Below are 57,671 nucleotides of genomic sequence, written 5' to 3' on the forward strand. Positions count from 1 at the left end.
CGAGTCGACAGTCCACGCGCGGGCCGGGTCGTGGTGGATGAGCCGCAGCGCGGCGCCGACAACCGGGTCGGCGTCGGCGCGGTACCAGCCGGGCGCGTCGTCGCGGGACAGCCACGTGCGCAGGCACGAGATGAGAAGCAGGTCGAGGAGGCGGTCGAGGACGGCCTCCTGGCCGGGCAGGTCCTGCACCACCTCGCGCGCGAGCATCTCGACGAGCGTGGAGTCGACGTCCTCGCGCCGCAGGACGACGCGACGGGGCAGCACGCGCAGGACGCGACGCCCGACCTCGCCGTCGAGCGGGTACGTCCCGGTGATGATCACGGTCTCGCCGTCGGGGTCGTTGCCCCACGACCGCACGCCGAGGACGGTCATGGGCGAGGGGCCTCCGTCGACGGCGCGGCACATGTCCGACTCCGGGCCGATGACCACCTGCGGCGCGGTGGTCGGGGAGTCGGCGACGACGTAGTGGTCCGGGCCGCGAAGCAGGACGACGTCCCCCGCCTCGACGTGCGTGCCCGCGTCGGAGCGGCCGGGACGGCTCGCACCTCCATCGGACCGGAGGACCGGCCCGACCCAGCCCGAACCGCGCAGGACGGGCACGATCGTCAGCGGCGCCTCGTCCTCGATCCGCATGCCCCAGGGCGCACGGAGGTGGCTGCGCAGGAGGAAGGCCCCGCGGGCGCGAGGTCCGTCGAGCAGGCCGGCGACGACGTCCATCCCGCCAGGGTAGACCCCGCGAGCCGCCAGGACGAGACGATCGCGCATGCGGACGAGCGTCTGAACCATGGAACGTCTCGTGCGACCCCGGTTGACTCTGAGCATCACCACCGACCGACTTCGACAGGAGCTCACCATGACGCCGACGACCACCACCACGGGTCCCGACGCGCAGACCACATCCGACGCGGTGCCGGGGGCGGTCCTCGTCCTCGGCGCGACCGGGAAGACGGGCCGACGCGTCGCGGACCGTCTCGACGCGCTCGGGGTTCCCGTCCGCCGCGCGTCGCGCTCGGGCGACGTCCGCTTCGACTGGGAGGACGACGCGACGTGGGCCCCCGCGGTCGAGGGCGTCGAGGCGGTGTACGTGGTGTACGTCCCCGACCTCGCGATCCCCGGCTCGCCGGAGACCGTCATGCGGTTCGCGGCGGTCGCGCGGGAGGCGGGCGTGCGGCGGCTCGTCCTGCTGTCGGGCCGCGGCGAGGAGGAGGCGCAGCGGGCCGAGGCGCTGGTCGCCGAGGCGTTCCCCGCCCGCACGGTCGTGCGGTGCGCGTTCTTCGCCCAGAACTTCAGCGAGAGCTTCCTGTACGAGCCCCTGCTCGACGGCGTCCTCGCGCTGCTCGTCACCGACGTCGCCGAACCGTTCGTCGACCTCGAGGACGTCGCCGACGTAGCCGTCGCCGCGCTCACCGACGACGCCCACGCCGGCCAGGTCTACGAGCTCACCGGCCCCCGCGCGCTGACGTTCGCGGAGGCGGTCGCCGAGGTCACCGCGGCGAGCGGCCGGGACGTGCGGTTCGTCCCGATCACGATGGACGAGTTCACCGAGGGTCTGCTCGCCGCCGGTCTGCCCGAGGACGTCGTCGGCCTCATGCGCTACCTGTTCAGCGAGGTGCTCGACGGCCGCGGGACGCCCGTGACCGACGGCGTGCAGCGAGCGCTCGGGCGCGAGCCCCGAAGCTTCGGCACGTACGCGACGCGCGAGGCCGCGGCCTGGCGCGCTGGGGACGCGGGTGCCGCCGGGGCGCCGGCGTGAGCGGGCTCGACGCGTTCAGCGTGCTCGTCGTCGCCGGGGTGGTCGCGACCGGGCTCGCGGGCGGGGTGCTGTACGCCTTCTCGGCCTTCGTCATGGCGGGGCTTCGGCGCCTCCCGGCGGCCGACGGCGCCGCCGCGATGATCGCGATCAACCGCGACGCGCTGCGCCCGCCGCTCATGCTGCTGCTCCTGGCGTCGGTGCTCGTCCCCGCGGCCGCGGCCGTCGTCGGTCTCGTGGGCGGCGACGACGGGGCGGGCTGGGCGCTCGCGGGCGCGGTCGTCTCGCTCGTCGGCGTCCTCGGCGTCACGGGCGTCGGCAACGTCCCGCTCAACGAGCGTCTCGACCGGGCCGCCGACCCGGCCGCCGAGTGGCAGACGTTCGTGCCGCGCTGGCTCGCCTGGAACCACGTGCGGACCGCCGCAGGTGCGATCGCCACAGCGCTCCTGGCTGTCGCGCTCGTCTGAACCGGCCGACCCCGCACGTCACCCGCACGTCCCGGCGCGGGACGGCCCCGGCCCCGGTCGCGGAATAGCCGCGGCCGGGGCCGGGTTGCCGCCGTCATGAGCGACGTCGCACCCGCCGAGGCAGGGACCAGCGAGCAGGACACCATCCGTCGGGTCCTTCAGGAGACCGAGACCTGGGCCGTGGTCGGCCTGTCGAACAACTCCGCGCGCGCCGCCTACGGGGTCGCGCGCGTGCTGCAGCAGCACGGCAAGCGCATCGTGCCCGTGCACCCGTCCGCCGAGACCGTGCACGGCGAGCAGGGGTACGCGAGCCTCGCCGACGTGCCCTTCCCGGTCGACGTCGTCGACGTCTTCGTGCGCTCCGAGCTCGCGGGCGACGTCGCCGACCAGGCCGTCGCGATCGGTGCGCGGGCCGTGTGGTTCCAGCTCGACGTGATCGACGAGGCTGCCGCGGCCCGCGTGCGCGAGGCCGGGCTCGACATGGTCATGGACCGCTGCCCGGCGATCGAGCTCCCGCGTCTCGCCACCCGATCCGCCACGACCCAGGAGGCCTGACCATGCCCGTGATCGACACGACGACCGACTTCGGCACCCGAGCGGCCGCGCGGCTCACCGACGAGCAGGTCCTCTGGCTCGTCACCGTCGACCCGCACGGCACACCGCAGCCGACGCCGGTGTGGTTCCACTGGGACGGCCAGGACGGCATCGTCGTCAAGAGCCAGCCCCGCACCGCCAAGCTGCGCAACGTCCGCGCGAACCCGCGCGTCGCCGTCCACCTCAACAGCACGCGGTCGGGCGGCGACGTCGTCGTCCTCACCGGGACCGCGACGATCGACGACGACGGCACGGCCGCCGAGGAGCGCGCCGGGTACGACGCCAAGTACGACGCCGACATCCGCGGTCTCGGCATGACCCCCGACGGGTTCCACGCCGACTACGCCGTCACGCTCCGCATCCACGTCGACCGCCTGCGCGGCTTCTGACGGCGCACCCTTCCGGCGCCTGCGCCGCTCAGTCGGTCGAGGCGAACGTGAGGACCGGTCGCCCCGTGCGCGGGTGCGTGAGCACCTCGCACCGCACGCCGTAGACCGGGTCGAGCACCTCGGGCACGAGCACGTCGCGCACGGGGCCCGCCGCGACGACGCGGCCGGCGGACAGCACGACGACGTGGTCGCACGTCTGGGCCGCGAGGTTGAGGTCGTGCAGCGCGGCGAGGACGGTCACGCCCTCGTCGGCGAGCTCGCGCAAGACGCGCATCGCGTCGAGCTGGGCGGCGATGTCGAGGTGGTTCGTCGGCTCGTCGAGCAGGATCAGCGCGGGCTCCTGGGCGAGTGCGCGCGCCATGTGCACGCGCTGGCGCTCGCCGCCCGAGAGCGTCGCGACCTCGCGCTCCGCGAACTCGGCCATCCCGACGCGCGCGAGCGCGCTGCGTGCGACCGCGCGGTCGGCGTCGGAGTCGCCCGCGAGCAACGAGCGGTGCGGGATGCGGCCGAGCAGCACCGCGTCGAGGACCGTGAGCGGCAGGTCGGTGGTCGCGTCCTGCTCCACGAGCGCGAGGATCCGGGCGCGACGGCGGCGGGGGAGACCGAGCAGGTCGACGTCGCCGAACCTGACGGTCGCGCGCACCGCGCTCGGGGCCGTGACACCGGCGAGCACGCGCAGGAGCGTCGACTTCCCCGACCCGTTCGGGCCGAGCAGCCCGCTCACGGCGCCGGGAGGCGCGGTGCAGTCGACGCCGTCGAGGACCAGCCGCCCGTCGACGGACCACGACACGCGCGACGCCTCCAGCCCACCGCCGAGCTCGACGGCGGTCTGAGCGTCGGTGCGGGCGTCGCCGTCCTGCCGGGCCTCGTCGACGTCCGGCGTCGTGCGCAGCGTCTCGGTCACGCGATCCTCCTCCCGCGCCACAGGAGCAGCGCGAACACGGGTGCGCCGATCGCCGCGGTGACGATCCCCACGGGCAGCTCGCGCGGCGCGAAGACCGTGCGCGCGAGCGTGTCCGCCCAGACGAGGAACGTCGCGCCGAACAGCGCCGACAGAGGCAGGAGCAGCCGGTGCCGCGCGCCCGTCAGCAGGCGGACGGCGTGCGGGAGGATCAGCCCGACGAACCCGATCGACCCGGACTGGGACACGAGCGCCCCGGTGAGCAGCGCGACGCCGATCAGCAGGGTCCACCGCACCCGCGCGACGTTCACCCCGAGCGCGGACGCCGCGGTGTCGCCGAACGTGAACGCGTCGAGCACCGAGCCCGTCGACGCGAGCAGCGTCCCGAGCACGAGGGTCGCGATGCCCGCGACGGCGACCGACGTCCACGTCGCGCCCGCGACGGAGCCCATGAGCCACGAGAGGATCTCGCGGTACGAGTCGCCGGTCGCGGACCAGAAGATGACGAAGCTCGTCGCGGCGGCCGCGAGCTGGCTCACGGCAAGGCCGGCGAGCACGGTGCGCGTCGGCGTGATCGAGCCCAGCGCGCCCGCGAGCCCGAGCGCGGCGGCGAGCGCGAGGACGGCGCCGCCGAACGCCGCGACGGGCAGCAGCACGGTCAGGCCGGCCACGAGCACGAGCACGGCGCCGAGCGACGCGCCCGACGACAGGCCGAGCAGGTAGGGGTCGGCGAGCGGGTTGCGCGTGAGGGACTGCATGACGACGCCGCACAGCGCGAGCCCCGCCCCCACCGCTGCGGCGGTGAGCACGCGCGGCAGGCGCAGCTGCCACACCATCCCGTCCTGCAGCGTGCCGAGCGGCTCGATCCCGAGCAGCCCACCCAGCCCGAGGTGCGTCGCGATCGAGCGCCACACGTCACCGACCGCCAGGTCGGCAGGACCGATCGTCACGGTGACGAGGACGGTCAGGACAAGAGCGCCCACCCCGACAGGCACCCACCACGCCGCGCCGCGTCGCGCGCGCGGGCGCGACGGCACGCCCTGCCCGGCCCGCTGTGGTCCGGGTGACGGAGCACCAGGGCGGGGGCCGGCGTCGGGCACGCGGTGGACGACGGTCACAGGTCGAGCGCCTCCAGCTGCGCGGCGAGGTCCACGACGGCGTCGACGTTGCGGACGCCCGCCTCGGTCGCCGGGAACGGGATCGACAGGTACCGGCCCTCGCGCACGGCCGTCATCTCGGCGGTCGCCGGGTTCGACTCCAGCCGCTCGATCTTCGACTCGGCAGTGTTCCACGCGGCGTCGACGAGCACGAGGACGTCGGGGTCGGCCGCGATCGCCTCCTCCCACGCGAACGCGGTCCACGTGTCGTGCACCTCGCCCGCGACGTTGTCCAGGCCGACGGCGTCCATGATCATCTGCGGCGCGCCGATGCCCGCGCCGATGTACGGGATGTCGTCGCCCGACGAGTACCAGAGCGCGGTGAGCCCGCGGTCGTCCGGGGTGACGGAGCCGAGCGTCGCGCGCTGCTCGGCGACGAGGTCCGCCGCGGCGTCCTGCGCGTCGAAGATCGTGCCGACCTCGGTGATCTCGGCGAACACGTCGTCGAACGTCAGCGGGTCGGGCATGTACCCGGGCGCCTTGCAGGCGGCGGGGGAGACGTACGTCGCGACGCCGAGCGCAGCCAGGGTCTCGCGGTCGCCCGCGCCCTCGGCCGTGAGGTTCGACTCCCAGCCCGCGTAGACGAGGTCGGGCTCCGTCTCGAGCACGGCCTCGGCCCCGGGGACCTTGTCGGACATCGGCTCCGCGACGGCCGGGACGTCGGCGGCGGCGTCCGCGAGGGACTCCGGCACCGGGCCGTCGGCGAACGCCGTCGCGACGATCCGGTCACCGAGCCCGAGCGCGAGCAGCATCTCCGTCGTGCTCGACTTGATCGTCACGACGCGCTCGGGCGCCGCGTCGAACGTCACCTCGAAACCGCAGTCGTCGAGCGTGAGGGGGTACGCCGTGCTCGCCGCGGTGCCCGACGGCGGGGCGTCGCCCGTGGAGGCCGCGTCGCCTCCCGGCGCCGTGCCGGAGGAGCACGCGCCGAGCGCGAGGGCGAGGACCGCCGTCGGGAGCACGAGCAGCCGGCGTGCGGCGGGTCGAGCGCGCCCGAGCGGGCGCGCGGGGGACGGGGCGGTGCGGGTGCGGTGCACGGGTGGGTCTCCGGGGGCCGGGCGCGGCGCAGGCGCCCGGGAGGGCGCCACCGCTGCGGTGCGTTCTCGATGCCGGCCGGGAGGTCTCCGAGCCGGGACCGACGCGTCATCTCGCGTCGCACGGACCCGCGGCACAGATCCGGTGCCGCCCGACGAGCCAGGAAGGGCTCGCGATCCTCGTCCAGCCTAGTACGCGGGTCGGGTCGGACCGCAAGGCCGTGTGCGTCGAGAGGCGCTCGAGACGCACCTGAGAACCGACGTCCCAGCCGGTGGGACGGACGCGACGAGGATGCACGGCGAGGTGGCACAGTGGCGCTCGTGAGCGATCTCGACACCACCCCGAGCCACGACCGGCCCAGCCCCGACCATGGCGGTGGGCGCCGCCGACCCGGTGCGGACGGGCCGCTGCGCGCGGTGGTGACCGGCGCGTCGTCGGGCATCGGCGAGGCGTGCGTGCGGCTCCTGCGCGCCCGCGGCTGGGACGTCGTCGCGTTCGCGCGGCGGGCCGACCGGCTTGCCGACCTCGCGGAACGCACCGGCGCGCACCCGGTCGTCGGCGACGTGACGTCCGACGACGACGTCGCACGGCTCGTCGCGGAGGCGGGCGCCCGGGGTCCGGTGAACGCCGTGCTCAACATCGCGGGGTACGGTCTCGGCGTCGACCACGTCGACGAGGCGAAGGTCGACGAGTGGCGCGACATGTACGAGACGAACGTGCTCGGCACCGTCCGGGTGACGAAGGCGTTCCTGCCGCTCCTGCGGGCGTCGCACCGTGGTGACATCGTGCTCATGACGTCCACAGCGGGGCACGACACGTACGTCGGCGGCTCCGGCTACGTCGCGTCGAAGCACGCGCTGCTCGGTGTCGCGAAGACCCTGCGGCTCGAGCTCGTCGGCGAGCCGATCCGCGTCATCGAGATCGCACCCGGCCTCGTGCACACGCCCGAGTTCTCGCTCAACCGCTACCACGGCGACCAGGCGGGGGCCGATGCCGTGTACGCGGGCGTCGAGGATCCGCTCACCGCGGACGACGTGGCCGACGTCGTCACGTTCGCCGTCACCCGACCGCACCACGTCAACATCGACTCGCTGATCCTGCGCCCGGTCGCCCAGGCCTCGACGTACTCGCTGTGGCGCGCACCCCTGGAGCCGAAGGGCGTCCCGGCGCGCGAGGACACGCACCGGGACGACTGAGGAGGGCGTCAGGCTCGCGTCCCCACGAGGACCAGGTACTCCCAGCCCATGACGCCGTCGGCGAGGTGGCGGTCACCGAGGTCGCGCAGCGCCTCGTCGAGCGCGGCCAGACGGGCCGGGTCGTCCGCGAGGCTCCGGCGCACCGCGATCGTGGGCCCGTAGCGGTCCGCGAAGTACGCGCGGAACGCCTCCCCGTCCGCGAAGAGCGACACCGGCTGGCTCCGGACCTCGGTGCGGACGTCCGTCACGCGCTCGGCGAGGAGCGCCCGGACGTGCCCTTCGTCGCCCCACAGCGGCGGCGGCTGCGCGCCGGGCGGAGGTGCGGGCGCGTACGGCTTCATGGTCGCGAACATCTGCCCGATGAAGCCGCCGGGCGTCCAGCTCGCGAGCCCGAGCGTGCCGCCCGGGCGCAGCACGCGCACGAGCTCGTCGGCGGTGCGCTGGTGCTGCGGCGCGAACATCGCCCCGATGCACGACAGCACGACGTCGAACGACGCGTCCGCGTACGGCAGGTCCTCCGCGTCCGCCTGCTCCCACACGAGCTCGGCGCCGCGCTCGCGCGCGAGGCTCCGCCCGACGTCGAGCAGCTCGGGCGTGAGGTCCGACGCGACGACGTCGGCGCCCCGCAGCGCCGCCGCGATCGCGGCGTTCCCGGTGCCGGCGGCGACGTCGAGCACGCGCTGACCGGCGTGCACCCCCGCGGCGTCGACGAGCGCCTCGCCGAGGTCGGCCACCACGTCCGCCGCGACGGCCGGGTAGTCCCCGGACGCCCACATCGCGCGGTGCCTGGTCTTGAGGTCCGAGAGGACCACGGTGTCCGTCATGTGCGTCTCCTGCTGTCCGACCCGCGGTCGCGGGCCCTGTGGTGGGTCACGTCCCTCCAGGCTCGCCCTCCCTCCCCGTGGGATCCAGTACCGGATCTGTAGCGCGCGAGGGAGACGACGATGGCGACCTACGGCCAGTTCTGCCCGGTGGCCAAGGCGATGGAGATCCTCGACGAGCGCTGGACGCTCCTCGTCGTCCGTGAGCTGCTCGCGGGGAGCACCCGGTTCAACGAGCTGCGGCGCGGGAACCCGCGCATGTCGCCCGCCCTGCTCGCGAAGCGCCTGCGCTCGCTCGAGCGTGCGGGCGTCGTCCGGCGCCACGACGACGGCGGTCGGCCCGCCTACGGCCTGACGCCGGCGGGGGAGGAGCTGCGGCCCGTCGTCGAGTCGCTCGGCGCGTGGGGCGTGCGGTGGATCGCCGACCTGGGCGAGGAGGACCTCGACCCGCACCTGCTGTTCTGGGACGTGCGGCGGACGGTCCCGGTCGCCGCGTGGCCGCACGAGCCGACGTCCGTGGAGTTCCGGCTCGACGACGTCGAGCCCGCGGTCGCGCGCTGGTGGCTCGTCGTGCGCGACGGCGAGGCGGACCTGTGCGACGTGGACCCCGGGCTGGAGTCGGTCGTCGTGGTGCGTTCGGGCCTGCGCGCGCTCACCCGGCTGTGGCGCGGCGACACGACCTGGGAGCACGCCCTCCGGTCGGGCACCGTGGTGCTCGACGGCGCGACGTCGGTCCGGCGGGCCGTGCCGGGGTGGATCGGCCGGTCCGACCTCGCGCGCGTGCCGCGACCGGCCTGACGGGTCGCCGACCGTCTTCGCCCGGCGCCGACGGTGGCGCCGGGCCGCTTCGGGGGCGCACCCTGGGGTGTGATGAACCCGCGACCTTCCGCCCGACCACGCGCCGGCCTGTGGGCGGCGCTCGCCGGCATCGCCGCGGCAGCCTCCGGCTTCGCGGTCGCGGAGCTCGTCGCCGCGTTCGTCGCGCCCGGCTCCAGCCCTCTGTTCGCCGCGGGCGCGGGCGTCGTCGACTCGGTGCCCGCACCCGTCAAGGACTGGGCGATCACGACCTTCGGGACCGCCGACAAGGCGGTGCTGCTCGGCGGGATGGCCGTCGTGCTCGCGGCCGGTGCGGCGCTCGCGGGCTGGCTCGAGCTGCGTCGTGCGCCGGCGGGCTCGCTGCTGCTCGGCGTCGTGGGGGTCGTCGGTGCCGTCGTCGCGGCGGCCCGTCCAGAGGCGAGCGTCGCGTGGGTGCTGCCGTCGCTCGTCGGCGTCGCCGTGGCGATCCTCCTGCTGCGCGCAGCGGTCCGCACGCTGCGGGTGCCGTCGCCGGCGGACGTGGCGGTCGACGGGGCGGTCGCGGACGGAGCGCCGGCCGCCGGGCGACCGGGCAGGTCCCGGATCGACCGCCGCCGGTTCCTCCTCGTGACGGGTCTCGCCGTCGCGGCAGGCGTCGTCGCCCTCGCGGCGTCGCGGGCCGTGTCGACGGGGACGCGCGTCGTGACGGCGGCACGGGAAGCGCTGCGGCTCCCGGCCGCGGGGACCCGGGCGCCCGCCGTGCCGGCGGGTGCCGACCTCGGCGTCCCCGGTCTCGCGCCGTACGTGACGCCGAACGGCGACTTCTACCGCATCGACACCGCGCTCCGCGTCCCGCAGGTCGACCCGGACACGTGGACCCTGCGCGTCACCGGCCTCGTGGACTCCGAGGTGGAGATCACGTTCGACGAGCTGCTCGCGCTGCCGCTCGTCGAGCACCACCTGACGCTCACGTGCGTGTCGAACGACGTCGGGGGAGACCTGGTCGGCAACGCGCTGTGGCTGGGCTACCCCGTGCGCGAGCTCCTCGCTCGAGCGGGGGTCCAGGAGGGGGCCGACATGGTCCTGTCGACGAGCGCCGACGGCTGGACGGCGAGCACGCCGCTCGACGTGCTGCTGGACCCCGACCGTGCCTGCCTCCTCGCCGTCGGGATGAACGGCGAGCCGCTCCCGCCCGAGCACGGGTTCCCCGTGCGGATGGTCGTGCCGGGTCTCTACGGGTACGTGTCGGCGACCAAGTGGGTCACCGAGCTCAAGGTCACCACGTTCGCCGACGACGTCGCGTACTGGACGCCGCGGGGCTGGTCCGAGCGCGGTCCGATCAAGCTGGCGTCGCGCATCGACACCCCGCGCGCGGGCGCGTCGCTCGACGCGGGCGAGGCCGTGGTCGCGGGCGTCGCCTGGGCGCAGCACACCGGCATCGAGGCGGTCGAGGTGCGGGTCGACGACGGCCCGTGGGAGGCGGCGACGCTCGCCGAGACGGTCGGCCCGGACACCTGGCGCCAGTGGTCCTTCGCGTGGGACACGTCCGCGGCGGGGGAGGGCGAGCACCGGCTCTCGGTCCGCGCGACCGATGCCGACGGTCAGGTCCAGACGTCCGACGTCGCCCCGCCGGCACCCGACGGCGCGAGCGGGTGGCACGAGATCCAGGTCCAGGTCGCCTGAGGGCACCGCGGCCGTCCGTCAGCCGGACGAGGGTTGTCCGGGCGTCCCCGCGCTGGCACCATGTCCGCGTGACCTCCGCCGCGCCTCCCACGAGCACCCCGCTCGTCCTCGCGCGCCCGAGGTCCGTCTCCTCCACCTGTTGTTGAGGGCTCGCGGCGCCCTGCGCAGCCTCGACCTGGTGTCCGCGAGCAGCCCTCCGCCCCTCCCTTCTCAGCACAGGGGCGCGACGGTCGCCGGACTCGTGCCGCTCGTCTCACCGATGAGTCCCGCGCGACGACCGGGTCTGCACCACGGACGCCCGCCGAGCACAGGACGCGAGACCACGATGTACGTTCCCGAGCACTTCCCCCGCCACCGACCGACGACCGGCTCGTCGCCGTCGCGCACCACGGCACCCTCCGAGCCGCCGCTCACCCTGGAGTGGCTCGTCGCACGCGACATCGACGCGTATTCCGCGCGTCGCCGCGTGCGCGCTGCGGCTACCATGGACGCACAGGCGTCGACCCGGCCATCACCGGTGAGCCTCCGGAAGAACGGGACCCGCGCCGTCGGGCAGGCCTGACGGCCCACGGCCAGGTCCTCACTAGAGCCGGACGGGTGGGCCCGTCACAGCCTGCGACGAGCGGTCGGCGACCGCCCGCGGTGCCCGACGACGTCGGGCAGCCGGGCGCGGACGTCGGCAAGCGAGGTGGTACCGCGGCGAGCCCGCCCCTGGGTGGGGGAGTCGTCCTCGCAGGAGAGCACGACCGACCCGTACCACCGCGGCGGACCTCCGCCGACCGCTACCACCGGAGTCCTCGAGACCATGGCCTACCCGCTGCACCGCGACCACTCGGCAGACGCCACACCCGACACCTCGCGCCCTGGCGCCGCCTTCGGCGTCCCCGCATCCCCGGACCTGCCCGCGCTCGAGCGCGAGGTGCTCGCGTACTGGGACGCGGACGACACGTTCCGCGCCTCCGTCGAGCGCAACCCGGCCGGCGAGAACGGCAGCAACGAGTTCGTCTTCTACGACGGCCCGCCGTTCGCCAACGGCCTGCCCCACTACGGCCACCTGCTCACGGGGTACGCGAAGGACGTCGTCCCGCGCTACCAGACGATGCGCGGCAAGCACGTCGAGCGCCGCTTCGGCTGGGACACGCACGGCCTGCCCGCCGAGCTCGAGGCGATGGACCAGCTGGGGATCAAGACCAAGGAGGAGATCCTCGAGCTGGGGATCGAGCGGTTCAACGACGCGTGCCGTGCGTCCGTGCTCAAGTACACGGGCGAGTGGCGCGAGTACGTGACGCGCCAAGCCCGCTGGGTGGACTTCGAGAACGACTACAAGACGCTCGACCCGCGCTTCATGGAGTCGGTCATGTGGGCGTTCAAGCAGCTCCACGAGAAGGGCCTCGTCTACGAGGGCTTCCGCGTCCTGCCGTACTGCTGGAACGACCAGACGCCGCTGTCGAACCACGAGCTGCGCATGGACGACGACGTCTACCAGGTCCGCCAGGACCCGGCCGTGACCGTGGGCCTCCGCCTCGAGACGGGCGAGCTCGCGCTCGTCTGGACCACGACGCCCTGGACGCTGCCCTCGAACCTGTTCGTCATGGTCGGCCCGGACATCGACTACGTCGTCGTCGAGTCGTCCTTCACGGGCGTCAAGGAGCGGTACGTCATCGCGGCCGAGCGCCTCGCGGCGTACGCGCGCGAGCTCGCCGACGAGGGCGTCGAGGACGTCACGACCCAGGTCGTCGAGCGGCTCAAGGGGGCCGACCTGCTCGGGCGCTCCTACACCCCGCCGTTCTCCTACTTCGCCGGGCACCCCGGCGCGCACCGCGTCGTCGAGGCGGACTTCGTCACCACGACGGACGGCACCGGCCTCGTCCACAACGCCGGCGCGTTCGGCGAGGAGGACAAGGTCGTCTCCGACCGCGAGGGCGTGGAGCCGGTCCTGCCGGTCGCGTCGGACGGGAAGTTCGTCTTCCCCGTCGTCGACTACGAGAGCCTGCAGGTCTTCGACGCGAACGCGCTCATCATCGACCACCTCAAGGGGCGCACGCGCCGGGACGCTGCGGCCGCCCGGTTCGGTCGCGACAGCGAGGAGGTGCCCGACCTCGCCGTCGGCGCGGTGAGCGAGGGGACCGTGCTGCTGCGCCGCGAGTCGTACGCGCACTCCTACCCGCACTGCTGGCGCTGCCGGAACCCGCTCATCTACATGGGCGTGTCGTCGTGGTTCGTCGCGGTGTCGACGTTCAAGGACCGCATGGTCGAGCTCAACGAGCAGATCTCCTGGACGCCTGAGCACATCCAGCACGGCCAGTTCGGCAAGTGGCTCGAGAACGCGCGCGACTGGTCGATCACGCGCAACCGGTTCTGGGGGAGCCCCGTCCCGGTGTGGAAGTCGGACGACCCGGCGTACCCGCGCACAGACGTCTACGGATCCTTCGAGGAGATCGAGCGCGACTTCGGCACGCTCCCGCGCGACGAGCACGGCCGGCCGGACCTGCACCGCCCCTTCGTCGACCGCCTGACGCGGCCCAACCCCGACGACCCGACGGGCCGCTCGACGATGCGCCGCGTCGAGGACGTCCTCGACGTCTGGTTCGACTCGGGGTCCATGCCGTACGCGCAGGTGCACTACCCGTTCGAGAACACCGACTGGTTCGAGCACCACAACCCCGGCGACTTCATCGTCGAGTACATCGGCCAGACGCGCGGCTGGTTCTACACGCTCCACGTGCTCGCGACGGCCCTGTTCGACCGCCCCGCGTTCCGCTCGGCCGTCTCGCACGGCATCGTGCTCGGCTCCGACGGGCGCAAGATGAGCAAGTCGCTGCGCAACTACCCCGACGTCAACGAGGTCTTCGACCGCGACGGCTCCGACGCGATGCGCTGGTTCCTCATGAGCTCGCCCATCCTGCGCGGCGGCAACCTCGTCGTCACCGAGGACGGGATCCGCGACGCGGTGCGCCAGGTGCTGCTGCCCCTGTGGAGCACGTACTACTTCTTCACGCTGTACGCCAACACCTCGAAGGCGCAGGCCCGGACACAGGGCGCCGCGCCCGACGGCGGCGGGTACGTCGCGCAGACGGTGGCGCCCGAGCGAGTGGCCGGGCTCCCCGCGCTCGACCGCTACCTGCTCGCGCGCACGCACGACCTCGTCGTGCGCGTGACGGCGCAGCTCGACGCCTACGACATCGCGGGCGCGTGCGAGAGCGTGCGCGAGCACCTCGACGTGCTGACCAACTGGTACGTGCGCACCCAGCGCGACCGCTTCTGGGCCGAGGACGCCGACGCGTTCGACACGCTGTACACCGCGCTCGAGACGCTCACGCGCGTCATGGCGCCGCTCGCCCCGCTGCTCGCCGAGGAGGTGTGGCGCGGCCTCACGGGCGGACGGTCGGTCCACCTCACGGACTGGCCCGCGGCCACCGAGGACGTCGGGGAGGCGTTCGTCGGCGAGGACGGCTCGTACGCGACGGCCGTCCGTTCCGTCCCGGAGGCATCTCTGGTGCCCGACGACGCGCTCGTCGCCGCGATGGACGAGGTGCGCGCCGTCGCGTCGGCGGCGCTCGGGCTGCGCAAGGCCAACCAGCTCCGCGTGCGCCAGCCGCTCGCGCGGCTCACGGTCGTCGTCGAGGACCCCGAGGCGCTCGCGCCGTACACCGACCTGCTCGCGCGCGAGCTCAACGTCAAGGCGGTCGAGCTCGAGTCGACCGACTCCGACGCCGCCGAGCGGTTCGGCGTCACGCAGCGCCTCGCGGTCAACGCCCGCGCCGCGGGTCCGCGGCTCGGGCGTGGCGTCCAGGCCGTCATCAAGGCGTCGAAGTCCGGCGCGTGGCGCGTCGACGACGCGGGCACGGTCGTGGTGACCACGGGCGACGGCGACGTCGAGCTGCTGCCTACCGAGTACGAGCTGACGACGGTGGTCGCGGCCACGGGCGCCGCCGGCGCCCAGGACGGCAGCGAGGCGCCGCGCGTCGCCGCCGCGGTGCTCGCGGGCGGCGGGTTCGTCGTGCTCGACCTCGTCCTCGACGACGCTCTGCTGGCCGAGGGCTACGCCCGCGACGTCATCCGTGACGTGCAGGACGCGCGCAAGGCCGCCGGTCTCGACGTCGCCGACCGCATCCGGCTGTCGCTCGACGTGCCGGGTCGGTGGCTGGTCGCGGTCGAGGAGCACCGGGACCTCGTCGCGCGCGAGACCCTCGCGGTCGAGGTCGTGGTCGAGACGTCGCCGACGGAAGCTCGCGCCGTGCGCGTCGAGAAGATCCTCGGGACCGTTCCGGACACGGCGGTGGTCCTGTGAGCGCCGCGTCCCGCGGCGGCGCGGGCCGCAAGGACGCGCGGACCGCGCGTCAGGACGCCCGGTCCGCGGCGGAGGACGCCGCCGCGCAGGCCGACCTCGAGCGCGTCTACGGGCACATCCTGGCGCGCGCGCCCGAGCACGACTTCGACCCGACGATCGACCGGGTGCGCCGGCTCTTCGAGCTGCTCGGCGACCCCCAGCACGCGTTCCGGTCCATCCACCTCACGGGCACCAACGGCAAGACGAGCACCGCGCGCGTCGTCGAGCGGCTGGTGCGTGAGCACGGCCTGCGCACCGGGCTGTTCACAAGCCCGCACCTGACGAGCGTCACCGAGCGCATCGTCGTCGACGGCGAGCCGCTCTCGCCGCGGCGCTTCGTCGAGGTCTGGGAGGACGTCTACCCGTACGTGCAGGTCGTCGACGCCGAGCTCGCCGAGGCGGGGCAGTCGCAGCTGAGCTTCTTCGAGGTGCTCACCGGCGTGGCGTTCGCGGCGTTCGCCGACACGCCCGTCGACGTCGCGATCGTCGAGGTCGGCATGGGCGGCGAGTGGGACTCGACCAACGTGGTCGACGCCGAGGTGGCGGTCGTGACGCCCGTCGCGCTCGACCACGAGCGCTGGCTGGGCAGCACGCTCGAGGAGATCGCGACCGTCAAGGCGGGGATCGTCAAGGACGGCGCGACCGTCGTCTCGGCGGAGCAGCGGCCCGAGGTCGAGGAGGTGCTGCGCGCCAAGGCAGAGCAGGTCGGGGCGCGCCTCCTGCGCGAGGGCGTCGACCTCGAGGTCGCGCAGCGGCACGTGGCCGTGGGCGGGCAGCTGCTCGACCTGCGCACCCCCGCCGCGCTGTACACCGAGGTGTTCCTCCCGCTGCACGGCGCGCACCAGGCGCACAACGCGCTGCTCGGGCTCGCGGCCGTCGAGGCGTTCCTCGGTGGGCGCTCGCTCGACGGCCAGATCGTCGAGACGGCGTTCGCCGACGTGACGTCACCGGGCCGTCTCGAGGTCGTGCGGTCCAGCCCGACCGTGCTCGTCGACGCCGCGCACAACGCCGCCGGCGCCGAGGCGCTCGTGGCGGCGCTCGACGAGGCGTTCGACCTCGGCCGCATCGTGGGTGTGGTCGCGATCATGGGCGACAAGGACGCGGAGGCGCTGCTCGCCGCGCTCGAGCCGGTGCTCGCCGAGGTCGTCGTGACCCGGAACAGCTCGGACCGCTCTGCGGACCCGGCCGAGCTCGCGGAGCTCGCCGCCGACATCTTCGGCGAGGACCGCGTGCACAGCACCGAGCGCCTCGACGAGGCCCTCCAGGTGGCGGTCGACCTCGCGGAGCGCGGCGACACGGTCGGTGTCGGCGTCGGCTCGGGCGTGCTCGTCACCGGGTCCGTCGTCACGGTCGCGGACGCGCGCATCCTCCTCGGGCGGCGCTGACACCGCGCCGCCCGTCGTCGGTGTCCGGCACCGCGCCGCGCGGCGCGCGCCGCCGGGGTGTTTGATGGTCTCGACGAGGCCGCAGGGCGGCCGGGTCGCGCGGGGGGACACCGGCGCTCCGGAGCGCCGGAGGACCGGACCGACGGAGGGATGACCGGTGAAGAAGCTGCTCAACGACCCCCAGGACGCGGTGACGGAGTCCCTGGAGGGCTTCGGCCAGGCGCACGCCGACCTCGTCGAGGTGCACCTCGCGCCCCCGTACGTGTCGCGCGCCGGGGGCGCGGTGCCGGGCAAGGTCGGGCTCGTCTCCGGCGGGGGCTCGGGGCACGAGCCGCTCCACGCCGGCTTCGTCGGCCTCGGCATGCTCGACGCCGCCGTCCCCGGGGCGGTGTTCACGTCGCCCACGCCCGACCAGATCGCCCCCGCGGTCCTCGGCGCGGACTCCGGCGCCGGCGTGCTGGTGATCGTCAAGAACTACACGGGCGACGTCCTCAACTTCGAGACGGCGGTCGAGATCGTCGAGGCGGAGGGGACGCAGGTAGCCAGCATCCTCGTGAACGACGACGTCGCGGTCGAGGACTCGCTGTACACGGCGGGCCGGCGCGGGGTCGCCGGGACGGTCGCCGTCGAGAAGATCGCCGGGGCAGCGGCCGAGCGCGGCGACGACCTCGGGGCGGTCACCGAGATCGCGGGACGCGTGGTCGCGAACGTCCGCTCCATGGGGGTCGCGCTCACCGCGTGCACCGTGCCGCACGTCGGCAAGCCGAGCTTCGACCTCGGCGAGGACGAGGTCGAGATCGGCATCGGCATCCACGGCGAGCCGGGACGGCACCGCATCCCGCTCGCGTCCGCCGACGAGATCACCCAGCGGCTGGTCGACCCCGTCGCGGACGACCTGGGGCTCGCCGACGGAGAGGACGTGTTGCTGTTCGTTAACGGAATGGGCGGTACGCCGTCGTCCGAGCTGTACGTCGTCTATCGTCAGGCGAGGAGGCTGCTCGAGAGGCGCGGCGTACGGGTGACGCGCTCGCTCGTCGGCAACTACGTCACGTCGCTGGAGATGCAGGGTGCCTCGGTCACCGTGCTGCGCCTGGACGACGAGCTCACCGCTCTGTGGGACGCTCCCGTCCACACGGCCGCGCTGCGCTGGTGACCGGTCGGGGGACCTGTTCGAGTGGTCTCCTGGGCCGGTGGTACAACCGGCTCGACGGCGAGAGAGGTGGGGCATGACGCTGGACGTGGCCTGGGCGGACCGATGGACTCGGCTGAGCGCGGAACGCATCGCGGCGGCACGGGACGAGCTGACGGAGCTCGACCGGCAGATCGGGGACGGAGACCACGGCGAGAACCTCGACCGGGGCTTCCGGGCGGTGGTCGCCAAGCTCGACGGCACGTCCGGCTCCGAGCCCCCGGGCCAGATCGGCGACCTGCTGAAGCTCGTGGCCACCACGCTGATGTCGTCGGTCGGCGGCGCGTCGGGACCGCTCTACGGCACGGCCTACCTGCGTGCGGCCAAGGTGACGGGGCTCGCCGAGCTTGACGCCCACGGCGCGGTCGCGCTGCTCGAGGGTGCGCTCGAGGGCATCACCGCCCGCGGCAAGGCCCAGGTCGGCGAGAAGACGATGGTCGACGCCTGGCAGCCCGCGGTAGACGCCGCGGAGTCGGCGGCCGACGGGGGTGCGACGGCGGCCGAGGTGCTCGCCGCCGCGGCGACAGCCGCGCGAGCGGGCGCCGAGGCGACCGTCCCGCTCGTCGCGACGAAGGGCCGCGCGAGCTACCTGGGGGAGCGGAGCGCAGGGCACCAGGACCCCGGCGCGACGTCGACCGCCATCCTCCTCGAGGCCGCGCGCGACGCGGCGGCGGCGTGAGCGCCGGAACGGGCGGCATGACGGAGGGTCCCGCGAGCGCCCCGGTCGGGGCGCGCGCCCGGGTGGCGCTCGTCCTCGTCTCCCACTCGCAGCGTCTCGCGCAGGGAGCGGTGGAGCTGTCGGCCCAGATGGCACCGGGCGTCCTGCTGCTCGCCGCGGGCGGCACCGACGACGGCGGCCTCGGGACGAGCTACGACCGGGTCTCCGGTGCGATAGGGGAGGCGCTCGCCGCCGCCGACGGCGTGGTCGTGCTGGCGGACCTCGGCTCGGCGGTCATGACTGTCGAGTCCGTCCTCGACCTGGAGGACGGCTACGACGGCCGCGTCCGGCTCGCCGACGCGCCGTTCGTCGAGGGTGCGGTCGCCGCGGCGGTCACGGCCCACGGTGGCGGCGACGTGTCCACCGTGCACGCGTCCGCGGAGCACGCCGGTGGCACGTTCGCGGTGCCGTCGGAGGTGGCGTCGCAGGCATCGCCGGGAGCGTCGTCGGACGACGGCACCTCCGGTGGCGGGTCGCCGCCGGACGAGAGCGCGGTGCGAGCCACCGTCATGCTGCGCAACCCGCTCGGCCTGCACGCGCGGCCGGCCGCCGTGCTGGCGCGCCTCGTCGCCGGGTTCGACGCGACCGTGTCGATCGACGGCGTCAACGGTGCGAGCGTCCTCGAGCTCATGAAGCTGGGCGCGACCGGCGGGCAGGAGCTCACCGTGTCGGGGGAGGGCGCGCAGGCGGTCGAGGCGGTACGCGCGGTCGTCGAGGCGGTCGAAGGGGGCTTCGGCGAGGTCTGAGCGTGTGACCGTCGTCACTCGGTATTGCAGTTGATGCAAATTTGCATGGGGTGCAAGAATGGTCGTCGTGTCCACGACCTCTTCCGCTGCGCCCGCGCGTGGCCCGATGGCCGCGCTGACGGAGCGCGCAGCGGACTGCCTGGCGCCCTCGCCCGGCGGGCTGCGTGCGCGCAAGAAGCAGCAGCGTCACGCGGCCCTCGTCGACGCCGCGCAGACCCTCGTCCTCGAACGCGGGCTCGACGCCGTGACCGTCGAGGACATCTGCGCGCAGGTCGGGGTCTCGCCACGCACGTTCTTCAATTACTTCGCGTCGAAGGACGATGCCGTGCTGGGCGCGGAGGACGTCGCGGTGCGCCCGGAGACCGCGGCCGCGTTCGTGGCAGGCGGCCCGACCGGCGCGCTGCTCGACGACCTCGAGGTCGTCGTCGCCGACCTGCTCGTGCACCAGCCGCTGACGCCCGAGCGGATGGCCCGCACGCTCGAGCTCCTCCAGCGCGAACCTCGGCTCCTCACGCACCACATGACCTGGATGGACGGCCACCGTGCCCAGCTCATCGAGCTGTTCGAGGCACGTCGTCGCGAGCACCCGTTCGTCCCCGACCCCGAGCTCCTCGCTCTGGTCGTCATGAGCCTGCTCCACGCGAGCACGCGCGAGTGGCACAAGGACCAGGACGTCGGGATGGCCGACCACCTCCGGACCGTCGTCGACCAGCTCCGAGCGCTCCTGCAGGACACCGCCCGGACCTGAGCCGGCATCCCCGCGACGCCCTGGCGTCGGCGCGAACTGTCGAGGCGGCCCCACGGTCCGGCCTCGTCCAGCACCAACCACCCGACGACGGGCCCGGCTCACGCCCGTCGCGGCGCGCACCGGCCCGTCCCGAACCGAAGCGGAACCCCCATGGCCTCCCCCACCACGGCGTCGCCCCCGGCGCCGACCGAGAGCGGCAAGCCGCTCATCGTCCTCACCCCGCGCACCGTGTGGGTGATCTTCGGCGCGCTCATGGCGTCGATGTTCCTGTCCTCGCTCGACCAGTCGATCGTCGGCACCGCGATGCCCACCATCGTCGGCGAGCTCCACGGTGTCGAGCACCAGGGCTGGGTCATCACGGCCTACATCCTCGCGATCGCGATCGTCATGCCGCTCTACGGCAAGTTCGGCGACCTGTGGGGACGGCGCTGGCCGTTCCTCGTCGCGATCGGGCTCTTCACGATCGCGTCGGCGGGCGCGGGCTTCGCCCAGTCGTTCCCCGAGCTCGTCGCCTGGCGCGGCGTGCAGGGCCTCGGCGGCGGCGGGCTCATGATCCTGTCGCAGGCGATCATCGCCGACATCGTGCCCGCGAAGGACCGCGGGAAGTACATGGGCCCCATGGGTGCCCTCTTCGGTATCGCCGCCGTCATCGGCCCGCTCCTCGGTGGCTGGTTCACCGAGGGCCCGGGCTGGCGCTGGGCGTTCTGGATCAACGTCCCGATCGGCGTCGCGGCGTTCGTCGTCGCGTGGGTCGCGCTCAAGCTCCCGTCGCACCGGTCCGGTCGCAAGATCGACGTCGCCGGCATCTTCTTCCTCGTGGTCGCGACGTCCGGCATCGTCCTCGTCACGAGCTGGGAGTCCCTGACGACGTCGGCAGGCTACGACTGGTCCGACCCCTGGCTGATCGGCCTCGTCGCCGCGGTGGTCGTCTCCGTGGCCGCGTTCATCCTCGTGGAGAACCGGGCCGAGGAGCCGCTGCTCCCGCTGCACCTGTTCAAGAACCGCACGTTCACGATCGCGACCCTCATCGGCCTCGTGCTCGGCATGGGCATGTTCTCGGCGCTCGCGTTCCTCCCGACGTTCCTGCAGATGTCGACCGGCGCAGGGGTCACGGAGTCCGGCTTCCTCATGCTCCCGATGATGGTGGGCGTCATGCTCACCGCGATCGGCTCCGGCATCGCGATCACGAAGACCGGCCGCTACAAGATCTACCCCGTGCTGGGGCTCGCGATCACCGCCGCCGGCATGATGTGGCTCACCCGCATCACCGGCGACATGTCGATGCTGCTCTTCGGAGCCATGATCTTCGTCATGGGCGCAGGCATGGGCCTCGTCATGCAGACGATCGTCCTCGCCGTGCAGAACTCGGTCGACCCGCACGAGCTCGGCACCGCGACGAGCGCGAACAACTTCTTCCGCGAGATCGGCGCAGCCGTCGGCACGGCGCTGTTCAGCACGATCTTCACGTCGCGCCTCGCCGACAACCTCGAAGGCGTTTTCGCCGGGCTGCCGACCGGCAGCGTCCCCGCGGGGGCGGAGGGATCGTCCCTCACGCCGGAGATGGTCCAGCAGCTCCCCGAGCCGATCCACACCGGCGTCGTCGACGCGTTCACCGACGCCCTCGCACCCGCGTTCTGGTACCTCGTCCCGCTCGTGCTCGTCGGGTTCGTCCTCGCGCTCTTCCTGCGCGAGGTCAAGCTCTCCGACGTCGCGGGGATGGTCGCCCGCGGCGAGGCCGTCGCCGACCACGGGGACCTCGTCGAGGGCGAGTCCGCCGCAGTCGCGACCGCACCGGCCGACGGGTCCGCGAGCCAGGACTCGACACCGGGCGACGGAGCGCCTCGCGACCGGGCGCGCGACGAGGCGCCGGTATCCTGACCGGGTGAGCACACCACCGTCGCAGCCCGCCGCGCAGCCGTCCCGCTACGGCCGCGCGGCGGGCCCGGTGCGCCCGTCGCCCGGCGACCGCATCAAGCCCAAGAAGCCCGCGAAGGTCCAGTTCGCCTCGACGACCCTCGTGCTCGAGGCGTTCGTCGTGGTGTTCGCCACCCTCGCCGCCTACGGGCTGCGCGACGTCCCGTACTCGCGGGGTCCCCTCGAGCTGCCCAGCGCGACGTCGATCTGGGTCGTCGGCGGGGCGCTCGCGCTCGTCCTCCTCGTGCTCTCCCGCATGGTCGGCACACCTGGCGGGTACGTCGCCGGGTCGGTCGTGCAGGTGCCGGTGCTCGCGTTCGGGCTGGTCGTGCCCATGATGTTCGTCGTCGGCGGGATCTTCGTCATCCTGTGGGTCGTCTCGATCCGGCTCGGCGGGCGCATAGACCGGGAGCGCGCGGCCTACGACGCGGAGCACCCCGACACCGCACCCAACGCGGGCTGAGACCGGCTCGGACCAGGACCGTCGGCCGGTAGGCTCGGCGACCATGACCGACGTCGCACCCGCACTGACCGAGACCATCGAGCGCACCCTCATCCTCGTCAAGCCCGACGGCGTCCGCCGGGGCCTGTCCGGCGAGATCCTGCGGCGCGTGGAGGCCAAGGGCTACACGCTCGCCGCCGTCCGCCTGCTCGACGCCTCACCGGAGACCCTCGCCGCGCACTACGCCGAGCACGAGGGCAAGCCGTTCTACCAGCCGCTCGTCGACTTCATGCTCTCGGGCAAGGTCCTCGCCGTCGTCGCCGAGGGGCAGGGCGTCGTCCCCGGCTTCCGGTCCCTCGCCGGCGCGACCAACCCGACCGAGGCGCTGCCCGGCACTATCCGCGGCGACCTCGGCCGCGACTGGGGCCTGAAGGTCCAGCAGAACCTCGTGCACGGCTCCGACTCGCCCGAGTCCGCCGCGCGCGAGATCGCGCTCTGGTTCCCCGAGCTCGGGGCCTGACGCTCTTCGTCGCTTCGCCTCGCCTCGCCTCGCCTCCGCCGACGCCTGCGCGGGGGCGGGGCGGGGCGGGTCTACCATCCGCCGAACCCGGGCTTGTGGGGTGGTTCGAGGCGGTCATGACACGCAACCCGGGGTTCGGCAGCGTGGGTGCCCGCGGACCCGGGTTCGCCGAAGGGGGGGCTCGGGTCCCGAGGGGCAGGCACGGTGGGGCGCCGTTCGACGGTGGGCGGCCGCGCGGGGCGTGGGTCCGCGGCTTCGTGGGGAGCGCGCACTAGGCTCGGGCCCGTGCACCTCAAGACGCTGACGCTCCGGGGCTTCAAGTCGTTCGCCTCGGCGACGACGCTGAGCTTCGAGCCCGGGGTGACGTGCGTCGTCGGGCCGAACGGGTCGGGCAAGTCGAACGTCGTCGACGCGCTCGCGTGGGTCATGGGGGAGCAGGGCGCCAAGACGCTGCGCGGCGGCAAGATGGAGGACGTCATCTTCGCCGGGACGTCCGGGCGGCCGCCGCTCGGCCGCGCCGAGGTGGCGCTGACGATCGACAACACCGACGGCGCGCTGCCGATCGAGTACACCGAGGTGACGATCTCGCGGACGCTGTTCCGCAGCGGCGGGTCGGAGTACGCGATCAACGGGTCGCCGTGCCGGCTGCTCGACATCCAGGACCTGCTGTCCGACTCGGGCCTCGGCCGCGAGATGCACGTGATCGTCGGGCAGGGGCAGCTCGACGCCGTCCTGCGGGCGACGCCGGAAGACCGGCGCGGCTTCGTCGAGGAGGCCGCGGGGGTGCTCAAGCACCGCAAGCGCAAGGAGAAGGCGCTCCGCAAGCTCGACGCGATGCAGGCCAACCTCACGCGCCTCGCGGACCTCACCACGGAGATCCGGCGACAGCTCGGTCCTCTCGGTCGGCAGGCGGAGATCGCGCGCAAGGCCGCGACGATCCAGTCCGACCTGCGCGACGCGAAGGCACGCCTCCTCGCGGACGACCTGGCACAGCTCACCGCGACCCTCGAGCAGGAGATCGCGGACGAGGCCGCGCTGCGGGCGCAGCAGGCGGAGGCCGAGCGGGACCTCGCCGCGGCACGCGACCGCCTCGGCGCGCTCGAGCGCGAGGCCGCGGAGGCGGCCCCCGCGCTCGGGGCGGCGACCGACGTCTGGTACCGGCTGTCCTCGCTGCGCGAGCGGCTGCGGGGCACCCAGACGCTCGCGGACGAGCGTGTGCGGCTCCTCGGGAGCCCCGAGCCGGCACAGCGCGGTCAGGACCCCGACGAGCTCGAGGCCCAGGCCGAGCGCGTGCGTGTGACCGAGGCGGAGCTCGAGGCGGAGGTCGAGCGGGCGCGCACGGTCCTCGCCGCGGTCGTGAGCGAGCGCGAGGACGCCGAGCGTGACGCAGGCGAGGCCGAGCGTGCCGTGGCGACGCTCCTGCGCGGCGCGGCGGACCGGCGCGAGGGGCTCGCGCGGCTCGCCGGGCAGGTCGCCGCGCAGCGGAGCCGCGTCGAGGCGGCCGAGGCCGAGATCGGGCGTCTGCGCGAGTCGCTCGCCGAGGCCGAGCGGCGCGGGACGCAGGCGAGCACGGAGTTCGCGCTCCTCGAGACGCAGGTGGTCGGGGTCGAGGAGGGCGAGGAAGGACTCGACGCGGAGCACGAGGCCGCGGCGGACGACGTGGAGCGGACGACCGCCGTCGTGAGGGGCCTGGAGGAGGAGGCCGCGGCGGCGGAGCAGGAGCGTGCAGCCCGCGGGGCGCGGATCGAGGCGCTCGAGCTGAGCCTCGACCGCAAGGACGGCGCGGGCGCCCTTCTCGCCGCGGACGGGATCGGCATCGTCGGGTCGCTCGCTGCGCTGCTCGGCATCGAGGCCGGCTACGAGGACGCGATCGCCGCCGCGCTCGGCCCCGCCGCCGACGCAGTGGCGGTCGAGTCGGTCGACGCGGCGGTCGACGCGCTGCGGTACCTGCGCACCGAGGACGCCGGACGCGCGGGCCTGCTCGTCGCGGGCGGCACGGGCGCGGCGACCGGGGCGTCCGGCCGGTCCGGGGTCGTCCTGCCCGACGGCGCGCGGTGGGCCGTCGACGTCGTCACGGCCGCGGACGCCGTCGGGACCACGGTGCGCCACCTCCTGGTCGACGTCGCCGTGGTCGACGACCTCGCCCAGGCGCGCGCCGTCGTCGCCGCGCACCCGGAGATCGCCGTCGTCACGCGCGGGGGAGACCTGCTCGCGTCCGCCCGCGCGTGGGGCGGCTCGGCGTCGGCCCCGAGCGTCCTGCACCTGCAGTCGGCGCTCGACGAGGCGCGGGCCGGGCACGCCGACGCCGTCGCGCGCGCCGAGCGGGCACGCTTCGGGCTGGTCCGGGCACGCGAGGCGCAGGAGGCGGCCCAGGCCCGCTACGACGAGACGCTCGACCGGCTCAACGAGTCCGACGCACGGCTCGCCGCGGTCGCCGAGCAGCTCGGTCACCTCGGCGCGTCCGCGCGGTCCGCAGCTGCCGAGGCCGAGCGGGCACGGTCCACGCTCGACCGGGCGTCGCACGGGCTCGACGAGGCGCGCACCGCGCTCGCGGGGCTCGTCGAGCGCCTGGACGCCGCGGAGAACGCTCCCGAGCAGACCGAGGACGCGGTCACCGACGCGTCCGCGGAACGCGACCGGCTCGTCGCGCTCGCGTCCGCCGCCCGCGCGCGCGAGACCGAGGCGCGCCTCGCGCTCCGTACGAGCGAGGAGCGCTCGCGCGCCGTCGCGGGTCGCGCCCAGTCCCTCGCCCGCGCGGCAGCCGCCGAGCGCGAGGCGCGCGAACGGGCCGCCCGGCGCGAGGCGGCGCGGGTCCGTCAGGCGCAGCGCGCCTCGACCGTGCGCGACGGCGCGGCGCGCGCCCTCGGGGTGCTCGAGCGCTCGCTCGCGCGCGCCGGTGCCGAGCGCGACGCCGCCGAGGCCTCCCGCGCGGAGCGCGACGCGGCGATCACCTCCGCCCGGGCCGAGGTGGACGGGCTCGCGGGGCGCCTGCGCGACCTGACCGACGTCGCGCACCGCGACGAGGTCGCGCGGACCCAGCAGCAGCTGCGCATCGAGCAGCTCCAGGCGCGCAGCGTCGACGAGCTCGGGATCGACCCCGACGCGCTCGTCGACGAGTTCGGGCCCCACCGGGACGTCCCGGTGGGCCCAGGAGCGGACGACGACGAGCCCCGCGCGGTGCCCTACGACCGGTCCCAGCAGGAGAAGCGGCTCAAGGCCGCGGAGCGCGACCTCGGGCGCCTCGGCAAGGTGAACCCGCTCGCCCTGGAGGAGTTCGCCGCGCTCGAGGAGCGCCACAAGTTCCTCGCCGACCAGCTCGCCGACCTCAAGAAGTCGCGGTCCGACCTGCTCGAGATCGTCAAGGAGATCGACGAGCGCGTCGAGCGGGTGTTCGCCGACGCGTACCGCGACACCGCCGAGCAGTTCGAGCGGGTGTTCGCCCGCATGTTCCCCGGGGGCGAGGGACGGCTCGTCCTCACCGACCCGGACGACATGCTCACGACGGGGATCGAGGTCGAGGCGCGGCCCGCGGGCAAGAAGGTCAAGCGGCTCTCGCTCCTGTCCGGCGGCGAGCGCTCGCTGACCGCCGTCGCGCTGCTCGTCGCGATCTTCAAGGCGCGGCCGTCGCCGTTCTACGTCATGGACGAGGTCGAGGCCGCGCTCGACGACGTCAACCTCGGCCGCCTCCTGGAGATCTTCCGCGAGCTGCAGGAGGACTCGCAGCTCATCGTCGTGACCCACCAGAAGCGCACCATGGAGATCGCGGACGCGCTGTACGGCGTGACGATGCGCGGTGACGGGGTGACGACGGTGATCAGCCAGCGGATGCGCGAGGTCCTCGAGGACGTCCCGGTGTGAGGCGTCTCACGGGCTCGTCGGCACCCGGTCTGACGTGGGCCGACGGCCGAGGACCGTTGCAATTCCGCGCCGTGTGAAGATGTGGTGCTGATCGGACGGCCCGGCGTGGCTGGGCTCGCCGTCGCGACGTCGGCCCGGATACTTGGCTGCATGGTCTGGATGTTCGTGTGGCTGATGATCACGCTCGGCGTCGCCGCCGTCGTGTTCCTCTTCGCGAGCGTCGTCGCGCGGTCGGACGCGCCTGCCACGGACCGTGCGGCCGCCGACCAGGGGCTGCGTGCGTTCTGGCGCAACTTCCGCTCGGGACTGCGGCGCGGGCGTCCGCGCGGACGCGTCGAGGGGCATCACGTCGGGACGGTCCGGATGCCGAAGCCCGTGGACACGGGGATCGAGGAGTTCTTCGCCGCGACCGAGGTGACCTCGCGCGCGTACGTCGACGCCGAGGAGCTCACCGACGTCCTGCACCACGCGCGCGAGCGGGCCGCGCGCCCGTTCCACTCCGGCGGCGACCGCTCCCGCGACTCCTGAGCGTCCGCCGGGACCACCCGCGCCGGGCGGCCTCGTGGGCCGTGGTCTGAGAGACTGCCCGCGTGAACGACCTCCTCCCGCTCTGGATCGTCCTCGGCGTCCTCCTCCTCGGCCTCGTCGTCGCGGGGACCGTCTCCGTCCGACGGCGCGGGCGGCGCGGGCCCACCCCGCCCGCCCCGCGTGCGACCGTCCCGCGCGGCACCGCGCCGGCCGACGTGGAGGGGGCGGTGACGTCGGTCGAGACGACCGCACCGCCCGTCCCTCCCGAGGCCGCACCCGACGTGCTGCCCGACGCAGCCGCGCCCACCCTCGAGCGCCCCGAGCCGGTCGGCGGACGCCTCGTGCGCCTGCGCGAGCGTCTCGCGCGGTCCGGCTCGCCGTTCGGGGCGCGCCTGCTGTCCGTCCTCTCGCGGGACCACCTCTCCGAGGACGACTGGGACGAGCTCGAGGAGACGCTCCTGCTCGCCGACGTCGGTGCCGGGCCCGCGGGCGAGCTCATCGAGTCGCTGCGCACGAAGGTGCGCGTGCTGGGCGTGCGCGACGCGGCGAGCGTGCGCGCGCTCCTGCGCGAGGAGCTCGTCGCGCTCGTCGACCCGTCCCTCGACCGGAGCCTCGCGACGACGCCGGTCGTCGGGGAGGACGGGCCGGTCCCGGCTGTCGTCCTGGTCGTCGGCGTGAACGGCACGGGCAAGACGACGACGGTCGGCAAGCTCGCGCGCGTGCTCGTCGCCGAGGACCGCAGCGTCGTGCTCGGCGCGGCCGACACGTTCCGCGCGGCCGCGGCGGACCAGCTCGAGACCTGGGGCTCGCGCGTCGGCGTACCGACGGTGCGCTCCGACCGCGACGGGGCGGACCCGGCGGCGGTCGCCTTCGACGCGGTGCGTCGCGGCCGTACCGAGGGCGTGGACGTCGTGCTGGTCGACACCGCCGGGCGGCTGCAGAACAAGCAGGGCCTCATGGACGAGCTCGGCAAGATCCGGCGCGTCATCACCAAGGAGGCCCCGCTGTCGGAGGTGCTCCTCGTGCTCGACGCCACGACGGGCCAGAACGGGCTCAACCAGGCGCGCGTCTTCGGCGAGGTCGCGGGCGTCACGGGCATCGTGCTGACGAAGCTCGACGGGACGGCCCGCGGCGGGATCGTCGTCGCCGTGCAGCGCGAGCTCGGCGTCCCGGTGAAGCTCGTCGGGCTCGGCGAGGGCCCCGACGACCTCGCTCCGTTCGACGCGGAGCAGTTCGTGGACGGGCTCCTGGGAGCCTGAGCGGCGGGTCACGGACGGGTCACGGAAGTGCCCCCTGTCTCACCCAGCGGGCGCCGGTAACGCAACGTTTACCGGCGCCCGCGTCGTGTCACGTGGACGTAACACGACGACCGTCCGCCGGAAACGCCCGCCCTCGAACGTTGACCTCGGCCGGCCGGACGGGTCGGAGTGCGAGGAGAGAGGGCGGTTCGATGTTCGAGCTGGATACTGGGAACACGGCGTGGATGCTCACGTCCGCGTCGCTCGTGCTGCTGATGACGCCAGGGCTGGCGTTCTTCTACGGCGGCATGGTGCGCGGCAAGAGCGTCCTCAACATGATGATGATGAGCTTCGGCGCCATCGGGGTCGCGGGGCTCGTGTGGGTCCTCTACGGCTACTCCGGAGTGTTCGGGAGCGACCTCGGCGGCATCATCGGCAACCCCACCGAGTACTTCGGTCTCGCCGGGATGACGGACGAGGACAGCCTCATGGCGGCGACCGGCGTCCCCGCCCTCGTCGCGGTCGGGTACCAGGCGACGTTCGCGATCATCACCGTCGCCCTCATCTCCGGCGCGATCGCCGACCGCGTCAAGTTCGGCACGTGGATCGCCTTCACGGCGATCTGGGTCACCCTCGTCTACATCCCCCTCGCGCACATGGTCTGGGGCGGCGGTCTCCTCGGCGCCGACGGCATCACGAGCGGTCTCTCGACCCCCATCGACTTCGCGGGCGGCACCGTCGTCCACATCAACGCCGGTATCGCCGGCCTCGCCCTCGCCCTGGCCGTCGGCAAGCGCAAGGGCTTCGGTCGTGAGCCCATGCGGCCGCACAACCTCCCGTTTGTCATGCTGGGCGCCGCGCTGCTGTGGTTCGGCTGGTTCGGCTTCAACGCGGGCTCCGAGTTCGGCGCCGACGGCGTCTCCGGCCGGGCCTGGCTCAACACCCTCGTCGCGACCGGCGTGGCCATGCTCGCCTGGCTCGTCACGGAGAAGCTCCGCGACGGTCACGCGACCTCGCTCGGCGCCGCGTCGGGTGTCGTCGCGGGCCTCGTCGCGATCACACCGGCCGCCGCGGCGGTCGACACCTTCGGGGCGATCGCGATCGGCCTGGTCGCCGGTGCGCTGTGCGCCCTCGCCGTCGGCCTGAAGTACCGCTTCGGCTACGACGACTCGCTCGACGTCGTCGGCGTCCACCTCGTCGGCGGCCTCGTGGGCACCGTCCTCATCGGCCTCTTCGCCACCGACCAGAACTCGGCCTGGTACCCCGACGGCGCGCTCAACGGCCTCTTCTACGGCGGCGGTGTGACGCAGCTCGTCACGCAGGTCATCGTCGCGGTCGTGGCGCTCGTCTTCTCCTTCGTCGTCACCTTCGTCATCGCGATCGCCCTCAAGGCCGTGGTCGGGTGGCGGGTCAGCGAGGACGCCGAGGTCGGCGGCATCGACCTCGCGGTGCACGGCGAGACCGGGTACGAGAACATCCCCCAGGGCAGCGTCATCAAGGAGGTGCGAGCATGAAGCTCGTCACGGGAATCATCCAGCCGCACCGTCTCGACGACGTGAAGTCGGCCCTCGAGGCCGCGGGCGTGCGGGGCATGACGGTCAGCGAGGCCAGCGGGTACGGCCGCCAGAAGGGCCACACCGAGGTCTACCGCGGCGCGGAGTACACGGTGGACCTGGTCCCCAAGGTCCGTATCGAGGTCCTCGTCGACGACGCCGACTCGACGGCCGTCACGGAGGTCATCGTCAAGGCCGCGCAGACCGGCAAGATCGGTGACGGCAAGGTCTGGACCGTCCCGGTGGACGACGTCGCGCGGGTGCGCACGGGCGAGCACGGCCCGGGCGCGCTCTGAGGGGGCGGTACACCGGATGACCGAGCACGCCGACACCCCGACCACGGGCGGGGTCGCAGGGGGATCGGCGGAGGGCTCGGACCGGCTCGCGGTCGAGCAGAGCGTGCAGGTCCCGCACCCCGAGGGGGTGCGGGACCTCCGCGCGCGCATGCTCGACCTCGCCCGGTCCAGGAGCGGACCGGGCCGCAGCGGGGTCGCCCGCCGTGCGGCCGTCGTCGACCTCGTCACGACGGCGCTCCAGCAGCTCTGGGAGGACGCGACGGCCGACGTCGCCACCGACGGGATCGCGCTGGCCGCCGTCGGCAGCCTCGGCCGGGGCGACATGGGCCCGGCGAGCGACCTCGACCTCGTCCTCGTCCACGACGGCCGCAACCACTCCGCGGACGAGGTCGCCCGGGTCGCCGAACGGCTCTGGTACCCGCTGTGGGACGCGGGGGTCGACCTCGACCACTCCGTACGGTCGCTCTCGCAGTGCCGCCAGGTCGCGTCGAAGGACGTCCCGGCGGCCGTCGGCTGGCTCGACGTCCGCGCGGTCGCGGGGGACGCGCTCGTCGTGCACCGCGCGTCGTCGGCCGTGCTGACCGACTGGCGCTCGGCGTCGCGCCGCCGGTTGCCCGACCTGCTCTCCTCCACGCGCGAGCGCGCCGAGCGCTCGGGCGAGCTCGCCTACCTCATCGAGCCCGACCTCAAGGAGTCGCGCGGCGGCATCCGGGACGCGGTCGTGCTGTCCGCGCTGGCCGCGACCTGGCTCACCGACCGCCCGCACGGGTCGGTCGACCGCGCGCACGCGCACCTCCTGGACGTGCGCGACACGCTCCAGGTGGTCACCGGCCGGCACACGAGCCGGCTCCTGCTCGCCGACCTCGACGAGGTCGCGGGCCTGTCCGGCTACGACGACCCGGACGAGCTGCTCGCGAGCCTCGCCGCGGCTGGCCGCGAGATCTCGTACGCGCTCGACACCACGGTGCGCCGCGCGCGCCAGGCGCTCCAGCGTCCCTCGGTCTCGCGCCGGCCGGTGCTCATCCGGGGGCGCCGCGCCGCGCCGCGGCTCCGGTCCGTCGGGGACGGTCTCGTGGAGCACGACGGCGAGCTCGTCCTCGCCGTCGACGCCCATCCGGAGAGCGACCCGCTGCTCTCGCTGCGGGCGGCGGCGACGGCCGCCCGCACGGGCCTCACGCTCTCCCCGGTGTCCGTCGCGAGCCTCGCCCAGTGCCCGCCGCTGCCCGAGCCCTGGCCCAAGGCCGCGCGTACCGCGTTCCTCTCGCTGCTCGGCTCGGGTCAGGCGCAGGTCGCGGTGTGGGAGGCCCTCGACCTCGCGGGGGTCGTCACGACGTGGATCCCGGAGTGGGCAGGCGTCCGGAACCGGCCGCAGCGGGCGGCGGTGCACCGCCACACCGTCGACCGTCACCTGGTCGAGGTCGTGGCGCGCGCGGCGCGCGACCGCAAGGACGTCGACCGGGGCGACCTGCTCCTGCTCTCGGCGGTCCTCCACGACATCGGCAAGCGCGCGGGCGCGGCGGACCACTCCGTGGAGGGCGCCCGCCTCGTGCCCACGATCCTCGGGCGCATGGGATTCGACCCGGACGTCGTGTCCGACGTCGAGCGGCTCGTGCGCCACCACCTCACCCTCTCGCGGCTCGCCGTGAGCGAGGACCCCGACGACCCGGCGACGGTCGCCGAGCTCGCTGCGGCGGTCGACCACCGCGCCGACCTGCTCGCCGTGCTGCGTGCCCTCACCGAGGCCGACGCGTCGTCCCTCGGGCCGAGCACGTGGACCGCGTGGCGGGCACGGCTCGTCGACGACCTCGTGGGTGAGACGCTGCGCGTGCTGAAGGACCCGCACGCCGCCGGGTAGGCTGGACCCTCGCGGACGGTCCGTGCGGCGCTCTCGGGCGCGCAGGCCCCGCGGACGAGACTTCCGGCGACTGGTGAGGATGACGCGGTGTTCAACACGCTGTCGGACCGACTGACTTCGACCTTCAAGAACCTCCGTGCGAAGGGTCGGCTGTCGGAGGCGGACATCGACGCGACGATCCGGGAGATCCGGCGCGCGCTGCTCGACGCCGACGTCGCGGTGCCCGTGGTGCGAGAGTTCAGCGCGACCGTGCGCGAGCGCGCGCTCTCGGCCGAGGTCTCGGGCGCGCTCAACCCGGCGCAGCAGGTCGTCAAGATCGTCAACGAGGAGCTCGTCGGCATTCTCGGGGGCGAGAGCCGGGGTCTGCGCTTCTCGAAGAACCCGCCGACGGTCATCATGCTCGCGGGCCTCCAGGGCGCGGGAAAGACGACGCTCGCCGGCAAGCTCGCGCTGCACCTGCGCGAGCAGGGGCACACGCCGCTCCTCGTCGCAGCCGACCTCCAGCGCCCGAACGCCGTCACGCAGCTCACCGTGGTCGCCGAGCGTGCCGGCGTGCCGGTGTTCGCACCGCACCCGGGCAACCAGAGCGGCGTCGAGGTGGACGACGTCATCGGCGACCCGGTCTCCGTCGCGCGCGACGGCGTCGACGCCGCCCGCCAGCGCCAGCACGACGTCGTCATCGTGGACACCGCGGGCCGCCTCGGCCTCGACGCCGTCCTCATGCAGCAGGCCTCGGACATCCGCGACGCCGTCCAGCCGGACGAGGTCCTGTTCGTCATCGACGCGATGATCGGCCAGGACGCCGTCACGACCGCGAAGGCGTTCGAGGAGGGTGTCGACTTCACGGGCGTCGTCCTCACGAAGCTCGACGGTGACGCGCGCGGTGGCGCCGCGCTGTCGGTCCGCGGCGTCACGGGCCGGCCGATCCTCTTCGCGTCGACCGGTGAGAAGCTCACGGACTTCGAGGCGTTCCACCCGGACCGCATGGCCTCGCGCATCCTCGACATGGGCGACGTCCTGACCCTCATCGAGCAGGCCGAGAAGGCGTTCGACGCCGAAGAGGCCGCCAGGATGGCGGAGAAGGTCGCCTCCGGCGAGGACTTCACGCTCGCGGACTTCCTGGTGCAGATGCAGCAGATGAAGAACATGGGCTCGATGAAGAAGATGCTCGGCATGCTGCCGGGCATGGGCCAGATGCGCGAGGCGCTGGACAACTTCGACGAGCGCGAGGTCGACCGCATCGAGGCGATCATCCGCTCGATGACGCCCGCGGAGCGTGACAACCCGAAGATCATCAACGGCTCGCGCCGCGCGCGCATCGCGCGCGGGTCGGGCGTGACGACGAGCGACGTCAACCAGCTCCTCGAGCGCTTCGCCGGTGCGCAGAAGATGATGCGGCAGATGAGCCGTGGCGGCGGCGTGCCGGGGATGCCGGGCATGGGCAACCTCCCGGGCATGGGCGGCAAGAAGGCCCGGGGTCGCCAGGCACCGCAGCGCAAGGTCAAGGGCAAGTCCGGCAACCCGGCGAAGCGGGCGGCGCAGGAGCGCGCGGCCGCGGCTCGAGCGGCGGGGGAGGTCGCGAGCCCGTCCGCCCCGGCCGGCTCGTCGTTCGGCGTCGGGCGCACGGACGGCCCCGCGCCCTCGACGCCGGACGACCTGCAGCTCCCGCCCGGGTTCGAGAAGCTGCTCGGGCGCTGATCCCGGGCCGTCCGCGGCGGGGCTCGTGCCCGGCCACGGGGGCGACCCGCAGCCGCCCGGACGCTAGGTTGTGTCCGTGGTACCGACCGGTGCCGCCCCGTGCCCGCGCGCGGGCTCGTCCTGCCCGACCTCACCCAGGAGCCGCATGTCCGCGCTGGAAGGCCCCTCGCTGCACGTCCGCGGCCACGTCGTCGTCGGCGACGACCGCGAGGTCGGCGACCTCTGGGTCAAGGGCGGGAGGGTCAGCCTCACCCGCCCCTCGGCCCAGGGGACGAACATGGTCGAGCTCGAGGGCTGGGTGCTGCCGGGCCTGGTCGACGTGCACTGCCACGTCGGCCTCGGTGCCCAGGGCGCGGTCGACGCGGCCACGGCCCAGGCGCAGGCCACCGCGGACCGCGACAGCGGCGTGCTGCTCGTGCGCGACGCGGGGTCCCCGCTCGACACGCGGTGGGTCCACGGGCGTCGCGACCTGCCGCGCCTCGTCCGTGCCGGCCGCCACCTCGCCCGCCCGAAGCGTTACCTGCAGCACTACGGTCTCGAGCTCGACGACGTCGCGCAGCTCCCCGAGGCGGTGCGTCGCGAGGCGCGCCACGGTGACGGCTGGGTCAAGCTCGTGGGGGACTGGATCGACCGCGACCTCGGCGCGGACGCCGACCTGCGGCCGCTGTGGCCCGACGACGTGCTCGCCGAGGCGGTCGCCGCCGCCCACGCGGAGGCCGCCCGGGTGACGGTCCACGCGTTCTCGGACGAGGTGATCCCCTCGCTGCTGGCCGCAGGCGTGGACGGGATCGAGCACGGCACGGGCATCCATCCGGACCTCATGTACGAGATCTCCGAGCGCGGGGTCGCCGTCACCCCGACGCTCCTGCAGGTCGGCCAGTTCGAGACGATCGCGCAGCGGGCCGACGGGAAGTACCCCGTGTTCGCGCGCCGCATGCGGCGCCTGCACGCGCGCCGGTACGAGCAGGCGCGTGCGCTCCACGAGGCGGGGATCCAGATCCTCGTCGGCACCGACGCGGGCGGGACGATCGGTCACGGGCGTCTCGCGGACGAGTGCGCCGAGCTCGTCGCGGCAGGCATCCCGGCGGCGGCCGTCGTCGCGGCGGCGAGCTGGCAGGGGCGCGAGTACCTCGGCTACACGTCGCTCGTCGAGGGCGCGTCCGCCGACTTCGTGGTGTACCCGCAGGACCCCCGCGAGGACGTGGGCGTCCTGCGCGCGCCGACGGCGGTCGTGCTGCGCGGCGAGATCGTCGCGCCCACGCCCTGAGCGGGTCAGGGCGGGTCTCGGCCGGCGAGGGCCGGGTTGGTCCGCGACCCGCGGGTCTGGCACAATGTCCCGGTACTCGGTGTGCCCCGGCCCCTCTCTCCGGCGCGTGCCGTGTCCTGAACCCCACCTCGTCCTGTCCCCACGGGACGCGACCGGGTTCGCCCACACCAGAACCAGGAGAGACCACCACAGTGGCCGTCAAGATTCGTCTGAAGCGTCTCGGCAAGATCCGAGCGCCGTACTACCGTGTCGTCGTCGCGGACTCGCGCACCAAGCGTGACGGTCGCGTCATCGAGGAGATCGGCAAGTACCACCCGACCGAGGAGCCCTCGTTCATCGAGATCACCTCGGACCGCGCCCAGTACTGGCTCGGCGTCGGCGCGCAGCCGTCGGAGCAGGTGCTCGCGCTCCTCAAGATCACGGGTGACTGGCAGAAGTTCAAGGGCCTGCCCGGTACCGAGGGCACGCTCAAGGTCAAGGGCGAGAAGGCCGACCCGGCCGCCGCCATCGAGGCTGCCGCCGCGGACGCCGAGAAGGTCAAGGCGAACGCCGCGCAGAAGAAGTCCGAGGCCCCCGCCGCCGCGGACGCTGCTGACGACGCAGCCGCCGGCGACGAGCAGGCCTGATGATCGCCGACGCCCTCGAGCACCTCGTGCGCGGCATCGTGGACAACCCGGACGACGTCCGGGTGAACGCGAAGTCGCTGCGGCGCGGTGATCTGCTCGAGGTCCGGGTCCACCCGGACGACCTCGGCCGCGTGATCGGCCGCGGTGGGCGCACGGCGCGCGCGCTGCGCACGGTGATCGGCGCCCTCGCGACCGACGGGCCCGTGCGCGTCGACGTCGTGGACGTCGACCGCCGCTGACGCCCGCACCGACGCCGCCCCCTCGTGGGGCGACGGGCAAGGCCCGGCCCCGCCGACCGGCGGGCCGGGCCTTCCTGCGTCCCGCCCCGCCGGGGCGGGACGAGACGACCACCGGAGGAGTCACGACGATGGAGCTGACCGTCGCCCGCGTCGGCAAGGCGCACGGGCTGCGCGGCGAGGTCGCGCTCGACCTGCGCACCGACGACCCCGAGGCGCGTCTCGCCGTCGGGACGCGCCTCGAGACGCGCCCGGTGGGGGCCGGGCCGCTGACCGTCGGCGGGGTGCGTGTGCACCAGGGCCGCTGGCTCGTCGCGTTCGAGGGGGTGCGGGACCGCAGCGACGCCGAGGCGCTGCGCGGCGTCGAGCTCGTCGTGCAGGTCGAGGCCTCCGACGAGGAGGACGCCTGGTACCCGCACGAGCTCGCAGGGCTGCGCGCCGAGGACGCAGACGGGCGCGAGCTCGGCCGCGTCGAGGGCCTCGAGCACCTGCCGGCGCACGACGCCCTCGTGCTGCGCGAGCCCGACGGGACGCGCACGCTCGTCCCGTTCGTGCGCCAGATCGTCCCCGTCGTGGACGTCGCCGGGGGGCGCGTCGTGCTCGACCCGCCGGGCGGGCTGCTCGCCTCCGACGCCGAGCACCTCGAGGCCGCGACGCCGGGGCCCGAGGCCGGGTCCCGCGCTGCGGACGAGACCGACGGCGAGGGCTGACGTGCGGATCGACGTCGTCACGATCTTCCCCGACTACCTCGCCGCGCTGGACCTGTCCCTCGTGGGCAAGGCGCGCACCGCGGGCATCCTCGACCTGCGCGTCCACGACCTGCGCGACTGGACCACCGACCGGCACCGCACCGTCGACGACACCCCGTTCGGCGGTGGCGCCGGGATGGTCATGCGCCCCGACGTGTGGGGGCGTGCGATCGACGAGGTGACCGGCGTCGCGTCCACCGACCCTGCGTCGTCCTCACCCGCAGACGGCCCGCGCCGGGGCTCGCCGGCGCACCTCGTCGTGCCGACGCCGTCGGGAGCGACGTTCACCCAGCGCACGGCCGAGGCGCTGGCCGAGGAGGAGCACCTCGTCGTCGCGTGCGGCCGGTACGAGGGCATCGACGCGCGCGTCGCCGAGCACTACCGTGCGGCCGGGCTGCGCGTGAGCGAGCTGTCGATCGGCGACTACGTGCTCAACGGGGGAGAGGTCGCGGCGCTCGTCATGGTCGAGGCCGTGGCGCGGCTCCTCCCGGGCGTGGTCGGGAACCCCGAGTCGCTCGTCGAGGAGTCCCACGGTGCCGCGGGACTGCTGGAGTACCCCGTCTACACGAAGCCGCCGGCGTGGGACGGGCTCGAGGTGCCCGAGGTGCTCCTCTCGGGGCACCACGCCCGCATCCACCGCTGGCGACGCGACCAGGCGCTGCGCCGGACGGCGGCCCGCCGGCCCGACATGGTGCGGGCGCTCGACGTGGACGCGCTCGACCGGCACGACCTCGAGGTCCTCGCGGAGGCGGGCTGGCTCGTCGTCGAGGGGCGGCTCGCGCTCGCGGGCGGGAGCGGGGAACGCTAGAGGCCGCCGATGTGGCAGAATGGTCGACCGGTGTGCGCTCACTCCCGGTCTCTGCCACAGGGGACGCATCGGGACGTGCGACTCGCGACGCGACCAGCACGGCGCCGCCCACCTTCCTGACGAGAACGGCCCGGCTTGCCGCCCGGCCACGAGCGCGTCCGACCTGTGGCGGGCGAGGAGAGCATCATGCACACGCTGGACAGCGTCGACGCAGCATCGCTGCGCAGCGACGTCCCGGACTTCCGTCCCGGTGACACCCTCAAGGTCAACGTCAAGGTCGTGGAGGGCAACCGCTCCCGCGTCCAGGCGTTCCAGGGCGTCGTCATCGCGCGCCAGGGCAGCGGCGTCCGCGAGACGTTCACGGTCCGCAAGATCAGCTTCGGCGTGGGTGTCGAGCGCACGTTCCCCGTGCACTCGCCCTCCATCGAGTCGGCCGAGGTCGTGACGCGCGGTGACGTGCGTCGCGCCAAGCTGTACTACCTCCGCGCGCTGCGCGGCAAGAAGGCGAAGATCAAGGAGAAGCGCGACACCGTGCCTGCTCGCTGATCGACCCGAGCACGACGACGGGCGGCCGTCCCTCCGGGGGCGGCCGCCCGTTCGTCTTCCCGCGGCTCGACACGCGGTCCGTGGGGCGGCCCCGTTTCCCGGATCGCCTCCCGAGGTGGCATTGTGAACGCGTGACCGACAGCGCCCCGCCCCGAGGCCCGCGACCTGACGCCAGCACCGAGCGCGCGGCGCGCGGACCCCACGAGGCGCGGAACGACGTCGTGCCCGCCCACGACGCTGAAGGTCACGGACCGGTCGAGCCTGAGGCCACGACGACGGGCCACGACGCCCCGGCGCCGCGCAAGTCGTCCCTGCTGCGCGAGACGGCGATCATCGTCGTGAGCGCGCTCGTGCTCTCGCTGCTCATCAAGACGTTCCTCGTGCAGGCCTTCTTCATCCCGAGCGCGTCCATGGAGGACACGCTCACGGAGGGCGACCGGGTCATGGTGTCGCGCCTGGTCCCCGGCGCCTTCGACGTGCACCGCGGTGACATCGTCGTCTTCAAGGACCCGGGCGGCTGGCTCCCGCCGCCGGACCCGCAGGACGAGAGCGCGTTCAGCGAGGCTGTGCGCGCGGCCCTGACCTTCGTCGGCCTGCTTCCCCAGGACACCGGGGAGCACCTCATCAAGCGCGTCATCGGGACGCCCGGCGACCACGTCGTGTGCTGCGACGCCGAGGGGCGCGTGAGCATCAACGGCGAGCCGATCGACGAGGCGTCGTACATCAAGCCCGGCTCGGTCCCGAGCCAGGACGCGTTCGACACGACGGTCCCGGACGACATGCTCTTCGTCATGGGCGACAACCGGCAGAACTCCGCCGACTCGCGCTACAACACGGGCAAGCCCGGGGGCGGGTTCGTGCCGATGGGCAACGTCGTCGGGACGGCGTTCGTCAAGGTCTGGCCGCTCTCGCACGTCGGCCTGCTGCGCAACCCCGGCGACGTGTTCGCCGGCGTGCCCGAGGTGGAGCCGTGACCCTGGACGAGGTCGCCCGGCCCGTCCGAGCGCCGTCGACCCGGGCGGCGGCCGCGCGGACCACCGCGCGACGGCGACCGGACCTGCGGCAGGAGCGCGCGATGCTGCGCGACGGCGCGCGGCTCGTCGCCGGCATGGACGAGGTCGGGCGGGGCGCGCTCGCCGGTCCGGTCTCGGTCGGCGTCGTGGTCGTCGACCCCGCGACCAAGCCGTGCCCTCCCGGCCTGACCGACTCGAAGCTCCTCACGGCGGCCGCGCGCGAGGCTCTCGTGCCGCTCGCCCGCTCGTGGTGCGTCGCCTGGGCCGTCGGGCACGCCGGGCCGGCCGAGATCGACGCCCACGGCATCGTCGGGGCGCTGCGCCTGGCGGGGCGGCGTGCGCTCGCCCAGGTGCGGCGGAGCGTCGGGGACGTCGACGCCGTCCTGCTCGACGGCAAGCACGACTGGCTCAGCCGCCCGTCCGCGGTCGACCTGTTCGAGGCGTTCGAGCTCGACCCCGTCGACGAGGGACGGATCGTCGACCCGCGCGTGCGGACGCTGGTCAAGGCCGACCTGCAGTGCGCGTCCGTGGCCGCGGCGAGCGTCCTGGCGAAGACCGAGCGGGACGCGCTCATGACGAGCCTCGCGCGGCAGTACCCCGCGTTCGGGTGGGAACAGAACAAGGGCTACGGCGCGACGGCGCACGTCGAGGCGCTGCGCGAGCACGGCCCGACGCCGCAGCACCGGCGTTCGTGGCGCCTGCCCCAGCGGGGCGACACGGGCGTGGACGCGATGGTGTACGAGGAGCTCGCCGACGTGCTCGAGCTCGACCCGACGGCGGTCCTGCCCACGAGCTGAGGCGGGCCGGTGGGCCGTGATGGTCCATGATGGACACGTGAGCGCCGAAGACCTCGAGAACTACGAGACCGAGATGGAGCTCGCCCTCTACCGCGAGTACCGCGACGTGGTGGGCCTGTTCTCGTACGTGGTGGAGACCGAACGCCGCTTCTACCTGGCGAACCAGGTGGACCTGCAGGTGCGGTCCGCCGCCGGCGAGGTGTACTTCGAGCTGCGGCTCGCCGACGCGTGGGTCTGGGACGTGTACCGCTCCGCGCGCTTCGTGAAGTCCGTGCGCGTCGTGACGTTCAAGGACGTGAACGTCGAGGAGCTCGCCAAGGCCGAGCTTCAGCTCTGACACCGGTCCTGGCCGTGCACAGTCCCGTTCTCTGACGCTCCTTCCACAAGGCTCGCGGGCGCCTGGCGTCGCCCCGTGCCGTGGCCCCACGGTGGGCCGCGGAGGTGAGCTCATGAGAGCGAAGGACGCCGTCGGGCGGTACGGGGAGAAGGTGGCCGCGGCCTACCTGGTCGAGGCCGGCTGGACCGTGCTCGACCGGAACTGGCGCGGGACGCGCGGAGAGCTCGACGTGGTCGCGCTGGACGGCGACGTGCTCGTCGCGGTAGAGGTCAAGACGCGGCGGGGCACCGGGTTCGGGCACCCCGCCCAAGCCGTCACGGCCGACAAGATCGCGCGCCTGCGGCGCCTGACGGGGGAGTGGCTCGCCACGCACGACGTCCGGGCCCGGTCGGTCCGCATCGACGTGGTCGCGGTCGTCGTGGCGCGTGCCGGGGCCGCGCAGGTCGAGCACCTCACCGGGGTGAGCGCCTGATGGGCCTCGGGACCACGCGCGCCGTCGCGCTCGTCGGGCTCACGGGGTACGTCGTCGAGGTCCAGGCGCACCTCGCCGCCTCGGTGCCCGGGTTCGTGCTCGTCGGGCTGCCGGACACCGCGCTCAGCGAGTCGCGCGACCGGGTGCGCGCGGCGGTGGCGTCGTCGGGCATCTCCTGGCCGCAGCGCAAGATCACCGTCAACCTCTCGCCCGCGGCCCTCCCGAAGTCGGGTACCTGCTTCGACCTCGCGATCGCCGTCGCGACGCTCGGCGGGGCGGGAGTGCTGCCGCCGAGCGCGGTGGAGGGCATCGTGCACCTGGGCGAGCTGGGGCTCGACGGGCGGCTCCAGCCCGTCCGCGGCGTCCTGCCCGCGGTGGCCGCCGCCGTCGCCGCGGGCTACCGCGACGTCGTCGTTCCCGCGGCCGACGTCGCCGAGGCGCGCCTGGTCCCCGGCGCGCGCGTCGTCGGGGCCGCGACCCTCGCCGACGTCGCGCGTTTCCACGGCGCGACGCTCGACGAGCCCGACACCCCGGTCGCTCCCGTCGCTCCTGCACGGCCGGTCGTCGAACGCCCTCCGACCGGCGACCTGGCGGACGTCGTCGGGCAGGACGAGGCGCGGCACGCCCTCGAGGTCGCGGCCGCCGGCGGCCACCATCTGCTGCTCGTCGGGGCGCCGGGTGCGGGCAAGACGATGCTCGCGTCACGGCTGCCCGGGATCCTGCCGGACCTCACGGAGAGCGAGGCCGTCGAGGTGACCGCCGTGCACTCCGTCGCGGGGGTCTTCGACCCGGGCGGCGGGCTCGTGCGCCGCCCGCCGTACGAGGACCCGCACCACACGGCGACCCCCGCGGCCATCGTCGGTGGCGGGACGGGGATGCCGCGTCCCGGCGCGGCGTCCCGCGCGCACCGCGGTGTGCTCTTCCTGGACGAAGCACCGGAGTTCGGCGCGCGCGTGCTCCAGACGCTGCGCCAGCCGCTCGAGCACGGCGAGCTCGTCATCCACCGCGCGGGCGGCACGGCGCGCTACCCGGCGCGGTTCCAGCTCGCGCTCGCCGCGAATCCCTGCCCGTGCGGCAAGGGTCGGCAAGGGTCTGGAGTGCACCTGCTCGCCCGTCGCCCAGCGGCGCTACTTCGGCCGGCTGTCCGGCCCGCTGCTCGACCGTGTCGACGTCCAGGTCGAGGTGCGTCCCGTCTCGCGCGTCGAGCGCGCGGGCGGCGGCGCCCTGGAGTCGAGCGCGGTCGTCGCCGCGCGCGTGCTCGCGGCGCGAGAGGCCGCGCAGCACCGGCTCGCGGGGACGGGCTGGCGGACCAACGCCGAGGTCCCCGGGACCTGGCTGCGTGACCGGCTCGGCGCCGACCCAGGGCTGCTCACGGACGTCGACACCGCGCTCGACCGCGGCACGTTGAGCCTGCGCGGGGCGGACCGGGTGCTCCGGCTCGCGTGGACCGTCGCCGACCTCGCCGGGCGGGACGCACCCACCCGGTCCGACGTCGGTGCCGGGCTCGCGCTGCGCACGCGGGGCTACCGTGGCTGAGCGCGGCGAGGGGGTCGTGGCCGCGGTGCGGCCGCTGTTCGACGTGACGGACGACCGGCTCGCGCGCGCTGCCTGGTCGCGGATCGCCGAACCCGGGGACGACGTCGCGGTGGCGCTCGTCGAGCACCTCGGCGCGGGGACGGCCCTCGCCTGGGTCCACGAGGCGGTGAACGACCCGGCCGAGGCACGTCGTGCGCTCGTCGAGCTGGCCGGTGCGGGTGCCGGTACCGGGGAGGCGGTGCCGCCGGATCCTCTGCGCGTCGCCGAGCTCGTCGAGCTCGTCCCCGTCGACGGCCCGGTCGACCGTCCCGGCGCTCGTGGTGGACCCGTGCCGCGCCTGCTGCGCGGTCTGGCGCGGTGGGCACCGCGGCTCGACGGGCTCGACCCGCGTCGGGAGCTGCGCGTGCTCGAACGTCTGGGCGGGACGCTGGTCGTGCCTGAGGACGCCGGCTGGCCCGCGGCGCTCGACGTCCTCGGGCCGACCCGCCCGCACGCGCTGTGGGTCCGAGGGACACCGGACCTGGAACCCCTCGCGATCCGCTCGGTCGCGCTCGTCGGGGCGCGGGCGTGCACCGACTACGGTCGGCACGTGACGGGCGAGATCGCGTCGGGTCTCACGGCGCGCGGGTTCACCGTCGTGTCCGGTGGTGCTTACGGGATCGACGCGGCTGCGCACCGCGCGGCGCTGGTCTCCGGCGGTCCGACCGTGGCCTTCCTGGCGGGCGGGGTCGACCGCCTGTATCCCGCGGGGAACACCGACCTGCTGCACGCGGTCCTCGAGTCGGGTGGTGCGGTCGTCTCGGAGGTGCCGCCCGGGTCGGTACCGAGCCGCGTGCGGTTCCTGCAGCGCAACCGGCTCATCGCCGCGCTCGCGTGCGCGACCGTGGTCGTGGAGGCGGCGTGGCGGTCCGGCTCGCTCAGCACTGCGGCCCGGGCGGCGGAGCTCTCCCGTCCCGTCGGTGCGGTGCCGGGCCCGGTGACGTCCATGGCGTCGTCGGGCTGCCACCGCCTCCTGCGCGACGGCACCGCCGTCTGCGTGACCGACGCCGCCGAGGTGGCCGAGCTCGCCGGGGCCCTCGCGCGCGACCTGGCGCCGGCGGTCCCGCGGACCGCCGCCCACCGGCCGGCCGCCGCCTACGACGGTCTCGACGACGTCGAACGACGGGCGTGGGACGCGCTGCCCCTCCGAGCGCACGTGTCCACGGCGTCCGTCGCGCGCACTGCCGGACTCTCCGTCCCGGAGGCGCTCGCCGCCCTCGGCCGCCTCGAGGTCCGCGTGCTGGCCGAACGCGCGCGTGGCGGCTGGCGGCGGCTCGCGAGCGGCTGAGTCCGAGCGCCGCGCGGAGCGCCTCCCGAGGCCGCGCGCTCGCTCCGGCGAGACTGAGGGCGTGGACAGGACGGGACGTGTGGACGAGCAGGACGAGCGCGGTCGCGCCTCGCGCGACCCCCTCCCGCGGGAGCTGCGCGCGGCGCTCTCCGCCTACTGCGAGCACCTCGAGGTGGAACGGGGGACGTCCCCGCACACGGTCCGGGCCTACGCGGGGGACGTCGAGACGCTGCTGCGGCACGCCTCGCGTGGCGGCGCGACGACGGTCGACGCCGTCGACCTCGCGGTCCTGCGGTCCTGGCTGACGGAGCAGTCGGAGCGCGGCCTCGCCCGAGCGACGCTCGCGCGGCGCGGAGCCGCGGCCCGGGCGTTCTTCGACTGGGCGCGCACGTCCGGGCGGGTCGGGACCGACCCCGCCGCGCGGCTCGCCAGCCCGCGTGTGCCCCGCACGCTGCCGACCGTCCTGGCCGTGGACGCCGCCGCTCGCCTGCTCGACGCGGCGCGCGACGCCGCGGCCGACGGCGAGCCCGCACGCGTGCGCGAGTGGGCGGCCGCCGAGCTCCTCTACGGTGCGGGCGTCCGCGTCGGCGAGCTCGCCGGGGCCGACGTCGACGACGTGGACCTCGACCTGCGCACCGTGCGGGTGCTGGGCAAGGGCGACAAGGAGCGCGTCGTCCCGTTCGGCCTCCCGGCGGCGCGAGCGGTGCGGCGCTGGCTCGACGTGGGGCGCCCCGTGCTCGCGACCGAGAGGTCCGGGGCGGCGCTGCTCCTCGGGGACCGCGGCGGTCGGTGGGGGCAACGACAGGTCCGCGACGCCGTGCACCGCCTCGCCCAGGCCGCGGGCGTCGACGACGTCGCGCCCCACGACCTGCGCCACAGCGCGGCCACGCACCTGCTTGCCGGGGGGTCCGACCTGCGCAGCGTGCAGGAGATCCTCGGCCACTCGTCGCTCGCGACCACGCAGCGCTACACGCACGTGACGGCCGAGCGGCTCCGCAGCTCGTTCGAGCAGGCGTTCCCCCGCGCCTGAGCCTTACCAGAGCGGCAGCAGCACGATCGGGGGACGCTCGCCGAGCAGCGCGAGCGGGTCCACGTAGCGCTCTCCGCGGCGCACGCCCCAGTGCACGCAGACGGCGGCGCAATGGCCCCCGTGGACACCGTCGGCCGCGGTGTCCTGGACCGTCCCGACGGCGGCCCCCGCCCCGACGCGCGTCCCCGGCTCCACCGAGCCCGCGACCGGTTCGAGCGACGTCCGCAGCCCGTCGTCGTGCGCGACGACGAGCACGTCCCGCCCCGCGACGGGACCGGCGAAGGTCACGACGCCGGGCGCGGGGGAGCGGACGGTCTCCCCGGGCGACGCCTCGAGGTCGACGCCACGGTGGCCGGGGAGCCAGTCGTGGTCCGGGGGATCGAACGGGGCGAGCACGCCCAGGTCGTCCAGGCCGCGCTCGAGCGGCGGGACCCGTCCCGCCCGCGTTGGTGGCCCGTCGGCGGCGTCCGGACCGGTGGCGTTCGACGCGCTGACGAGCGGAGCGGCGCCGAACGGCACCGCGGGGTCCGCGACCGCAGCGGGACCGATGCCGCCGAGCAGCCCGCATGCGGCGAGCGCCAGCACGTACCGGCGAGCGGGACCGGAGCTCCGGCCGTGGTCCGGCACGAGGTCGGGGCCGCGGTGGGTGTCGAGGTTCATCGCGACAGCGTGCCGCGTACGGTGGTTCCCCGGGCTCCGCCGTCGTCCGGCTGTGGACGACGCACCGGAAGGGGGACCGACGGGTGCGGGCTGTGGACGGTCTGGCGGTCGGGTAGACTGAACGACGCGACCGGCACGCTCGTCTGCCTTGTTCGGGGTCTTCCTCGGCGAAGGCGGTGCGAGTCGGTCGACTTCGCGCGTCACGTCCCCGCCCGTCCTCCCGGTTCCGCCGGGTCTCCGGGCGAGGCCGCGTCCGGCGTCGGTCCTGCCCGCACCAGTTCGTCGGCGTGCGCAGGCGTCGGCACGGGTGGCGCTAGGGGTGCGGACCATCAGGTCGGCACCGTCAACCGCACCGCGGCCCGTCCCCACGGGGAGGGTCGCCAGAAGCGTGCGCGCACCGGGTGGATCCCGGGCCGCACGGCGAAAGGACGTGTCATGGCCGTCGTGACCATGCGCCAGCTCCTCGAGAGCGGTGTCCACTTCGGGCACCAGACCCGCCGTTGGAACCCGAAGATGAAGCGCTTCATCTTCACCGAGCGCAACGGCATCTACATCGTCGACCTGCAGCAGTCGCTGTCCTACATCGACCGCGCGTACGAGTTTGTCAAGGAGACGGTCGCGCACGGCGGCTCGATCCTCTTCGTCGGCACCAAGAAGCAGGCCCAGGAGCCCGTCGCCGAGCAGGCCGCGCGCGTCGGCATGCCGTACGTGAACCACCGCTGGCTCGGTGGCATGCTCACCAACTTCACCACGGTGCACAAGCGTCTCCAGCGCCTCAAGGAGCTCGAGGAGATCGACTTCGACGACGTCGCCGGCTCGTCGCTCACCAAGAAGGAGCTCCTCGTCCTGCGTCGCGAGAAGGACAAGCTCGCCCGCACGCTCGGCGGCATCCGCGACATGGCGAAGGTCCCCTCCGCCGTGTGGATCGTCGACACGAACAAGGAGCACCTCGCGGTCGACGAGGCGCGCAAGCTCCACATCCCGATCGTCGCGATCCTCGACACCAACTGCGACCCGGACGTCGTGGACTACAAGATCCCGGGCAACGACGACGCGATCCGCTCCGTCACGCTGCTCACGCGCGTGATCGCGGACGCGGTCGCCGAGGGTCTGCTCCAGCGCCACTCCGGCCGCTCGGGTGCCGAGGCCGGCGCCGGGACGGACGCCGAGCCGCTCGCCGAGTGGGAGCGCGAGCTCCTCGCCGGCGCCGAGCAGCAGCTCGAGGCCGACGAGACGGCCGCGAACGCTGCCGCGACCGAGGGTGCCTCGGGCGCCGAGGAGTCTGTCGCGCCGGGTGCGGACGCCGCTCCCGCCGTCGAGGTGGCTGCCGAGGCCGCCGAGGCCGAGGTCACGGAGGCCGCCGAGCCCGAGACGACCGAGGTCGCCGAGGCCGAGGTCGCCGAGACGCCTGCCGCCGAGGCCGACGAGACCAAGTGACGACCCGGGGCGCGCGACGGGAGGCCGTCGCGCGCCCCGCGCCGTCCCCCCGACGGTCGCACCGGCACCGCGCGAGGTGCCACCAGCACGTACCCGTGACGAACCACGAGTGAGGAACCATCATGGCGAACTACACCGCCGCTGACATCAAGGCCCTGCGCGAGCGCACCGGTGCCGGCATGCTCGACGTGAAGAAGGCGCTCGACGAGGCGGACGGCGACGCGGAGAAGGCGCTGGAGATCATCCGCGTCAAGGGTCTGAAGGGCGTCGCCAAGCGCGAGGGCCGCTCGACCTCCGAGGGCCTCATCGCCGTCGACATCCGCGACACCGAGGGCGGCCAGGTCGCGACGCTCATCGAGCTCAACTCCGAGACGGACTTCGTCGCGAAGAACGAGACGTTCATCAGCCTCGCGGACCGCGTGCTCAAGGCCGCGGCGGACGCCGGCGCCCGTGACGCCGACGCGGCGCTCGCGGCCGACGCGGACGGCGAGACCGTCCAGGTCGTCATCGACAACCAGGCGGCGACGCTGGGCGAGAAGATCGTCCTGCGCCGCGTCACCCGCGTCGCGGGCGAGCGCGTCACCGCGTACCTGCACCGCACCGCGCGCGACCTGCCGCCGTCGATCGGCGTGGTCGTCGCGACCGACGCCGCGGGCGAGGCCGTCGCGAAGGACGTCGCGCAGCACGTCGCCGCGATGTCGCCGACGTACCTCTCGCGCGACGAGGTCCCGGCCGACACCGTCGAGAACGAGCGCCGCATCGCCGAGGAGACCTCGCGCAACGAGGGCAAGCCCGAGGCCGCGCTGCCGAAGATCATCGAGGGTCGCCTGAACGGCTTCTTCAAGGACGTCGTCCTCGTCGACCAGCCGCTCGCGAAGGACCCGAAGAAGACGGTCGGCCAGGTCGTCTCCGAGGCCGGCGGCTCGATCACCGAGTTCGTGCGGTACCGCGTCGGCGCCTGACGCCACCCCTGGCCCGGCCCAGCCGTCCGCGCGACGGCGGGGCCGGGCCACGGCGCACCCGGGGTCTTCCCGGGAGCGCGACCGCCCACGACCCGCCTCGTGCGGGCGACGACCCGAGGACAGGTGGCCACAGTGACGACAAGCGAGCAGACGCGCGAGAGCGGAGCGGGCGCCCCGCCCCGCCGGGTCCTCCTCAAGCTCTCCGGCGAGACGTTCGGCGGCGGTCAGATCGGGCTCGCGCCCGACGTGGTGCAGCGCGTGGCGCAGGAGATCGCCGACGCCGTGGCGCAGGGCGTCCAGGTGGCGATCGTGGTCGGCGGGGGGAACTTCTTCCGCGGTGCCGAGCTCTCGCAGCGCGGCCTCGACCGCGCGCGTGCCGACTACATGGGCATGCTCGGCACCGTGATGAACTGCCTCGCCCTCCAGGACTTCCTCGAGCAGGCGGGCGTCAAGACGCGCGTGCAGACCGCGATCACGATGGGCCAGGTCGCCGAGCCGTACATCCCGCTGCGGGCGATCCGACACCTCGAGAAGGGCCGCGTCGTGATCTTCGGTGCCGGCGCCGGGATGCCGTACTTCTCCACGGACACCGTCTCCGTGCAGCGTGCTCTCGAGACGCACTGCCAGATGGTGCTCATGGGCAAGAACGGCGTGGACGGCGTCTACACGGCCGACCCCCGCAAGGACCCGGACGCCGTCAGGCTCGACCACCTGACGTACACCGACGCGCTCGTCAACGACCTCGGGGTCATGGACGCGACGGCGATGAGCCTGTGCCGGGACAACGACGTGCGCATGCGCGTCTTCGGCATGAGCGAGCCCGGGAACGTCACGCGTGCCCTGGTCGGCGAGAATATTGGCACACTGGTCACGACCGACTGACGTCGGTGCCTGAAGCGGTGCCGCCGCCTGGACCGGCGGCCGGACCGACCAGGAGCACGACCGCCCGACCGACCCACCGACGAACGACGAAGGAGCACTGGTGATCGACGAGACCCTCCTCGAGGCCGAGGAGAAGATGGACAAGGCGGTCGAGGTCGCCAAGGAGGACTTCGCCGCGATCCGCACCGGGCGTGCGAACGCCGCGATGTTCAACAAGATCACGGTCGACTACTACGGTGCTCCCACGCCGCTGCAGCAGCTCGCGTCGTTCACGGTGACGGAGGCGCGCACGATCCTCGTCTCCCCGTTCGACAAGAGCTCGATGGCCGCGGTCGAGAAGTCGCTCCGCGAGTCCGACCTCGGCGTCAACCCGTCCAACGACGGCAACGTGATCCGCGTCGTGCTGCCCGCCCTCACGGAGGAGCGTCGCCGCGACTTCGTCAAGCTCGCGAAGTCGAAGGCGGAGGACTCGCGCGTCTCGATCCGCAACGTCCGCCGTCGCGCCAAGGAGGAGCTGGACCGCATCGTCAAGGACGGCGAGGCCGGCGAGGACGAGGTCACCCGCGCGGAGAAGGAGCTCGAGGCGTTGACCAAGGCGCACGTCGACCAGGTCGACGCGCTGCTCGCCGGCAAGGAGAGCGAGCTGCTCGAGGTCTGAGCACCTCGCTCGGCGAGCTCCACCACCTATGACAGATTCGTCCTCGACGGCCGCCGACGACGGCTCGTCCGCCGGCGCGCGGCGTGCCCCGAAGGCGGGCCGCAACCTTCCCGCAGCGATCGGGGTGGGCCTCGGCCTGCTCGTGCTCGTGGCGGCGAGCCTCGCGTTCCGGCCGGAGTTCTTCGTGCTGCTCGCGATCGTCGCCGTCGGTGCGGCGCTGTGGGAGCTGGCTCAGGCGTTCAAGCGCCGTGACCTGCACGTCCCCGTGCTCCCGCTGCTGGTCGGCACCGTCGGCATCCTCGTGTCCTCGTACTACTCAGGGCCCGAGGCGCTGCTCGTCTCGTTCATGCTCACGGTGGCGGGCGTCGTGGTGTGGCGCGTCATCGACGGGTCGGGCACGGCCGCGGTGCGCGACGCCGCGGCCGGCACGTTCGCGGCGGCCTACCTGCCGTTCATGGCGGGGTTCGTCATGCTCATGCTCGCCGAGCCCGACGGCCGGATCCGAGTCCTGCTGTTCATCCTGCTCGCGGTCTCCAACGACGTGGGCGGGTACGTCGCCGGCGTCCTCTTCGGGCGGCACCCCCTCGCGCCGTCGGTGAGCCCGAAGAAGTCCTGGGAGGGCCTCGCGGGGTCGTTCGTGCTCGCGACGGCCGTCGGCGTCGTGGGCGCGGTGGTCGGCCTCGGCGCGAGCCCGCTCCTCGGCGTCGCGCTGGGCGTCCTCGCCCCGCTCACGGCGACGATCGGGGACCTCGCCGAGTCGATGATCAAGCGGGACCTAGAATTGAAGGACATGGGGTCGCTCCTGCCCGGTCACGGAGGCATCCTGGACCGGCTCGACTCCATGCTCCTCACCGCCCCGTTCGTGTACGTCCTGCTCGCGCTCGCCGTCTGACGGCCCACCGGTAGCACCGCACAGCACGACACACCGCTCGACCGCCCCCCACGCTTGGACCCCCCATGACCGTCCGTTCCGTCCGCCCCTCCGCGGAGTCGAAGCCGCTCCCGCTCGTCATGTCCGCGCCGCGGCGCGGCAAGCCGCCGCGCCACTTCGCCGACCTCGCGCCCGAGGAGGTGCGGGATGCCGTCGTCGAGCTGGGTGAGAAGCCGTTCCGGGCCAAGCAGCTCGCGACGCACTACTACGCGCACCTCACGCGCGACCCCGAGGCGATGACGGACCTGCCGAAGGCGACGCGCGACGTGCTCACCGACGCGCTCTTCCCGCCGCTCCTCACGGCGGCGCGGCGGATGGAGGCCGACGGCGGCACGACGGTCAAGACCCTGTGGCACCTCTTCGACGGGGCCAAGGTCGAGTCCGTCCTCATGCGCTACCCGCAGCGCTCGACGCTGTGCGTCTCGAGCCAGGCGGGCTGCGGCATGGCGTGCCCGTTCTGCGCGACCGGCCAGCTCGGCCTCACCCGCAACCTCTCCGTCGCGGAGATCGTCGAGCAGGTGCGGTCCGCCGCCCGCTCGCTCGCCGACGGCGAGATCCCGGGCGGCCCCGCCCGCCTGAACAACCTCGTGTTCATGGGCATGGGGGAGCCGCTCGCGAACTACAAGGCCGTCATGGGCACCGTCCGCCGCCTGGTCGCGCCCGCGCCCGACGGCCTCGGCATGTCGGCGCGCAACATCACGGTCTCGACCGTCGGCCTCGTCCCGGCGATGCGCAAGCTCGCCGACGAGGGCATCCCCGTGACGCTCGCGCTGTCCCTGCACGCCCCCGACGACGACCTGCGCAGCGAGCTCGTGCCGATCAACACGCGGTGGAGCGTCGACGAGACCCTCGACGCCGCGCGGCACTACTTCGAGGTGACGGGTCGCCGGGTGAGCATCGAGTACGCGCTCATCAAGGACATGAACGACCACGCGTGGCGTGCCGACCTGCTGGGCGAGAAGCTCAACGCCCGCGGGCGCGGCTGGGTGCACGTCAACCCCATCCCGCTCAACCCCACCCCGGGCTCGATCTGGACCGCGAGCGACCCTGCCGTCGAGGCGGAGTTCGTGGCACGATTGCGCGGGCACGGCATCCCGACGACGATCCGTGACACCCGTGGGAGCGACATCGACGGCGCCTGCGGGCAGCTCGCTGCAGAGGAGGACGAGTGAGTTCGCTGTTCACCACGGTCGGCAAGACCCGGAACGGGTACGACCCCGAGGAGGTCGACGACTTCTTCGAGCACGCTCGGGACGTGTACGAGGGTCGGGTGGCGGAGCGGCTCACGAGCACCGAGATCCAGACCTCGGTGTTCGACCTGGTCCGCGGCGGCTACGACACGCACGAGGTGGACGCGGCGCTCGACCGGCTGGAGGGCGCCTTCATCGCGCGCCAGCGCGCGGAGTACGTCGCGGCGCACGGCCAGCAGGCCTGGATGAACGCGCTCGCGGAGCGCGCTCGCACCCTGTACGGACGGCTCGGACGGCCTGACGGGGAGAAGTTCGCGCTCGCGGAGCGCGGCAAGCCGGCGTACGACGTCGACGACGTCGACGACCTGTGCGACCGCCTCGTCGCCTACTTCGACCGTCAGGTCCCGATCAGCGCGGCAGAGATCCGCTCGGCGACGTTCGGCCGTGCTCGCGGGCGTGACGGCTACGCCGAGGGTCCGGTCGACGCGTTCTTCGCCCGCGCCATCGAGGTGCTGCTCGGGGTCGAGTGACCGTGACGCCGCGAGCTCGCGTCCCGGGACGGTCCGGCCGGTGAACCCTCGGACGACGACGGTCGCGTGGGTGCGGAAGGCCTCCGACGGCCTCGAGGCGCTCAACGCCCGCCACCCGTGGAACCACAACGAGCACTTCCACGGCTGGGTCCTGCGGCGTCTCCCGCGCGGTTCACGCCTCGTCCTCGACGTCGGGTGCGGCGCAGGGGCGCTCCTCGCCGCGCTGCGAGCGCACCTCGGCCCGTCCGGCGAGATCCACGGGATCGACGTCGACACGACGATGGCACGGACGGCCGCGGCGCGGTACGCGGCCGACCTGGGCGTCACCGTCCGGCACCTCGCGTTCGACGACGTCCGCTCGCCCGGTGACGTCCGCTCGTCGGAGGGCCTCCGAGCGGCCGCCGCCACGGGCTCGCCGGACACCGGCCGGTACGACGCCGTCACCCTGGTCGCGGTCCTGCACCATCTCGACCTGTCCCCGGCGCTCGCGCACGCGAAGGAGCTCCTCGCCCCGGGCGGGCGGCTGCTCGTCGTCGGCCTGGCACGCGTCGGGTCGCCGGCGGACGTCGCCGTCGACGTCGTCTCCGCGCTGCTCAACCCGCTCGTGGGGCTGGTGAAGCACCCGCGGCGCGCGCGTCCGGACGACCCGGGGGTCGGTGCGCCCGGGATGCCGGTCCGCGAACCGCGGCACAGCTTCGCCGAGGTCACCCGCGCAGCGCGCGAGGTGCTCCCGGGCGCGCGCGTGCGCCGTCGGCTCTTCTTCCGGTACACCCTCGAGTGGACGCGTCCGCGCTGAGGTGCACGACGCCGGGGCGGTGCCCCGGCACGACCGCCCGCCTGGGAGGATGGTGACCATGCCCGACCCAGCGCTCCACGACCCCGCGCTCCACGACGCCGTGCTCCCGGAGCCCGCGTCGCCCGCCGCCGTCGAACCCCGGACGGTCACGATCCTTGGATCGACCGGGTCGATCGGGACGCAGGCGATCGACGTCGTCCGGGCTCATCCGGGACGCCTCCGCGTGGAGGCGCTCTCGGCGGGAGGCGGCGACGTGGAGCTGCTCGCGCGTCAGGCCGCCGAGCTCGGCGTGCGCGCCGTCGGTGTCGCGGACACCGGTCGTGCGACCGCGCTCGAGACCGCGCTCCGGGAGGCGTTCGCCGGTCGTGACGGTGTCCCCGAGGTGCTCGCCGGACCCGACGCCGCGGCCGACCTCGCGGGCCGGGGGAGCGACGTCGTCCTCAACGGGGTCACGGGTTCGGTCGGACTCGGGCCGACGCTCGCGGCCCTGCGCGCGGGATCGACGCTCGCGCTCGCGAACAAGGAGTCGCTCGTCGCGGGCGGCGCGCTCGTGCGCGCCGCGCAGCAGCGCGCCGACCAGATCGTGCCGGTCGACTCCGAGCACTCGGCCATCGCGCAGTGCCTGCGCTCGGGCGCGCGCGCCGAGGTGCGCCGGCTGGTCCTCACCGCATCGGGCGGTCCGTTCCGCGGCTGGGCCGCCGACGACGTCAAGACCGCCACCGTCGACCAGGCGCTCGCGCACCCGACCTGGGCCATGGGGCCCGTCGTCACCGTCAACTCGGCGAGCCTCATGAACAAGGGCCTCGAGCTCATCGAGGCGCACCTGCTGTTCGACGTCCCGGCCGACGACATCACGGTCGTCGTGCACCCCCAGTCCGTCGTGCACTCGATGGTCGAGTTCGTCGACGGGTCGACGATCGCCCAGGCGTCGCCGCCCGACATGCGCCTGCCCATCGCGCTCGGCCTGTCGTGGCCCGAGCGCCTCGACCCCGTCACCCCGCCGTGCGACTGGACGACCGCGACGTCGTGGACCTTCGAACCCCTCGACGACGCCGCGTTCCCGGCCGTGAGCCTCGCGCGCGCCGCCGTCGCGGCCAGCGCGACGCACCCCGCGGTCTACAACGCGGCCAACGAGGAGGCCGTCGCGGCGTTCCTCAGCGGACGCGCAGGTTTCGGTGACATTGTGACGACGGTCGAGCGCATGCTCGCCGCGCACGAGGGAACCCCCGCCGACGCCGTGACGTTGGACCACGTGGCGGACGCCGAGTCGTGGGCGCGCGCCCGCGCCAACGAGCTGCTGGACCGCCGGTGAGAGGGGCACGGCAGCAAGTACGAACGAAGATCGACGTGATGAGGAACGCATGGCTTGGGTGATCGGCATCGCCGTCTTCGTGGTGGGCCTGATGGTCTCGATCGGCCTGCACGAGATCGGGCATATGGTTCCCGCCAAGAAGTTCGGCGTCCGCGTGAGCCAGTACATGGTTGGGTTCGGACCGACGCTCTGGTCGCGCAAGAAGGGCGAGACCGAGTACGGCCTCAAGGCGATCCCGCTCGGCGGGTACGTCCGCATGGTAGGCATGTTCCCGCCGGCCCCGTCCGGAGCGCGGCCTCGCGGGAGCGGGTTTTTCGCCCAGGTTGTGGCCGACGCCCGGGACGCGAGCACGGAGGAGATTCGCCGGGGCGAGGAGAGCCGCGCGTTTTACAACCTCTCGGCGCCCAAGAAGGTCGTCGTCATGCTCGGCGGTCCGTTCATGAACCTGCTCATCGCGGTCGTCCTGACACTTATCGTGACCGTCGGCATCGGCGTCCCCACGGTGACGACGACGGTCGGCGCGGTCGCCCAGTGCGTGCCCTCCGCGGTGACGACGCAGCAGGGCGAGTGCGCGGCGACGGACCCGGAGTCACCAGCCGCGGCCGCAGGTCTCGAGGTGGGAGACACCATCGTCGCGTTCGACGGCGCACCGGTCGAGTCGTGGGACGAGCTGTCGGGCGCGATCCAGGGCGCTGCCGGGGCGACGGTCCCCGTCGTCGTAGAGCGCGACGGCGCACGTGTCGAGCTCACGATGACGCCCGTCGAGGTCGAGCGGCAGGTCCTGGCGGAGGACGGTTCGCCGGTGGTCGACGACGCGGGCGATCCCGTGACGAGGCCCGCGGGGTTCGTCGGGTTCACGCCGACCGCGGAGCGCCGTTCGGCCGGCGTGGCGACCGCGTTCGAGCAGACCTGGCAGCAGGTCAGCGGGACCGCGGGGATCGTCGTGACGCTCCCCGCAAAGGTCGTCGACGCCGCGACGGCGACGTTCACCGACGAGGAGCGCGACCCCAACGGCGTCGTGAGCATCGTCGGGGTCGGGCAGATCGCCGTCGCCATCGCCGACAGCGACAGCGAGGTCGTCGCTCAGATCGCGGGCTTCCTCTCGCTGCTCGCAGCGCTGAACATCGCGCTGTTCGTCTTCAACCTCATACCGCTCCTCCCGCTCGACGGCGGGCACGTCGTCAACGCGCTCTACGAGGGAGCCAAGCGCACGGTCGCGCGCGTGCGCGGGCTTCCACGCCCGGGACCCGCGGACGTCGCGCGCATGATGCCGATCGCGTACGTGATGTTCGTCGTGCTCATCGGCGTCGGCGCCGTGCTCATCCTCGCCGACCTCGTCGACCCCATCCGCCTCACCTAGCTCCTGCCGCGCGGTGCGTGGTCGGGTCGGGTGACGGGCGGTTGCCGGGTTCGGTGATCGGGACGGGTGGCGTGTTCGGGTTGGATGTCCCGCACCTGAGCGTCACGACCCCGTCGCCGACCGGACGCCGCGGACCGCATCGGTCCACGGGCCCGACTGTCCTGCGGCGAGATCCTCTTCCGCAGCCAGCGCCGCCGCGCGCCTCGTCGAGAAGTGACTTTCCGCCCCGGAATCGGCCGAATCCGAGGCGGAAAGTCACTTCTCGGCAGCGATCCGGGGGCCTGGGATCCGGTCGACCCGGCCCAGATCGACCTGCAGGCTCTGCCCGCCCGCGCGGTCAGACGGCGACCGGCGGGTCTGCCCGGCCCTCGCCGTCGGGCGGTGACGGGGAGGACGAGCGGTGGCGTCGGGCCGTGTGCGAAGGACGTCAAAGTCGCGCTCCACGGTGCGAGGACGACAGACCACGGTGACGGCGCGCCAGTCTGAGCACATGGTCCGACGCCAGCGCGGACCCGACCGCGCGGGCCGTAGACCCCACCACGACGGCGGACCGGCCGCGCGGGCGCTGCAGGTGACACGCTCCGTGGAGGGTCCGCGAAGATGTGCCGGACCCGGCGGGAAGGTGACGTCGTAGACATGTCCGGCGTGCGGTGTCGGGCACGGCGCGGGGGATACTAGGGGCGTGAGCGTACCCATCAGCCTCGGAATGCCCGCCGCGCCGCCCCCGGTCCTCGCGCCCCGGCGCAAGACCCGCAAGATCAAGGTCGGCAAGGTCGAGGTCGGCGGCGACGCGCCGATCAGCGTCCAGTCCATGACGACGACGCCGACGACCGACATCAACGCGACGCTCCAGCAGATCGCGGAGCTCACGGCGTCGGGCTGCGACATCGTGCGCGTCGCGGTCCCCAGCGCCGACGACGCGCTGGCGCTGCCGGCGATCGCGAAGAAGTCGCAGATCCCGGTGATCGCCGACATCCACTTCCAGCCCAAGTACGTGTTCGCCGCGATCGACGCCGGCTGCGCCGCCGTCCGCGTGAACCCGGGCAACATCCGCAAGTTCGACGACCAGGTCAAGGAGATCGCGAGGGCGGCGTCCGACGCGGGCGTGTCGCTGCGCATCGGCGTGAACGCCGGATCGCTGGACCCGCGCCTGCTCGCGAAGTACGGCAAGGCGACGCCCGAGGCGCTCGTCGAGTCGGCCGTGTGGGAGGCGTCGCTGTTCGAGGAGCACGACTTCCACGACTTCAAGATCTCGGTCAAGCACAACGACCCGGTCGTCATGGTGCGCGCGTACGAGCTGCTCTCCGAGGCCGGGGACTGGCCGCTGCACCTCGGTGTGACCGAGGCGGGCCCGGCGTTCCAGGGCACCATCAAGTCCGCGACGGCGTTCGGCGCCCTGCTGAGCAAGGGCATCGGCGACACGATCCGCGTCTCGCTGTCCGCGCCCCCCGTCGAGGAGGTCAAGGTCGGCAACCAGATCCTCCAGTCGCTCAACCTCCGGCCGCGCAAGCTCGAGATCGTCTCGTGCCCGTCGTGCGGGCGTGCGCAGGTCGACGTCTACACGCTCGCCGAGAAGGTGACCGCCGGCCTGGAGGGCATGGAGGTCCCGCTGCGCGTCGCGGTCATGGGCTGCGTCGTCAACGGGCCGGGCGAGGCGCGCGAGGCGGACCTCGGCGTCGCGTCGGGCAACGGCAAGGGCCAGATCTTCGTCAAGGGTGAGGTCGTCAAGACCGTGCCGGAGTCACTCATCGTCGAGACCCTCATCGAGGAGGCGCTGCGCATCGCCGAGACGATGACCCCGGAGAACGACGCGCAGGCCGGGCCCCCGGTCGTCACGGTGGGCTGAGCCACCCGTGGCCCGCTGGCGCCCGTCGGTCCCCGCGCTGCGCCCGCGGGCGCGGGGCGAGTCGCCGGAGCGCGCGCGCGTCCTGCGGGACGCCGACGTGCCCGAGGCCCTCGCGGTGTGCGCGGGAGACCCTGTCGGGTCGGCGCTCGCGGCGTCGCGCCTCGTCGTCGCCCAGGCGGCGGGTCTGCACGGCGCGGGCGGCCAGGCGTGGGGCTTCCCCGCCCAGGGCCCGCTGGCGGCCGTCTGCTGGGCGGGCGCGAACCTGGTGCCCGTCATCCCGTCGACGCTCGACGAGGCCGACCGGCGTGCCGCGGTCGACGCCTTCGCGGTCCTCGCCCGGCACGCGGGCCGACGGTCGTCGTCGGTCGTGGGGGAGCGCGACGCCGTCCTCGCCCTGTGGGAGCGCCTCGCCGAGCACTGGCCCGAGCCCCGGGAGATCCGGGCGAACCAGCCGTCGCTCGCGATCGACCGCGACCCGGACGTCCCGGTGGACCCGGCGGTGCGTCGCTCGGTCCCGGCCGAGGTGCCGGTCGTCCTGCCCGCGTGCGTGCGCATGT

The 57,671-nt window shown here is 74.0% G+C and carries 53 protein-coding genes and 1 pseudogene (2 of these 54 running past the window's edge); 48 read left to right on the top strand and 6 right to left on the bottom strand.

Annotated features, from left to right (window positions below):
- On the bottom strand, positions 1-717 hold the 5' portion of the coding sequence (locus tag ACMXGY_RS08450; protein ID WP_483776399.1) for an AraC family transcriptional regulator. 255 nt of this gene lie to the left of the window's left edge; the window shows 717 of its 972 coding nt (coding positions 1-717); its start codon is at positions 715-717; its stop codon lies off the left edge, out of view.
- Between the two features lie 136 nt (positions 718-853).
- On the opposite strand from ACMXGY_RS08450, the gene ACMXGY_RS08455 reads away from it, so the two are divergent.
- The 4 genes from ACMXGY_RS08455 (at position 854) to ACMXGY_RS08470 (ending at position 3,200) form a co-directional block, all read left to right on the top strand.
- Positions 854-1,753, top strand: coding sequence for an NAD(P)H-binding protein (locus ACMXGY_RS08455; RefSeq protein WP_483776400.1), 900 nt, complete (start codon positions 854-856; stop codon positions 1,751-1,753).
- The gene (locus tag ACMXGY_RS08460; RefSeq protein ID WP_483776401.1) at positions 1,750-2,217 is read left to right on the top strand and encodes an anthrone oxygenase family protein; all 468 of its coding nucleotides are present in this window, start codon (positions 1,750-1,752) and stop codon (positions 2,215-2,217) included. Before ACMXGY_RS08455 ends, ACMXGY_RS08460 begins: the two co-directional genes overlap by 4 nt.
- Positions 2,218-2,313: 96 nt before the next feature.
- Positions 2,314-2,772, top strand: a complete 459-nt coding sequence (locus ACMXGY_RS08465; RefSeq protein ID WP_483776402.1) for a CoA-binding protein — start codon at positions 2,314-2,316, stop codon at positions 2,770-2,772.
- A 2-nt stretch (positions 2,773-2,774) separates the two neighbouring features.
- Positions 2,775-3,200 carry a TIGR03667 family PPOX class F420-dependent oxidoreductase gene (locus ACMXGY_RS08470; RefSeq protein WP_483776403.1) on the top strand — a complete coding sequence of 142 codons (426 nt, stop codon included), beginning with the start codon at positions 2,775-2,777 and terminating at the stop codon, positions 3,198-3,200.
- A 28-nt stretch (positions 3,201-3,228) separates the two neighbouring features.
- Here the strand turns inward: ACMXGY_RS08470 and ACMXGY_RS08475 are convergent, their stop codons facing one another.
- From ACMXGY_RS08475 to ACMXGY_RS08485, 3 genes are all read right to left on the bottom strand, one after another.
- Positions 3,229-4,005, bottom strand: coding sequence for a putative F420-0 ABC transporter ATP-binding protein (locus tag ACMXGY_RS08475; protein WP_483776821.1), 777 nt, complete (start codon positions 4,003-4,005; stop codon positions 3,229-3,231).
- A 95-nt stretch (positions 4,006-4,100) separates the two neighbouring features.
- Positions 4,101-5,138, bottom strand: a complete 1,038-nt coding sequence (locus ACMXGY_RS08480) for a putative F420-0 ABC transporter permease subunit (RefSeq protein ID WP_483776822.1) — start codon at positions 5,136-5,138, stop codon at positions 4,101-4,103.
- A 77-nt stretch (positions 5,139-5,215) separates the two neighbouring features.
- The gene (locus tag ACMXGY_RS08485) at positions 5,216-6,295 is read right to left on the bottom strand and encodes a putative F420-0 ABC transporter substrate-binding protein (protein WP_483776404.1); all 1,080 of its coding nucleotides are present in this window, start codon (positions 6,293-6,295) and stop codon (positions 5,216-5,218) included.
- A 318-nt stretch (positions 6,296-6,613) separates the two neighbouring features.
- Here ACMXGY_RS08485 and ACMXGY_RS08490 point away from each other — a divergent pair, with 318 nt between their 5' ends.
- A complete protein-coding gene (locus ACMXGY_RS08490; protein WP_483776405.1) occupies positions 6,614-7,489 on the top strand; it encodes an SDR family oxidoreductase in 876 nt (291 codons plus the stop codon).
- 8 nt (positions 7,490-7,497) lie between these two features.
- Here ACMXGY_RS08490 and ACMXGY_RS08495 read toward each other — a convergent pair whose 3' ends face one another.
- Positions 7,498-8,313 carry a class I SAM-dependent methyltransferase gene (locus ACMXGY_RS08495; RefSeq protein ID WP_483776406.1) on the bottom strand — a complete coding sequence of 272 codons (816 nt, stop codon included), beginning with the start codon at positions 8,311-8,313 and terminating at the stop codon, positions 7,498-7,500.
- A 120-nt stretch (positions 8,314-8,433) separates the two neighbouring features.
- Here ACMXGY_RS08495 and ACMXGY_RS08500 point away from each other — a divergent pair, with 120 nt between their 5' ends.
- From ACMXGY_RS08500 to ACMXGY_RS08650, 31 genes and pseudogenes are all read left to right on the top strand, one after another.
- A complete protein-coding gene (locus ACMXGY_RS08500) occupies positions 8,434-9,108 on the top strand; it encodes a winged helix-turn-helix transcriptional regulator (protein WP_483776407.1) in 675 nt (224 codons plus the stop codon).
- 72 nt (positions 9,109-9,180) lie between these two features.
- Positions 9,181-10,788 (top strand): molybdopterin-dependent oxidoreductase, encoded by a 1,608-nt coding sequence (locus ACMXGY_RS08505; RefSeq protein ID WP_483776408.1) that lies wholly within the window; start codon positions 9,181-9,183, stop codon positions 10,786-10,788.
- A gap of 805 nt (positions 10,789-11,593) precedes the next feature.
- The gene (gene ileS / locus ACMXGY_RS08510) at positions 11,594-15,079 is read left to right on the top strand and encodes an isoleucine--tRNA ligase (protein ID WP_483776409.1); all 3,486 of its coding nucleotides are present in this window, start codon (positions 11,594-11,596) and stop codon (positions 15,077-15,079) included.
- The gene (locus tag ACMXGY_RS08515; protein WP_483776410.1) at positions 15,076-16,503 is read left to right on the top strand and encodes a bifunctional folylpolyglutamate synthase/dihydrofolate synthase; all 1,428 of its coding nucleotides are present in this window, start codon (positions 15,076-15,078) and stop codon (positions 16,501-16,503) included. The genes ileS and ACMXGY_RS08515 overlap by 4 nt, the downstream gene beginning before the upstream one ends.
- Positions 16,504-16,660: 157 nt before the next feature.
- Positions 16,661-17,656 (top strand): dihydroxyacetone kinase subunit DhaK, encoded by a 996-nt coding sequence (dhaK, locus tag ACMXGY_RS08520; RefSeq protein WP_483776411.1) that lies wholly within the window; start codon positions 16,661-16,663, stop codon positions 17,654-17,656.
- A 73-nt stretch (positions 17,657-17,729) separates the two neighbouring features.
- A complete protein-coding gene (gene dhaL, locus ACMXGY_RS08525) occupies positions 17,730-18,371 on the top strand; it encodes a dihydroxyacetone kinase subunit DhaL (protein WP_483776412.1) in 642 nt (213 codons plus the stop codon).
- Positions 18,368-19,156, top strand: coding sequence for a dihydroxyacetone kinase phosphoryl donor subunit DhaM (gene dhaM, locus ACMXGY_RS08530; protein ID WP_483776413.1), 789 nt, complete (start codon positions 18,368-18,370; stop codon positions 19,154-19,156). Before dhaL ends, dhaM begins: the two co-directional genes overlap by 4 nt.
- 67 nt (positions 19,157-19,223) lie before the next feature.
- The gene (locus ACMXGY_RS08535; protein WP_483776414.1) at positions 19,224-19,904 is read left to right on the top strand and encodes a TetR/AcrR family transcriptional regulator; all 681 of its coding nucleotides are present in this window, start codon (positions 19,224-19,226) and stop codon (positions 19,902-19,904) included.
- Positions 19,905-20,054: 150 nt separating this feature from the next.
- Positions 20,055-21,782, top strand: a complete 1,728-nt coding sequence (locus tag ACMXGY_RS08540; RefSeq protein WP_483776415.1) for an MDR family MFS transporter — start codon at positions 20,055-20,057, stop codon at positions 21,780-21,782.
- Positions 21,783-21,786: 4 nt separating this feature from the next.
- Entirely contained in the window at positions 21,787-22,281 is a 495-nt protein-coding gene (locus tag ACMXGY_RS08545; protein ID WP_483776416.1) for a DUF4233 domain-containing protein, read from the top strand.
- Positions 22,282-22,324: 43 nt separating this feature from the next.
- On the top strand, positions 22,325-22,780 hold the full coding sequence (gene ndk, locus ACMXGY_RS08550) for a nucleoside-diphosphate kinase (RefSeq protein WP_483776417.1): 456 nt from the start codon (positions 22,325-22,327) through the stop codon (positions 22,778-22,780).
- Between the two features lie 285 nt (positions 22,781-23,065).
- Positions 23,066-26,638 (top strand): chromosome segregation protein SMC, encoded by a 3,573-nt coding sequence (smc, locus tag ACMXGY_RS08555; protein ID WP_483776418.1) that lies wholly within the window; start codon positions 23,066-23,068, stop codon positions 26,636-26,638.
- 150 nt (positions 26,639-26,788) lie between these two features.
- A complete protein-coding gene (locus tag ACMXGY_RS08560; RefSeq protein ID WP_483776419.1) occupies positions 26,789-27,166 on the top strand; it encodes a hypothetical protein in 378 nt (125 codons plus the stop codon).
- A 62-nt stretch (positions 27,167-27,228) separates the two neighbouring features.
- On the top strand, positions 27,229-28,425 hold the full coding sequence (ftsY, locus tag ACMXGY_RS08565) for a signal recognition particle-docking protein FtsY (protein WP_483776420.1): 1,197 nt from the start codon (positions 27,229-27,231) through the stop codon (positions 28,423-28,425).
- Positions 28,426-28,616: 191 nt separating this feature from the next.
- Positions 28,617-29,918 carry an ammonium transporter gene (locus ACMXGY_RS08570; RefSeq protein WP_483776421.1) on the top strand — a complete coding sequence of 434 codons (1,302 nt, stop codon included), beginning with the start codon at positions 28,617-28,619 and terminating at the stop codon, positions 29,916-29,918.
- Complete coding sequence (locus ACMXGY_RS08575; RefSeq protein WP_471700067.1) at positions 29,915-30,253, top strand: P-II family nitrogen regulator; 339 nt, start codon at positions 29,915-29,917, stop codon at positions 30,251-30,253. The genes ACMXGY_RS08570 and ACMXGY_RS08575 overlap by 4 nt, the downstream gene beginning before the upstream one ends.
- Before the next feature lie 16 nt (positions 30,254-30,269).
- Positions 30,270-32,108, top strand: coding sequence for a [protein-PII] uridylyltransferase (locus ACMXGY_RS08580; RefSeq protein ID WP_483776422.1), 1,839 nt, complete (start codon positions 30,270-30,272; stop codon positions 32,106-32,108).
- An 87-nt stretch (positions 32,109-32,195) separates the two neighbouring features.
- Positions 32,196-33,806 carry a signal recognition particle protein gene (ffh, locus tag ACMXGY_RS08585; protein ID WP_483776423.1) on the top strand — a complete coding sequence of 537 codons (1,611 nt, stop codon included), beginning with the start codon at positions 32,196-32,198 and terminating at the stop codon, positions 33,804-33,806.
- A gap of 145 nt (positions 33,807-33,951) precedes the next feature.
- Positions 33,952-35,073, top strand: coding sequence for an amidohydrolase family protein (locus ACMXGY_RS08590; RefSeq protein WP_483776424.1), 1,122 nt, complete (start codon positions 33,952-33,954; stop codon positions 35,071-35,073).
- Between the two features lie 191 nt (positions 35,074-35,264).
- A complete protein-coding gene (gene rpsP, locus ACMXGY_RS08595) occupies positions 35,265-35,699 on the top strand; it encodes a 30S ribosomal protein S16 (protein WP_483776425.1) in 435 nt (144 codons plus the stop codon).
- A complete protein-coding gene (locus ACMXGY_RS08600) occupies positions 35,699-35,938 on the top strand; it encodes an RNA-binding protein (protein ID WP_483776426.1) in 240 nt (79 codons plus the stop codon). The genes rpsP and ACMXGY_RS08600 overlap by 1 nt, the downstream gene beginning before the upstream one ends.
- 128 nt (positions 35,939-36,066) lie before the next feature.
- A complete protein-coding gene (gene rimM / locus ACMXGY_RS08605; protein WP_483776427.1) occupies positions 36,067-36,645 on the top strand; it encodes a ribosome maturation factor RimM in 579 nt (192 codons plus the stop codon).
- A 1-nt stretch (position 36,646) separates the two neighbouring features.
- Positions 36,647-37,492, top strand: a complete 846-nt coding sequence (gene trmD, locus ACMXGY_RS08610; RefSeq protein WP_483776428.1) for a tRNA (guanosine(37)-N1)-methyltransferase TrmD — start codon at positions 36,647-36,649, stop codon at positions 37,490-37,492.
- 186 nt (positions 37,493-37,678) lie between these two features.
- Positions 37,679-38,038, top strand: a complete 360-nt coding sequence (gene rplS / locus ACMXGY_RS08615) for a 50S ribosomal protein L19 (RefSeq protein WP_483776429.1) — start codon at positions 37,679-37,681, stop codon at positions 38,036-38,038.
- Between the two features lie 131 nt (positions 38,039-38,169).
- Positions 38,170-39,012: a signal peptidase I gene (gene lepB / locus ACMXGY_RS08620; protein ID WP_483776430.1), complete on the top strand. Its 843-nt coding sequence runs from the start codon at positions 38,170-38,172 to the stop codon at positions 39,010-39,012.
- A complete protein-coding gene (locus tag ACMXGY_RS08625; protein WP_483776431.1) occupies positions 39,009-39,848 on the top strand; it encodes a ribonuclease HII in 840 nt (279 codons plus the stop codon). The genes lepB and ACMXGY_RS08625 overlap by 4 nt, the downstream gene beginning before the upstream one ends.
- Before the next feature lie 37 nt (positions 39,849-39,885).
- Entirely contained in the window at positions 39,886-40,185 is a 300-nt protein-coding gene (locus ACMXGY_RS08630; RefSeq protein WP_024840525.1) for a DUF2469 domain-containing protein, read from the top strand.
- A 112-nt stretch (positions 40,186-40,297) separates the two neighbouring features.
- Positions 40,298-40,657, top strand: a complete 360-nt coding sequence (locus ACMXGY_RS08635) for a YraN family protein (RefSeq protein ID WP_483776432.1) — start codon at positions 40,298-40,300, stop codon at positions 40,655-40,657.
- Positions 40,657-42,193, top strand: a pseudogene (locus ACMXGY_RS08640) (YifB family Mg chelatase-like AAA ATPase). Before ACMXGY_RS08635 ends, ACMXGY_RS08640 begins: the two are co-directional and overlap by 1 nt.
- On the top strand, positions 42,186-43,520 hold the full coding sequence (gene dprA, locus ACMXGY_RS08645; RefSeq protein WP_483776433.1) for a DNA-processing protein DprA: 1,335 nt from the start codon (positions 42,186-42,188) through the stop codon (positions 43,518-43,520). Before ACMXGY_RS08640 ends, dprA begins: the two are co-directional and overlap by 8 nt.
- Positions 43,521-43,653: 133 nt before the next feature.
- A complete protein-coding gene (locus tag ACMXGY_RS08650) occupies positions 43,654-44,550 on the top strand; it encodes a tyrosine-type recombinase/integrase (RefSeq protein WP_483776823.1) in 897 nt (298 codons plus the stop codon).
- A gap of 3 nt (positions 44,551-44,553) precedes the next feature.
- Here ACMXGY_RS08650 and ACMXGY_RS08655 read toward each other — a convergent pair whose 3' ends face one another.
- Positions 44,554-45,210, bottom strand: a complete 657-nt coding sequence (locus ACMXGY_RS08655) for a murein hydrolase activator EnvC family protein (RefSeq protein WP_483776434.1) — start codon at positions 45,208-45,210, stop codon at positions 44,554-44,556.
- 435 nt (positions 45,211-45,645) lie between these two features.
- Here ACMXGY_RS08655 and rpsB point away from each other — a divergent pair, with 435 nt between their 5' ends.
- From rpsB to ACMXGY_RS08715, 12 genes are all read left to right on the top strand, one after another.
- Entirely contained in the window at positions 45,646-46,647 is a 1,002-nt protein-coding gene (rpsB, locus tag ACMXGY_RS08660) for a 30S ribosomal protein S2 (protein ID WP_483776435.1), read from the top strand.
- Positions 46,648-46,769: 122 nt separating this feature from the next.
- Entirely contained in the window at positions 46,770-47,609 is an 840-nt protein-coding gene (gene tsf / locus ACMXGY_RS08665; protein WP_483776436.1) for a translation elongation factor Ts, read from the top strand.
- A 123-nt stretch (positions 47,610-47,732) separates the two neighbouring features.
- A complete protein-coding gene (gene pyrH, locus ACMXGY_RS08670) occupies positions 47,733-48,491 on the top strand; it encodes a UMP kinase (RefSeq protein WP_483776437.1) in 759 nt (252 codons plus the stop codon).
- Positions 48,492-48,591: 100 nt separating this feature from the next.
- Positions 48,592-49,149 carry a ribosome recycling factor gene (gene frr, locus ACMXGY_RS08675; RefSeq protein ID WP_483776438.1) on the top strand — a complete coding sequence of 186 codons (558 nt, stop codon included), beginning with the start codon at positions 48,592-48,594 and terminating at the stop codon, positions 49,147-49,149.
- 28 nt (positions 49,150-49,177) lie between these two features.
- Complete coding sequence (locus tag ACMXGY_RS08680) at positions 49,178-50,041, top strand: phosphatidate cytidylyltransferase (RefSeq protein WP_483776439.1); 864 nt, start codon at positions 49,178-49,180, stop codon at positions 50,039-50,041.
- 65 nt (positions 50,042-50,106) lie between these two features.
- Positions 50,107-51,252, top strand: a complete 1,146-nt coding sequence (gene rlmN, locus ACMXGY_RS08685) for a dual-specificity RNA methyltransferase RlmN (protein ID WP_483776440.1) — start codon at positions 50,107-50,109, stop codon at positions 51,250-51,252.
- Positions 51,249-51,800 carry a DivIVA domain-containing protein gene (locus ACMXGY_RS08690; protein ID WP_483776441.1) on the top strand — a complete coding sequence of 184 codons (552 nt, stop codon included), beginning with the start codon at positions 51,249-51,251 and terminating at the stop codon, positions 51,798-51,800. The genes rlmN and ACMXGY_RS08690 overlap by 4 nt, the downstream gene beginning before the upstream one ends.
- A 40-nt stretch (positions 51,801-51,840) precedes the next feature.
- Complete coding sequence (locus tag ACMXGY_RS08695) at positions 51,841-52,596, top strand: methyltransferase (RefSeq protein ID WP_483776442.1); 756 nt, start codon at positions 51,841-51,843, stop codon at positions 52,594-52,596.
- A 58-nt stretch (positions 52,597-52,654) separates the two neighbouring features.
- Positions 52,655-53,908 (top strand): 1-deoxy-D-xylulose-5-phosphate reductoisomerase, encoded by a 1,254-nt coding sequence (gene dxr, locus ACMXGY_RS08700; RefSeq protein WP_483776443.1) that lies wholly within the window; start codon positions 52,655-52,657, stop codon positions 53,906-53,908.
- A 49-nt stretch (positions 53,909-53,957) separates the two neighbouring features.
- Positions 53,958-55,268 carry a M50 family metallopeptidase gene (locus tag ACMXGY_RS08705; protein ID WP_483776444.1) on the top strand — a complete coding sequence of 437 codons (1,311 nt, stop codon included), beginning with the start codon at positions 53,958-53,960 and terminating at the stop codon, positions 55,266-55,268.
- A gap of 706 nt (positions 55,269-55,974) precedes the next feature.
- The gene (ispG, locus tag ACMXGY_RS08710; protein ID WP_483776824.1) at positions 55,975-57,114 is read left to right on the top strand and encodes a flavodoxin-dependent (E)-4-hydroxy-3-methylbut-2-enyl-diphosphate synthase; all 1,140 of its coding nucleotides are present in this window, start codon (positions 55,975-55,977) and stop codon (positions 57,112-57,114) included.
- 7 nt (positions 57,115-57,121) lie between these two features.
- Positions 57,122-57,671, top strand: partial view of a GNAT family N-acetyltransferase gene (locus ACMXGY_RS08715; protein ID WP_483776445.1) — the 5' portion only. The gene runs 404 nt beyond the window's last position; only the first 550 of its 954 coding nucleotides appear in the window; the start codon lies at positions 57,122-57,124; its stop codon lies off the right edge, out of view.

It is taken from the genome of Cellulosimicrobium sp. G4 BAM 1002 (genome assembly GCF_057126935.1).

Bases quoted from the DNA above. Each gene is read 5' to 3' on its own strand.
- ACMXGY_RS08455 (WP_483776400.1), top strand. From the start codon at position 854: ATGACGCCGACGACCACCACCACGGGTCCCGACGCGCAGACCACATCC.
- ACMXGY_RS08465 (WP_483776402.1), top strand. From the start codon at position 2,314: ATGAGCGACGTCGCACCCGCCGAGGCAGGGACCAGCGAGCAGGACACC.
- ACMXGY_RS08470 (WP_483776403.1), top strand. From the start codon at position 2,775: ATGCCCGTGATCGACACGACGACCGACTTCGGCACCCGAGCGGCCGCG.
- ACMXGY_RS08495 (WP_483776406.1), bottom strand. From the start codon at position 8,313: ATGACGGACACCGTGGTCCTCTCGGACCTCAAGACCAGGCACCGCGCG.
- ACMXGY_RS08500 (WP_483776407.1), top strand. From the start codon at position 8,434: ATGGCGACCTACGGCCAGTTCTGCCCGGTGGCCAAGGCGATGGAGATC.
- ACMXGY_RS08505 (WP_483776408.1), top strand. From the start codon at position 9,181: ATGAACCCGCGACCTTCCGCCCGACCACGCGCCGGCCTGTGGGCGGCG.
- ileS (WP_483776409.1), top strand. From the start codon at position 11,594: ATGGCCTACCCGCTGCACCGCGACCACTCGGCAGACGCCACACCCGAC.
- dhaL (WP_483776412.1), top strand. From the start codon at position 17,730: ATGACGCTGGACGTGGCCTGGGCGGACCGATGGACTCGGCTGAGCGCG.
- ACMXGY_RS08540 (WP_483776415.1), top strand. From the start codon at position 20,055: ATGGCCTCCCCCACCACGGCGTCGCCCCCGGCGCCGACCGAGAGCGGC.
- ndk (WP_483776417.1), top strand. From the start codon at position 22,325: ATGACCGACGTCGCACCCGCACTGACCGAGACCATCGAGCGCACCCTC.
- ACMXGY_RS08560 (WP_483776419.1), top strand. From the start codon at position 26,789: ATGGTCTGGATGTTCGTGTGGCTGATGATCACGCTCGGCGTCGCCGCC.
- ACMXGY_RS08570 (WP_483776421.1), top strand. From the start codon at position 28,617: ATGTTCGAGCTGGATACTGGGAACACGGCGTGGATGCTCACGTCCGCG.
- ACMXGY_RS08575 (WP_471700067.1), top strand. From the start codon at position 29,915: ATGAAGCTCGTCACGGGAATCATCCAGCCGCACCGTCTCGACGACGTG.
- ACMXGY_RS08580 (WP_483776422.1), top strand. From the start codon at position 30,270: ATGACCGAGCACGCCGACACCCCGACCACGGGCGGGGTCGCAGGGGGA.
- ACMXGY_RS08590 (WP_483776424.1), top strand. From the start codon at position 33,952: ATGTCCGCGCTGGAAGGCCCCTCGCTGCACGTCCGCGGCCACGTCGTC.
- ACMXGY_RS08600 (WP_483776426.1), top strand. From the start codon at position 35,699: ATGATCGCCGACGCCCTCGAGCACCTCGTGCGCGGCATCGTGGACAAC.
- rimM (WP_483776427.1), top strand. From the start codon at position 36,067: ATGGAGCTGACCGTCGCCCGCGTCGGCAAGGCGCACGGGCTGCGCGGC.
- rplS (WP_483776429.1), top strand. From the start codon at position 37,679: ATGCACACGCTGGACAGCGTCGACGCAGCATCGCTGCGCAGCGACGTC.
- ACMXGY_RS08635 (WP_483776432.1), top strand. From the start codon at position 40,298: ATGAGAGCGAAGGACGCCGTCGGGCGGTACGGGGAGAAGGTGGCCGCG.
- ACMXGY_RS08655 (WP_483776434.1), bottom strand. From the start codon at position 45,210: ATGAACCTCGACACCCACCGCGGCCCCGACCTCGTGCCGGACCACGGC.
- rpsB (WP_483776435.1), top strand. From the start codon at position 45,646: ATGGCCGTCGTGACCATGCGCCAGCTCCTCGAGAGCGGTGTCCACTTC.
- tsf (WP_483776436.1), top strand. From the start codon at position 46,770: ATGGCGAACTACACCGCCGCTGACATCAAGGCCCTGCGCGAGCGCACC.
- ACMXGY_RS08680 (WP_483776439.1), top strand. From the start codon at position 49,178: ATGACAGATTCGTCCTCGACGGCCGCCGACGACGGCTCGTCCGCCGGC.
- rlmN (WP_483776440.1), top strand. From the start codon at position 50,107: ATGACCGTCCGTTCCGTCCGCCCCTCCGCGGAGTCGAAGCCGCTCCCG.
- dxr (WP_483776443.1), top strand. From the start codon at position 52,655: ATGCCCGACCCAGCGCTCCACGACCCCGCGCTCCACGACGCCGTGCTC.
- ACMXGY_RS08705 (WP_483776444.1), top strand. From the start codon at position 53,958: ATGGCTTGGGTGATCGGCATCGCCGTCTTCGTGGTGGGCCTGATGGTC.
- ispG (WP_483776824.1), top strand. From the start codon at position 55,975: ATGCCCGCCGCGCCGCCCCCGGTCCTCGCGCCCCGGCGCAAGACCCGC.